Annotated in this window: 59 protein-coding genes, 1 tRNA gene, 2 rRNA genes and 1 other RNA gene (2 of these 63 running past the window's edge); 34 read left to right on the top strand and 29 right to left on the bottom strand. The window is 67.3% G+C overall.

All coding sequences use genetic code 11. The annotated features are described in order from the left end of the window. Positions 1-413, top strand: a 23S ribosomal RNA gene (locus H1R19_RS16790); it begins 2,720 nt to the left of the window's first position. 112 nt (positions 414-525) lie between these two features. Next, positions 526-642 (top strand): 5S ribosomal RNA (gene rrf, locus H1R19_RS16785). An 87-nt stretch (positions 643-729) separates the two neighbouring features. Here rrf and H1R19_RS16780 read toward each other — a convergent pair. After that, a complete protein-coding gene (locus tag H1R19_RS16780) occupies positions 730-2,574 on the bottom strand; it encodes a flavin-containing monooxygenase (RefSeq protein WP_219849625.1) in 1,845 nt (614 codons plus the stop codon). A gap of 172 nt (positions 2,575-2,746) precedes the next feature. Here H1R19_RS16780 and H1R19_RS16775 point away from each other — a divergent pair, with 172 nt between their 5' ends. From H1R19_RS16775 to H1R19_RS16755, 5 genes are all read left to right on the top strand, one after another. Continuing rightward, positions 2,747-3,982: a helix-turn-helix domain-containing protein gene (locus H1R19_RS16775; protein ID WP_219849624.1), complete on the top strand. Its 1,236-nt coding sequence runs from the start codon at positions 2,747-2,749 to the stop codon at positions 3,980-3,982. A 19-nt stretch (positions 3,983-4,001) separates the two neighbouring features. Next, complete coding sequence (locus tag H1R19_RS16770; protein ID WP_219849623.1) at positions 4,002-4,613, top strand: MSMEG_1061 family FMN-dependent PPOX-type flavoprotein; 612 nt, start codon at positions 4,002-4,004, stop codon at positions 4,611-4,613. Between the two features lie 159 nt (positions 4,614-4,772). Next, positions 4,773-6,665, top strand: a complete 1,893-nt coding sequence (locus H1R19_RS16765) for a propionyl-CoA synthetase (RefSeq protein ID WP_188328001.1) — start codon at positions 4,773-4,775, stop codon at positions 6,663-6,665. 11 nt (positions 6,666-6,676) lie between these two features. Further along, positions 6,677-7,129, top strand: coding sequence for a fluoride efflux transporter CrcB (gene crcB, locus H1R19_RS16760; protein ID WP_188327401.1), 453 nt, complete (start codon positions 6,677-6,679; stop codon positions 7,127-7,129). Continuing rightward, positions 7,126-7,494, top strand: coding sequence for a fluoride efflux transporter FluC (locus H1R19_RS16755; RefSeq protein ID WP_219849622.1), 369 nt, complete (start codon positions 7,126-7,128; stop codon positions 7,492-7,494). The genes crcB and H1R19_RS16755 overlap by 4 nt, the downstream gene beginning before the upstream one ends. Positions 7,495-7,521: 27 nt before the next feature. Here the strand turns inward: H1R19_RS16755 and H1R19_RS16750 are convergent, their stop codons facing one another. After that, positions 7,522-8,745: an acyl-CoA dehydrogenase family protein gene (locus H1R19_RS16750; protein WP_188327403.1), complete on the bottom strand. Its 1,224-nt coding sequence runs from the start codon at positions 8,743-8,745 to the stop codon at positions 7,522-7,524. A gap of 49 nt (positions 8,746-8,794) precedes the next feature. Continuing rightward, positions 8,795-10,165 carry an acyl-CoA dehydrogenase family protein gene (locus H1R19_RS16745; protein WP_219849621.1) on the bottom strand — a complete coding sequence of 457 codons (1,371 nt, stop codon included), beginning with the start codon at positions 10,163-10,165 and terminating at the stop codon, positions 8,795-8,797. Between the two features lie 160 nt (positions 10,166-10,325). Here H1R19_RS16745 and H1R19_RS16740 point away from each other — a divergent pair, with 160 nt between their 5' ends. Further along, entirely contained in the window at positions 10,326-10,784 is a 459-nt protein-coding gene (locus H1R19_RS16740) for a DUF2752 domain-containing protein (protein WP_188327405.1), read from the top strand. A gap of 54 nt (positions 10,785-10,838) precedes the next feature. Continuing rightward, positions 10,839-11,498, top strand: coding sequence for an MBL fold metallo-hydrolase (locus H1R19_RS16735; RefSeq protein WP_219849620.1), 660 nt, complete (start codon positions 10,839-10,841; stop codon positions 11,496-11,498). Here H1R19_RS16735 and hisN read toward each other — a convergent pair. Next, positions 11,495-12,343: a histidinol-phosphatase gene (hisN, locus tag H1R19_RS16730; RefSeq protein ID WP_219849619.1), complete on the bottom strand. Its 849-nt coding sequence runs from the start codon at positions 12,341-12,343 to the stop codon at positions 11,495-11,497. The genes H1R19_RS16735 and hisN overlap by 4 nt on opposite strands. Before the next feature lie 19 nt (positions 12,344-12,362). Here hisN and H1R19_RS16725 point away from each other — a divergent pair, with 19 nt between their 5' ends. The 7 genes from H1R19_RS16725 to smpB all read left to right on the top strand — a co-directional run bounded on the left by H1R19_RS16725 (position 12,363) and on the right by smpB (position 17,729). After that, the gene (locus H1R19_RS16725) at positions 12,363-12,779 is read left to right on the top strand and encodes a hypothetical protein (RefSeq protein ID WP_219849618.1); all 417 of its coding nucleotides are present in this window, start codon (positions 12,363-12,365) and stop codon (positions 12,777-12,779) included. Positions 12,780-12,873: 94 nt separating this feature from the next. Further along, the gene (prfB, locus tag H1R19_RS16720) at positions 12,874-13,989 is read left to right on the top strand and encodes a peptide chain release factor 2 (RefSeq protein ID WP_188327408.1); all 1,116 of its coding nucleotides are present in this window, start codon (positions 12,874-12,876) and stop codon (positions 13,987-13,989) included. Next, on the top strand, positions 13,986-14,948 hold the full coding sequence (locus H1R19_RS16715) for a mechanosensitive ion channel family protein (protein ID WP_188327409.1): 963 nt from the start codon (positions 13,986-13,988) through the stop codon (positions 14,946-14,948). The genes prfB and H1R19_RS16715 overlap by 4 nt, the downstream gene beginning before the upstream one ends. Continuing rightward, entirely contained in the window at positions 14,948-15,451 is a 504-nt protein-coding gene (locus tag H1R19_RS16710; RefSeq protein WP_219849617.1) for a hypothetical protein, read from the top strand. The genes H1R19_RS16715 and H1R19_RS16710 overlap by 1 nt, the downstream gene beginning before the upstream one ends. An 89-nt stretch (positions 15,452-15,540) precedes the next feature. Next, on the top strand, positions 15,541-16,227 hold the full coding sequence (gene ftsE, locus H1R19_RS16705) for a cell division ATP-binding protein FtsE (RefSeq protein WP_188327410.1): 687 nt from the start codon (positions 15,541-15,543) through the stop codon (positions 16,225-16,227). 50 nt (positions 16,228-16,277) lie between these two features. Continuing rightward, entirely contained in the window at positions 16,278-17,186 is a 909-nt protein-coding gene (gene ftsX, locus H1R19_RS16700) for a permease-like cell division protein FtsX (RefSeq protein ID WP_219849616.1), read from the top strand. A 69-nt stretch (positions 17,187-17,255) separates the two neighbouring features. Then, a complete protein-coding gene (smpB, locus tag H1R19_RS16695; protein WP_219849615.1) occupies positions 17,256-17,729 on the top strand; it encodes an SsrA-binding protein SmpB in 474 nt (157 codons plus the stop codon). A 24-nt stretch (positions 17,730-17,753) separates the two neighbouring features. On the opposite strand, the gene H1R19_RS16690 is transcribed toward smpB, so the two are convergent. Next, positions 17,754-18,110, bottom strand: a complete 357-nt coding sequence (locus H1R19_RS16690) for a hypothetical protein (RefSeq protein ID WP_219849614.1) — start codon at positions 18,108-18,110, stop codon at positions 17,754-17,756. Between the two features lie 137 nt (positions 18,111-18,247). Here H1R19_RS16690 and H1R19_RS16685 point away from each other — a divergent pair, with 137 nt between their 5' ends. Beyond that, positions 18,248-18,811 carry a TetR/AcrR family transcriptional regulator gene (locus H1R19_RS16685; RefSeq protein WP_219849613.1) on the top strand — a complete coding sequence of 188 codons (564 nt, stop codon included), beginning with the start codon at positions 18,248-18,250 and terminating at the stop codon, positions 18,809-18,811. 62 nt (positions 18,812-18,873) lie between these two features. Continuing rightward, positions 18,874-19,247: a transfer-messenger RNA gene (ssrA, locus tag H1R19_RS16680) on the top strand. 63 nt (positions 19,248-19,310) lie between these two features. On the opposite strand, the gene H1R19_RS16675 is transcribed toward ssrA, so the two are convergent. From H1R19_RS16675 to H1R19_RS16635, 9 genes are all read right to left on the bottom strand, one after another. Then, complete coding sequence (locus H1R19_RS16675) at positions 19,311-19,910, bottom strand: hypothetical protein (protein WP_219849612.1); 600 nt, start codon at positions 19,908-19,910, stop codon at positions 19,311-19,313. Positions 19,911-20,023: 113 nt separating this feature from the next. Further along, positions 20,024-20,899: a metal ABC transporter permease gene (locus H1R19_RS16670; RefSeq protein WP_219849611.1), complete on the bottom strand. Its 876-nt coding sequence runs from the start codon at positions 20,897-20,899 to the stop codon at positions 20,024-20,026. Beyond that, entirely contained in the window at positions 20,899-21,675 is a 777-nt protein-coding gene (locus tag H1R19_RS16665) for a metal ABC transporter ATP-binding protein (RefSeq protein WP_219849610.1), read from the bottom strand. Before H1R19_RS16665 ends, H1R19_RS16670 begins: the two co-directional genes overlap by 1 nt. After that, positions 21,672-22,598 (bottom strand): metal ABC transporter substrate-binding protein, encoded by a 927-nt coding sequence (locus H1R19_RS16660; RefSeq protein WP_188327418.1) that lies wholly within the window; start codon positions 22,596-22,598, stop codon positions 21,672-21,674. Before H1R19_RS16660 ends, H1R19_RS16665 begins: the two co-directional genes overlap by 4 nt. Positions 22,599-22,655: 57 nt before the next feature. Then, on the bottom strand, positions 22,656-24,350 hold the full coding sequence (locus H1R19_RS16655; RefSeq protein WP_188327419.1) for an HNH endonuclease signature motif containing protein: 1,695 nt from the start codon (positions 24,348-24,350) through the stop codon (positions 22,656-22,658). Positions 24,351-24,406: 56 nt separating this feature from the next. After that, positions 24,407-25,045, bottom strand: a complete 639-nt coding sequence (locus H1R19_RS16650) for a class I SAM-dependent methyltransferase (protein WP_244970736.1) — start codon at positions 25,043-25,045, stop codon at positions 24,407-24,409. Then, positions 25,042-26,178 carry an ABC transporter permease gene (locus H1R19_RS16645; protein WP_219849609.1) on the bottom strand — a complete coding sequence of 379 codons (1,137 nt, stop codon included), beginning with the start codon at positions 26,176-26,178 and terminating at the stop codon, positions 25,042-25,044. The genes H1R19_RS16650 and H1R19_RS16645 overlap by 4 nt, the downstream gene beginning before the upstream one ends. After that, positions 26,175-27,014, bottom strand: coding sequence for an ABC transporter ATP-binding protein (locus H1R19_RS16640; RefSeq protein ID WP_188327421.1), 840 nt, complete (start codon positions 27,012-27,014; stop codon positions 26,175-26,177). The genes H1R19_RS16645 and H1R19_RS16640 overlap by 4 nt, the downstream gene beginning before the upstream one ends. 20 nt (positions 27,015-27,034) lie before the next feature. Then, entirely contained in the window at positions 27,035-28,264 is a 1,230-nt protein-coding gene (locus H1R19_RS16635; RefSeq protein ID WP_219849608.1) for a CaiB/BaiF CoA transferase family protein, read from the bottom strand. Positions 28,265-28,403: 139 nt separating this feature from the next. Here H1R19_RS16635 and H1R19_RS16630 point away from each other — a divergent pair, with 139 nt between their 5' ends. Further along, entirely contained in the window at positions 28,404-30,188 is a 1,785-nt protein-coding gene (locus H1R19_RS16630; protein WP_188327423.1) for a long-chain-acyl-CoA synthetase, read from the top strand. Between the two features lie 28 nt (positions 30,189-30,216). Here the strand turns inward: H1R19_RS16630 and H1R19_RS16625 are convergent, their stop codons facing one another. After that, positions 30,217-30,837: an alpha/beta fold hydrolase gene (locus tag H1R19_RS16625; protein ID WP_219849607.1), complete on the bottom strand. Its 621-nt coding sequence runs from the start codon at positions 30,835-30,837 to the stop codon at positions 30,217-30,219. Between the two features lie 142 nt (positions 30,838-30,979). On the opposite strand from H1R19_RS16625, the gene pgm reads away from it, so the two are divergent. The 4 genes from pgm (at position 30,980) to H1R19_RS16605 (ending at position 34,162) form a co-directional block, all read left to right on the top strand. Further along, positions 30,980-32,623, top strand: coding sequence for a phosphoglucomutase (alpha-D-glucose-1,6-bisphosphate-dependent) (gene pgm, locus H1R19_RS16620; protein ID WP_219849606.1), 1,644 nt, complete (start codon positions 30,980-30,982; stop codon positions 32,621-32,623). A gap of 82 nt (positions 32,624-32,705) precedes the next feature. Next, positions 32,706-33,461, top strand: coding sequence for a DsbA family protein (locus H1R19_RS16615; protein ID WP_188327425.1), 756 nt, complete (start codon positions 32,706-32,708; stop codon positions 33,459-33,461). Between the two features lie 111 nt (positions 33,462-33,572). Beyond that, positions 33,573-33,645, top strand: a tRNA-Ala gene (locus H1R19_RS16610). 103 nt (positions 33,646-33,748) lie between these two features. After that, entirely contained in the window at positions 33,749-34,162 is a 414-nt protein-coding gene (locus H1R19_RS16605) for an NUDIX hydrolase (protein ID WP_244970735.1), read from the top strand. 40 nt (positions 34,163-34,202) lie between these two features. On the opposite strand, the gene H1R19_RS16600 is transcribed toward H1R19_RS16605, so the two are convergent. Together H1R19_RS16600 and H1R19_RS16595 are read right to left on the bottom strand one after the other, a co-directional pair. Continuing rightward, positions 34,203-34,754: a hypothetical protein gene (locus tag H1R19_RS16600; protein ID WP_244970734.1), complete on the bottom strand. Its 552-nt coding sequence runs from the start codon at positions 34,752-34,754 to the stop codon at positions 34,203-34,205. Between the two features lie 4 nt (positions 34,755-34,758). Beyond that, complete coding sequence (locus tag H1R19_RS16595) at positions 34,759-35,373, bottom strand: TetR/AcrR family transcriptional regulator (protein WP_219849604.1); 615 nt, start codon at positions 35,371-35,373, stop codon at positions 34,759-34,761. 206 nt (positions 35,374-35,579) lie between these two features. Between H1R19_RS16595 and H1R19_RS16590 the strand changes: the two genes are divergently transcribed. Then, entirely contained in the window at positions 35,580-37,391 is a 1,812-nt protein-coding gene (locus H1R19_RS16590) for a multicopper oxidase family protein (RefSeq protein ID WP_372631519.1), read from the top strand. 86 nt (positions 37,392-37,477) lie between these two features. Here the strand turns inward: H1R19_RS16590 and H1R19_RS16585 are convergent, their stop codons facing one another. From H1R19_RS16585 to H1R19_RS16570, 4 genes are all read right to left on the bottom strand, one after another. Next, positions 37,478-37,714 carry a hypothetical protein gene (locus tag H1R19_RS16585; protein WP_219849602.1) on the bottom strand — a complete coding sequence of 79 codons (237 nt, stop codon included), beginning with the start codon at positions 37,712-37,714 and terminating at the stop codon, positions 37,478-37,480. A gap of 49 nt (positions 37,715-37,763) precedes the next feature. Further along, positions 37,764-38,507 (bottom strand): pyrimidine reductase family protein, encoded by a 744-nt coding sequence (locus H1R19_RS16580; RefSeq protein WP_219849601.1) that lies wholly within the window; start codon positions 38,505-38,507, stop codon positions 37,764-37,766. Next, a complete protein-coding gene (locus H1R19_RS16575; protein WP_372631521.1) occupies positions 38,504-38,977 on the bottom strand; it encodes a flavin reductase family protein in 474 nt (157 codons plus the stop codon). The genes H1R19_RS16580 and H1R19_RS16575 overlap by 4 nt, the downstream gene beginning before the upstream one ends. Positions 38,978-39,170: 193 nt before the next feature. Further along, the gene (locus H1R19_RS16570; RefSeq protein WP_219849599.1) at positions 39,171-40,370 is read right to left on the bottom strand and encodes an NAD(P)/FAD-dependent oxidoreductase; all 1,200 of its coding nucleotides are present in this window, start codon (positions 40,368-40,370) and stop codon (positions 39,171-39,173) included. A gap of 85 nt (positions 40,371-40,455) precedes the next feature. Here H1R19_RS16570 and abc-f point away from each other — a divergent pair, with 85 nt between their 5' ends. The 3 genes from abc-f to H1R19_RS16555 all read left to right on the top strand — a co-directional run bounded on the left by abc-f (position 40,456) and on the right by H1R19_RS16555 (position 43,057). After that, on the top strand, positions 40,456-42,111 hold the full coding sequence (gene abc-f, locus H1R19_RS16565; RefSeq protein WP_188327436.1) for a ribosomal protection-like ABC-F family protein: 1,656 nt from the start codon (positions 40,456-40,458) through the stop codon (positions 42,109-42,111). A gap of 91 nt (positions 42,112-42,202) precedes the next feature. After that, positions 42,203-42,568 carry an ArsR/SmtB family transcription factor gene (locus H1R19_RS16560; protein ID WP_219849598.1) on the top strand — a complete coding sequence of 122 codons (366 nt, stop codon included), beginning with the start codon at positions 42,203-42,205 and terminating at the stop codon, positions 42,566-42,568. A 3-nt stretch (positions 42,569-42,571) separates the two neighbouring features. After that, positions 42,572-43,057 carry an SRPBCC family protein gene (locus H1R19_RS16555; RefSeq protein ID WP_219849597.1) on the top strand — a complete coding sequence of 162 codons (486 nt, stop codon included), beginning with the start codon at positions 42,572-42,574 and terminating at the stop codon, positions 43,055-43,057. Between the two features lie 36 nt (positions 43,058-43,093). On the opposite strand, the gene ygiD is transcribed toward H1R19_RS16555, so the two are convergent. Further along, the gene (gene ygiD, locus H1R19_RS16550) at positions 43,094-43,936 is read right to left on the bottom strand and encodes a 4,5-DOPA-extradiol-dioxygenase (RefSeq protein WP_372631523.1); all 843 of its coding nucleotides are present in this window, start codon (positions 43,934-43,936) and stop codon (positions 43,094-43,096) included. A gap of 158 nt (positions 43,937-44,094) precedes the next feature. Between ygiD and H1R19_RS16545 the strand changes: the two genes are divergently transcribed. Continuing rightward, positions 44,095-44,688: a DUF1707 SHOCT-like domain-containing protein gene (locus H1R19_RS16545; protein WP_188327440.1), complete on the top strand. Its 594-nt coding sequence runs from the start codon at positions 44,095-44,097 to the stop codon at positions 44,686-44,688. A 6-nt stretch (positions 44,689-44,694) separates the two neighbouring features. On the opposite strand, the gene H1R19_RS16540 is transcribed toward H1R19_RS16545, so the two are convergent. From H1R19_RS16540 to H1R19_RS16530, 3 genes are all read right to left on the bottom strand, one after another. Continuing rightward, complete coding sequence (locus H1R19_RS16540; protein WP_219849595.1) at positions 44,695-45,741, bottom strand: PHP domain-containing protein; 1,047 nt, start codon at positions 45,739-45,741, stop codon at positions 44,695-44,697. A gap of 90 nt (positions 45,742-45,831) precedes the next feature. Beyond that, the gene (locus H1R19_RS16535; RefSeq protein WP_188327442.1) at positions 45,832-46,173 is read right to left on the bottom strand and encodes a histone-like nucleoid-structuring protein Lsr2; all 342 of its coding nucleotides are present in this window, start codon (positions 46,171-46,173) and stop codon (positions 45,832-45,834) included. 190 nt (positions 46,174-46,363) lie between these two features. Beyond that, a complete protein-coding gene (locus tag H1R19_RS16530) occupies positions 46,364-47,266 on the bottom strand; it encodes a hypothetical protein (RefSeq protein ID WP_219849594.1) in 903 nt (300 codons plus the stop codon). Between the two features lies 1 nt (position 47,267). Here H1R19_RS16530 and trhO point away from each other — a divergent pair, with 1 nt between their 5' ends. The 6 genes from trhO to H1R19_RS16500 all read left to right on the top strand — a co-directional run bounded on the left by trhO (position 47,268) and on the right by H1R19_RS16500 (position 52,794). Next, entirely contained in the window at positions 47,268-48,113 is an 846-nt protein-coding gene (gene trhO / locus H1R19_RS16525; protein ID WP_219849593.1) for an oxygen-dependent tRNA uridine(34) hydroxylase TrhO, read from the top strand. After that, positions 48,101-49,165, top strand: a complete 1,065-nt coding sequence (locus tag H1R19_RS16520; RefSeq protein WP_219849592.1) for a CobW family GTP-binding protein — start codon at positions 48,101-48,103, stop codon at positions 49,163-49,165. The genes trhO and H1R19_RS16520 overlap by 13 nt, the downstream gene beginning before the upstream one ends. 232 nt (positions 49,166-49,397) lie before the next feature. Then, positions 49,398-50,396, top strand: a complete 999-nt coding sequence (locus H1R19_RS16515; RefSeq protein WP_372631368.1) for an N-acetylmuramoyl-L-alanine amidase — start codon at positions 49,398-49,400, stop codon at positions 50,394-50,396. Between the two features lie 61 nt (positions 50,397-50,457). Beyond that, positions 50,458-51,381, top strand: a complete 924-nt coding sequence (locus tag H1R19_RS16510) for an SDR family oxidoreductase (RefSeq protein ID WP_188327447.1) — start codon at positions 50,458-50,460, stop codon at positions 51,379-51,381. Then, entirely contained in the window at positions 51,378-52,175 is a 798-nt protein-coding gene (locus H1R19_RS16505; RefSeq protein ID WP_219849591.1) for a fructosamine kinase family protein, read from the top strand. Before H1R19_RS16510 ends, H1R19_RS16505 begins: the two co-directional genes overlap by 4 nt. 19 nt (positions 52,176-52,194) lie before the next feature. Next, entirely contained in the window at positions 52,195-52,794 is a 600-nt protein-coding gene (locus H1R19_RS16500; protein ID WP_188327449.1) for a nucleosidase, read from the top strand. Between the two features lie 13 nt (positions 52,795-52,807). Here the strand turns inward: H1R19_RS16500 and H1R19_RS16495 are convergent, their stop codons facing one another. The 4 genes from H1R19_RS16495 to H1R19_RS16480 form a co-directional block, all read right to left on the bottom strand. Continuing rightward, on the bottom strand, positions 52,808-53,665 hold the full coding sequence (locus tag H1R19_RS16495) for a DUF6542 domain-containing protein (protein ID WP_219849590.1): 858 nt from the start codon (positions 53,663-53,665) through the stop codon (positions 52,808-52,810). 4 nt (positions 53,666-53,669) lie between these two features. Continuing rightward, positions 53,670-54,956, bottom strand: a complete 1,287-nt coding sequence (locus H1R19_RS16490) for a DNA recombination protein RmuC (protein WP_188327451.1) — start codon at positions 54,954-54,956, stop codon at positions 53,670-53,672. Beyond that, positions 54,953-55,537, bottom strand: a complete 585-nt coding sequence (locus tag H1R19_RS16485) for a methylated-DNA--[protein]-cysteine S-methyltransferase (protein WP_188327452.1) — start codon at positions 55,535-55,537, stop codon at positions 54,953-54,955. The genes H1R19_RS16490 and H1R19_RS16485 overlap by 4 nt, the downstream gene beginning before the upstream one ends. A gap of 88 nt (positions 55,538-55,625) precedes the next feature. Continuing rightward, a protein-coding gene (locus tag H1R19_RS16480) for a DNA-3-methyladenine glycosylase 2 family protein (protein WP_188327453.1) crosses the window boundary here: on the bottom strand, positions 55,626-55,660 show its 3' end. Its footprint extends 1,486 nt past the window's final position; 35 of the gene's 1,521 nt are visible here — the last part of the coding sequence; the start codon falls outside the window, past its right edge — the gene reads right to left on this strand; its stop codon occupies positions 55,626-55,628.

Below are 55,660 nucleotides of genomic sequence, written 5' to 3'. Positions count from 1 at the left end.
TGGTTTGGCACCTCGATGTCGGCTCGTCGCATCCTGGGGCTGGAGTAGGTCCCAAGGGTTGGGCTGTTCGCCCATTAAAGCGGCACGCGAGCTGGGTTTAGAACGTCGTGAGACAGTTCGGTCTCTATCCGCCGCGCGCGTTAGAAACTTGAGGAAACCTGTCCCTAGTACGAGAGGACCGGGACGGACGAACCTCTGGTGTGCCAGTTGTTCCGCCAGGAGCACTGCTGGTTAGCTACGTTCGGAAGGGATAACCGCTGAAAGCATCTAAGCGGGAAGCCTGTTCCAAGATGAGGTTTCTCACCACCTTGAGTGGTTAAGGCCCCCTACAGACCATGGGGTTGATAGGCCAGAACTGTACGCCTAGCAATAGGTTCAGGTGACTGGTACTAATCGGCCGAGGACTTACCAACAACACCCACACATCACATACACCAGTATGTTTGTGTGTTCGCATCCACTATGACACTTCTGAAACAACACACAACCGTTTAAACAAACAGTATGTGTGCTGTTTTATAAAGTTACGGCGGCTATAGCGGAGGGGAAACGCCCGGCCCCATTCCGAACCCGGAAGCTAAGCCCTCCAGCGCCAATGGTACTGCACCCTAATCAGTGTGGGAGAGTAGGACACCGCCGAACACAACTTGAAAATGCCCCGCAACCACCAGGTTGCGGGGCATTTTCCATGTCACAAACATTTTCCGGACTCCGCCGCCGGCCTCGCTCCTAACTGAGGTGATGGACGTCGGCGAGACCGTAGACCGGGGTGGGCAGCCCCTCGTAGCGTGCCTTCAATTGGAGCGCGAGGTACAGCGAGTAGTGGCGCGACTGATGGAGATTGCCGCCGTGGAACCACAATCCGGGTTGCTGCGTCGGCTTCCACATGTTGCGTTGCTCGCCCTCCCATGGTCCCGGGTCCTTGGTGGTATCCGACCCCAATCCCCAGACCTTGCCGACGCGGTCGGCCACCTCCTGGCCCATCAGGTCGGCAGCCCAGCCGTTCATGGAGCCGAATCCCGTCGCGTAGACCACGACGTCGGCGTCGAGCTCGGTGCCGTCCGAGAGCACCACGGTGTTCTCGGTGAGATGGTCGAGCTGGCCGTGTACGAGGTTGATCGTGCCGTCGGCGATGAGCTCGCTGGCACCGACATCGATGTAGTAGCCGGAGCCGCGCCGTAGGTACTTCATGAACAGGCCCGAGTCGTCGTCGCCGAAGTCGAGCTGGAATCCGGCGGCCTCGAGACGGTCGTAGAACTCTTTGTCCTGCTCGCGGATTCGGTCGTACACGGGCACCTGGAACTGATGCATGATCCGGTAGGGCAGCGAGGCGAAGGTGAGATCCGCCTTCTTGGTGGTCATCCCCGCTTCGACGGCTTCCTCACTGTAGAGGCCGCCGAGGGCGATGGATCGGAGCGAATCGGACTTCACGATGTGGGTCGACGAACGCTGCACCATGGTCGCGTCGACCCCGTTGTCCACCAGCGCCTTACAGATGTCGTGAGCCGAGTTGTTCGAGCCGATCACCACCACCTTCTTGCCCGCGTAGTCGTCGGGCCCGGGGTGCGCGCTGGAGTGATGCTGTTCGCCCGCGAAGATGTCCTGGCCGGGCACCGTGGGGATGGCGGGCTTGCCGGACATCCCGGTGGCCAGCACCAGCTGGGTCGGATGCAGGGTCATCGCCTCGCCGTCGCGGTCGATCTCGACGGTCCAGCGCTCCTGCTCGTCGTCGTAGGACGCCGACAGGCAGGTGGTCTTGCTCCAGTACGGAACCTCCATGACCTTGGTGTAGAACTCGAGCCAGTCGCCGATCTTGTCCTTCGGCGCGAACACCGGCCAGTTGTCCGGGAAGGGGAGGTACGGCAGGTGGTCGTACCAGACCGGGTCGTGCAGGCACAGCGACTTGTACCGCTTGCGCCACTGATCGCCGGGACGTTCGTGGCGGTCGACGACGATGGACGGGACACCGAGCTGGCGTAGTCGCGCCCCCAGCGCGATGCCGCCCTGCCCGCCTCCGATGACCAGCACATAGGGCTGCACCGAGCGGCCGAGTTCATGCTCCTCCTGGGCCTTCTTCTCGGCCCATGACCGGGTGTCGGTGTCGGAACCGTGGACGGCGCCGAGTGCGCGGCGGGACTTCGCCGGCTCCTCGTGCCCCTTGAGTTCCTGCAACGTGGTGAGCAGTGTCCACGCCCTGTCCTGGTTGCCCTCGGCGTCGTCGGGCCTGATCCGAAGATGGCCCTCGCAGCGGCCGACGGCGGTCTCGAAGGTGATGAACGCCGAGGCGACGCCGTCGCCGTCGTCCGCCGCCGGTTCGGTGGTCGCGAATCCCGACGGCCGGGTGTCGGCGAGACGGGCGGTCAGCATGTCGGCGATCTGTTCGTGCCCCTCGACGGTGGTGATGTTCCAGGTGAACGCGGTGAGGTCACGCCAGTAACTGTCGGTGAGGAAGGCGCTCGTGGCACGGCTGATGTCGAGCGCGGTCAGGGCGGATTCGAACTCCTGGAGCCAGGCGTCGATCCGCTGTTGCGGTGTGCGTTCGGTGGTGACGACCGGTTCCAATGTCTGGGTCATGGTGGCTCCTCGGGGTCTCAAGACGGTGGCGGGCGGCCGCTGATGGTGATGCGGACCACACCGTGTGGTCTCAGCAGACGCCCCGACCGCCGGGCTCGGCAAGGGTTGCAGGGGGTTGCGAGGGGGAAGGTTCGTTGCCGGACGGCTGTGATGGGGAGCACAATCGGTGGTGATGATTGCCTCTGAGTCCCCACCGGATCTCGAGCCGGCCGTCCAGGCGGGCGACGATCCGCGCGAGTTCGCGTACATCCTGAGCGCGGTGCACCACGCCGCGATGTCGGGTGAACGCATGCCGGCCCGTCCGCGCAGCGTGATCGACGATTCGTGGCAACGACTCCGCAGGGCCGGGCTCGACCCGGACACCGACTGCGTGGTCGAGCGCACCCTGGAGTTCGACGAGCTCGAGGAGCGGCGCCGCGAGTCGGGACTCGTCGGGGTCGTCGACGAACTCGCCCGCGGGTTGGACGCGCTCATCGCCGACGGCGACAACATCCTGGTGATCGCGGACGCGCGCGGACACGTGCTGTGGCGTAGCGGATCGTCGAAGGTCCTGACCCGAGCCGATCACCTGGGCTTCATCGAGGGCGCCGACTGGGCCGAATACTCGGTGGGCACGAATGCGATCGGCACCGCCCTGATGTCCGGCAGACCCGTCCAGGTGTTCTCCGCCGAACACTTCGTCCGCAGTCACCATTCGTGGACATGTTCCGGTGCGCCCATCAAGGACCCCCGGACCGGGGCGGTATTGGGCGTCGTCGACGTCAGCGGGCCGGCCGCCACGATCCACCCGACCACGCTCGCGCTCGTGCACGCCGTCGCCCGGCTGGCCGAATCGGAGCTTCGTGAACAGCATCGCCGCCGTCTGGACTCCCTGCGGGCGGTCGCCGCACCGATTCTGGCTCGCTCGCCGGGGCCGGCGCTGGCCGTGGATGTCGACGGCTGGGTGGCGGCGGTGGACACGGTGTCACCGCGGTCGCGGCTGATCCTGCCGCGCGGCGTCGGACCCGGTCGCACGTTTGTCTCCGCGCTGGGAGAGTGCGACGTCGAGGCACTGCCGGGCGGTTGGCTGGTGCGCGTCACCGACGCGGCGGATGCGTCCCTGACGCGGGTCGGTGTGCGGACGGTGACCGGTGCGTCCGGCGACCGACGCGTGGAGATCACGGTCGACGGTGCCAGTGGCGGATGGACCCATCAGTGTTCGCCGCGGCACGGCGACATCCTCACCTATCTCGCTCGGCACCGCAGCGGCGTCACCGCGGCACAGATGTCGACCCACCTCTTCGGTGTCGACGACCGGACCGTGACGGTGCGCGCCGAGATGTCGCGGCTGCGGAAGCACTTCGGCGGTCTGTTGATGGCCGGGCCCTACCGGTTTGCCGACGGGGTCGAGGTGCGGATCGCCGACTGACACCTGACACGATGGGGCCATGCAGATCACCGACGAGGCTCGCCTACGCCAGATCGTCGGCGAACCGGCTGCCGCCATCCGCGACAAGGTCAGGCCGGCACTGTCGGACATCGACAGAGCGTGGCTGGCCGCCTCACCGGTGGTGTTCCTGGCCACCTCCGACGCACACGGACGAGTCGACGTCTCACCCAAGGGAGACCCCGCCGGAAAAGTGGTGCACGTCGTCGACGACACCCGTATCGCGATTCCGGAACGTCCCGGCAACAGACGCGTCGACGGTTATCTGAACATCCTGCGTAACCCGCACGCGGGCACCGTCTTCGTCGTCCCCGGCCGTAGCGACACCCTGCGGGTCAACGGTGCGGCCCGTGTCGTCGACGACGGTGACTACTTCGACGCACTGGCGGTCAAGGGGAAGCGTCCGATCCTGGCCGTGGAGATCGACGTCGAAGAAGTCTTCTACCACTGTTCCAAGGCGTTCCTGCGTGCGGATCTGTGGAAGCCGGAGACCTGGACTCCTCGCAGTCTGCCGTCGGTGGCCGCCATCACCAGGATGGTCATGCCCGGCCTCGACGTCCCGTTGGTCGACGACCGGGAAACCGACGAGCAGTATCGCAAGTACCTGTACTGACCGCTCGGCGCGAGCCGCTGACCGGTCGGCGCAGGACCGGGGATCACGTGTGGTGGTGGCCGTCACACCGATACCCTCGAAGGGCGGTGCGGCACCGGCGTGAATGTCTGGAGTGCGCTCCGCGAGGAGGGTGACGGGGACGACGGTGAAGGGATGGCCATGGGCAGCTACAGCGAGGCGTTCACGCAGGCGAGCGATGACCGGGAGGCGTTCTGGCTCTCCGCGGCCGACGCGGTCGACTGGTACACCCCGCCGACCTCGGCCCTCGACGACTCGGACGCCCCGTTCTACCGCTGGTTCCCCGGCGCCACGCTGAACACCTGTTACAACGCTCTGGATCGGCATCTCGCGGACGGTAACGACGGGCGGACGGCGCTGATCTGGGACTCGGCCATGACCGGTGAGCGGCGGCACTACACCTATGCGGCGCTGCTCGACGTGGTCGCGCGATTCGCGGGAGTGCTCACCGCGCAGGGTGTCTCGGCCGGCGACCGCGTGGTCATCTACATGCCGATGATCCCCGAGGCGGCCATCGCGATGCTCGCCTGCGCGCGGATCGGTGCGGTGCACTCCGTGGTGTTCGGCGGGTTCGCCGCGCGGGAGCTCGCCACCCGCATCGACGATGCCGAGCCCGTCGCCGTCGTGACCTCGTCGGGAGGCCTGGAACCGGGACGTACGGTCGAGTACCTGCCGATGGTGGCGAAGGCGATCGAACTCTCGCAGACCCCGCCGCGCACGGTCATCGTCAAGGACCGTCCCGAGATCGCGGGCAGCGCTGCCGATTACGCCGGCTGGCTGGACTGGGACCAGCAGACCAACACCGCCGACCCGGTCGACGCGGTGCCGGTGGCCGCGACCGATCCGCTCTACATCCTCTACACCTCGGGTACCACGGGTAAACCCAAGGGCGTGGTCCGCGACAACGGCGGTCACGCGGTGGCGCTGACGTGGTCGATGAAGAACATCTACGACATCTCTGCCGGTGACGTGTGGTGGACTGCGTCCGACGTCGGGTGGGTCGTCGGGCACTCCTACATCGTCTACGCGCCACTGTTCGTCGGGGCGACGACGGTCATGTACGAGGGCAAGCCGGTCGGCACCCCCGACGCCGGCGCGTTCTGGCGGGTCATCGCCGATCACAAGGTGAAGGCCCTGTTCACCGCGCCGACCGCGATTCGCGCGATCCGCAAGGCCGATCCCGACGCCACCGAACTCGCGAAGTACGACGTGTCGTCCCTGCAGACACTGTTCGCCGCCGGCGAGCGACTCGACCCCGACACCTTCACCTGGGCGTCGAAGGTGCTCGGTGTGCCCGTCGTCGACCACTGGTGGCAGACCGAGACCGGCTGGGCGATCGCGGCGAATCTTCGTGGGCTGGAACCCATGCCGATCAAGGCGGGTTCGCCGACGGTGCCCGTGCCCGGATACCAGGTGGGCGTCGTCGACGCCGAGGGCAACGCTCTGGGTGCGGGGCAGGAGGGCAACATCGTCATCGGCCTGCCGTTGCCGCCCGGAACCCTCGCCGGTCTGTGGCGTGACGAGGAGCGCTACCGCAGGTCGTATCTGTCGGCGTTCGACGGCTATTACCTCACCGGCGACTCCGGTTACGTCGACGCCGACGGCTACGTGTTCGTCCTGGGCCGCTCCGACGACGTGATCAACGTTGCCGGACACCGACTCTCGACCGGAAGCATCGAGGCGGTGGTGGCGTCGCATCCGGCCGTTGCCGAGTGCGCGGTCATCGGCATCCACGACGACCTCAAGGGTCAGCGGCCCAGCGGCTACGTCGTGCTGAAATCCGGCGTCGACATCGACCCCGAGACACTGCGATCCGAGCTGGTGTCCCTGGTACGCAACGAGATCGGTGCGGTGGCCACCTTCCGCGACGTCACCGTGGTGCCGGCGCTGCCCAAGACCCGCTCGGGCAAGATCCTACGAAAGACCATGCGCCAGATCGCCGATCACGAGGAGTACACGGTGCCCTCGACCATCGAGGACCCGGATGTCCTCTCGGCACTGGCCGAACAACTGTCGCAACACCGCAAGGGCTGACACCGGTCGACGTGCACGCAGACAAGCACCGCGAACTCCCCGTCGATCCCGACGAACGTCCGCTGCATCTCCGCGTGCACGCGCTCGCCTGGGTGTTCGCCGGTGGGCTCATCGGGACGGGCGTGCGGTACTGGGCGGAGGCGGCCTTTCCCGCCCAGCACGGGCACTGGCCGTGGGCGACGTTCGGGGTGAACGTCGCCGGCGCGTTCATCCTGGGGGCGCTTCTGGAACTGCTTGCGCGGCTTGGCCACGACGAGGGGTGGCGCCAGCGCGTGCGGCTCTTCGGGGGCACCGGCATCTGTGGTGCGCTCACCACCTACAGCACGTTCGCGCTGGAGATCTCGGAACTCACGCGGGCGTCGGCGGTGGTGACCGCGTCGTCCTACGCGATCGTCAGTGTCGTGCTCGGGCTCGCCGCGGCGGCCTGCGGGATCGCCCTCGCTTCCCGGGTGGGCCGGGGATGATCGCGATTGCCGTCATGGTGGCGGGAGCGTTGGGTGCGGTGACGCGGTTCGTCGTCGACGGTGCGGTGACATGGAAGTGGCCCACCATCACCCCGTGGGGCACCTTCGCCGTCAACGTGACGGGTTCGGCACTGCTGGGCGTGCTCGCCGGACTGGTGATCTTCCGGGGAGCCCCGCACGAGCTGCAGGCGATCGTGGGTACCGGATTCTGCGGTGGCTACACGACCTTCAGCACCGCGAGTTTCGAGGTGGTGCGGCTGACGCAGAACTCTCAGCGGATCGTCGCCGCAGGGTACGCCGCGGGAACCCTCATCGCTGCCGCCGTCGCGTGCGCCGCCGGAATGACACTCGCCTGGGCGGTGTGACACCGCCCAGGCGAGAAGGCCATCAGCTCACTTGAGCTCGGCGCTGCTCTTGTTGAGCACGCGTCGGGCGATGATGAGGTTCTGGATCTGCTGGGTGCCCTCGAAGATGTCGAGGATCTTCGAGTCACGCGCCCACTTCTCCACGAGGAGACGCTCCGAATAGCCCAGCGTGCCTGTCAGTTCGACCACCTTGTTGGTGATGTCGGTGACGGTGCGGCCGGCCTTGGCCTTCGACATCGACGCCTCGGTCGAGTTCGGCTGGGAGTTGTCGGCCATCCACGCGGCGCGCATCGTGTGCAGGTAGGCGGCCTCGAAATCGGCTTCCATGCGCAGGAACTCGGCTGCGGCGGCATGCTGGTCGGCGGCGGGACGGTCGTAGTCGACCTCGATGCCCGCCTCGTCGAGGACACGACGCAGCTCTTCGAGTGCGGCGCGGGCGACACCCACGGCCATGCCCGCGACCAGGGGGCGCGTGTTGTCGAAGGTCTGCATGACCCCGCCGAACCCCTTCTTGGTGTCGACCTCGGGGGATCCGAGCAGGTTCTCCTTGGGGATGCGGCAGTTCTCGAAGCGGATGACCGCGGTGTCGGAGACCCGGATGCCCAGCTTGTGTTCCAGGCGAACCACTTCCACTCCGGGATGCTCGCGCGGGACGACGAAGCTCTTGATGGCGGCGCGGCCGAGGCTCTTGTCGACGGTCGCCCATACGACGATGTGGGTGGCGCGCGAACCGGCCGTCACGAAGATCTTCTCGCCGTTGATGACGTACTCGTCGCCGTCGAGCGTGGCGGTGGTGGTGACCGCCGCCGAGTCGGAGCCGAAGCTGGGCTCGGTGATGGCCATCGCGGCCCACACCTTGCCGAACTGCTCGAGCTGCTCGTCGGTGGCGACCGCGGCGATCGCCGAATTGCCCAGTCCCTGATAGGGAATGCTCAGCATGAGGCCGACATCGCCCCACGAGGTCTCCATGACGTTGACGACGGACTGCATGTTGCCGCCGTTGACCACCGAGCCCTCGGGCCGGGGCTTGTCGGACTTCTTCTGGCTGCGGCCGCCGTCGGCACCGGCACCGGCCTGCCCGGTCTCCGAGAGGCCGTCGTACAGGCTGGCCAGGGTGTCGAGCTCGACCGGGTAATCGTGTTCGCGCAGATCGTATTTGCGCGAGATGGGCCGGAAGATCTCCGCCGCCGCCTGATGGGCCTGGTCGACGGTGACGTGCAGCTTCTTCGGGAGTTCCAGATTGATGCTCATGTGACTTCTTTCGGGAAGCGTCGAGTCTTCGGAGAAGCGTCGAGGTGGTCTACAGGACGACGATGCCTTCGCCGATGCCGGCGCCGCGGAGGTCGCGGTACCAGCGCTCGACGGGATGTTCCTTGGTGAAGCCGTGTCCGCCGAGCAGCTGCACGCCGTCGAGGCCGATCTGCAGGCCCTTGTCGATGGTCAGCTTGCGGGCCAGTGCCGCCTCACGGGCGAAGCTCAGGCCCTGTTCGGCGCGTGCCGCACCCCGCAGGGTGACAAGGCGGATGGAGTCGACCTCGGTCGCCATCGTGGCCACCATGAACGCGACCGCCTGACGATTGGAGATCGGCTCGCCGAACGCCTCGCGCTCGTTGACGTAGGGGATCACGTAGTCGAGGACTGCGCGTGCGGTGCCCGCGGCCAGTGCCGACCAGCCCAGGCGGGACAGGCGGACGACGTCGCGATAGGCGGCCAACGCGGCGTCGCCCTCACCGCCGACGATGGCCGATGCGGGCACGGCGACGTCCTGCAGGAGGAGTCGGCCCATCCCGGCGGCCCGCACACCCATGCCGGGGTCGGCCTCGACGATCAGGCCCTTGGTGTCGGATTCGACGAGGAACAGCGCGGGCTTGCCGTCGAGCTGCGCACCGACGATGAACAGCTCCGATGACCCGGCAGCCGGCACGAAGGACTTGACGCCGTTGAGGCGGAACCCGCTCGGTACGCGGGTCGCCTTGGTGCTCAACGAGAATGCGTCGAACAGCGGGCGCGGCTCGGCGATCACGACGGCGGACTGCGGCACGTTCTCGCCCGCGAAGTCCGGCAGGTAGGTGCGCTGCTGCTCATCGGTGCCGAAGTTGGTGAGGGTGGTGGCCACACCACTCGGTGCCAGCAGCGGCAGGGCGAGGCCCATGTCGCCGTAGGCCATCGCCTCGGCGACGAGTGCGTTGGTGACCACGCCGCGCTCGGAGGCGGCCCCGTCGAGATCCTCGGGGACGTTGATCATGGTGATGCCGAGCTCGGCCGAGCGCTTGACGATGTCGTCGGGGGCGGCGGCCGCGGCATCGGCGTCATAGGCGGCGGGACGCAGGATCTCGGTGGCGAACTCCTTCACCGTCTCCGCGATCATCTGCTGCTCGTCGTCGGGGGTCAGGTTGAAGTAGTCCTTGGGGGCGCTGCTCAGTCGCTTGGCCTGACCGGAGCCGCCGCCCTGCGCGGCCTTGAACGCACGGTTGGCCGCACCGAGCGTCTGGAAGCCGGTCTTGGTGCCCTGGTAGGCGATGCGGTTGATGGGTTCGCGGATGTTGTACTTCTCGGCGAACTCCGACCCCGTCACCGTGGTCAGCACGCGCATCGCGGTGCCGATGAAGTTGCGTGGGTGCGGGTTGCGGCCGACTGCGGAGGTGTCGCGCGGTTCGGTGTGAGTTGTCATATCACCAGCCGTTTCTTTCCGGGTGCCCCGGAGCGGGGCCGCTGCACGTGTCTTGCGGACCGATCTTACTCGGTAGTAAGAACACACCTTACTTCGGAGTAAGGAGATTGTCACGCAATCGTTCGACGACGCTTCGGCGCCGACGCGCTAGGCTGGCCGAGTGATCGTAGACCACCGCCCCGACCTGCGTTTATCGGGTACCGGTGCCATCGGCGCGGGGGTTGCGGCGGCGGTCGGTGCGGCGGCATTGGGTGCCGCGTGTGTGTTCACGCCGGGCGGGATCGACGGTGGCCCGCAGGTGTGCCCCTTCGCGATGATGACCGGCCTGCCCTGTCCGGGCTGCGGACTCACCCGCAGCTGGGTCTCCTTCATGCACGGTGATGTCGGCGCCGCGTTTCGATTCAACGCATTCGGCCCGCTCCTGCTGGTTCTCACGGCGGTCACCGTCGTCGCGGCGCTCGTCACCCTGGCCCGCCGTCGCCGGACCCCGCTCACCGGATGGCGTGACATCGTCCTGAGCCCGCTCGGAGCGGTGCTGCTGGGGGTGTGGCTGGCCTATGGGTTCCTGCGGATCTTCGACGCCGCGTTCGGGTGGGGGATCTTCCCGCAGATCGTGTGAGTTGCAGATCGTGTGAGTCTGGCGTCCGCTGCGTGCGGGCGGCAGAGTGGACGCATGCAGATCACCCACTTCGGCCACTCCTGTCTGCTCGTCGAGATCGACGGGACCAAGGTGCTCTTCGACCCGGGGAACTTCTCGCACGGGTTCGACGGGATCAGCGGCCTCGACGCCATCCTGATCACCCATCAGCACCCCGATCACTGTGACGTCGCGAAGCTGCCGGACCTGGTCGCGGCCAATCCCGACGCGATCCTCTATGCCGATCCGCAGACCACCACACAGCTCAACGACGACGACGTCGCCGGTGCGTGGACGGCCGCGCGTAGCGGGGATCAGATCGAGATCGGTTCGCTCACCGCACGATTCACCGGAGGTCGGCATGCGGTGATCCACCCCGAGATCCCGGTCGTCGACAATGTCGCCTACGTCCTCGGCACCGCCGAGCAGCCGGGTCAGTTCATGCATCCGGGCGACTCGTTCTACATCCCTTTCGAGCATGTCGACGTCCTCGCGCTGCCGTCCGCGGCGCCGTGGATGAAGCTCAGCGAGTCGGTCGACTACCTGCGGGTGATGGCGCCGCGGGTGGCCGTGCCGATCCACCAGGCGATCCTGTCCGACGCCGGCACCGGTATCCACTACGGACGGCTTGCCGACATGAAGGACGCGGCGACGGAGTTCAAGGTGCTCGACACCGAGAGCGCGACGCGGCTCTAGCGGCTCAGCGCGCCCAGGACCTCGTCGTGCAGCAATCCGTTGCTGGCGACGGCACTTCCGCCGCCGGGGCCGGGTGTGCCGTCGAGCGCGGTGAACGCCCCGCCCGCCTCGCGGACGAGGATGTCGAGCGCGGCCAGGTCCCAGAGGGACACCTCGGGTTCGGCGGCGATGTCCACGGCACCCTCGGCGACGAGGCAGTAGTTGAAGAAGTCGCCGTAACCGCGGACGCGCCACACGCGGTCGGTGAGGTCGACGAACTGCTCGCGGATGCCGCGGTCGGCCCACCCGGACAGGCTGGAGAAGGCCAGGCTCGAGGCCGCGAGATCGGCGACCCCCGACACCGAGAGGCGGCGGGCGTCGGCACCGTCGAAGCGGGTGTGCGCGCCGAGACCGGTTGCCGCCCACCAGCGTCGACGCAGTGCGGGTGCCGACACCACCCCGACCACCGGTACGCCGTCGATCAGCAGCGCGATCAGGGTGGCCCACACCGGCACCCCGCGCACGAAGTTCTTGGTTCCGTCGATGGGGTCGATGACCCATTGGCGTCCGGACAGCGCCGCCTCGCCGCCGAACTCCTCGCCGAGGACGGTGTCGGCGGGGCGGCGGGCCGAAAGCCGTTCGCGGATCATGGTTTCGCAGGCGAGGTCGGCATCGGAAACCGGTGTGAGATCCGGCTTGTCGTCGACGTGCAGGTCGACGGCGCCGAAGCGGTCCATGGTCAGGGCGTCGGCGGAATCGGCGAGTGAGAGCGCGAGTTCGACGTCGTCGCCGAAGTTCGCCGGACCCACGTCGTGCGGACCTGCGTTGTTCGGGCCGGGGTTTTTCGGGCCAGGAGCGGCGGACATGCCCGGTAGGGTAGCCCTCATGTTGCTCACCGTGACGTTCACCCTGCTGCTCGCCGCGCTCGTGGTGGCCCTGGTCGTCCAGTGGCAGCGGGGACGCAACCCGCAGGCGATGTCGGCCGCGAGGGCCTCGCAGTTCGTGCAGGGAACGTTCACCGTCACCGGGATCTCCGACCGCGACGACGAGCCTGCGAACAGTGCCACCGACAAGAACGGTGAGCGCTACTGCACCATCAGCGGGACCATCGTCGGACCCGAGACCTCCCCGACCGAGGTGTACGGGACGTTGGTGCTCGGCGCGGGCGACCCGTGGCCGCAGATCGGCGACGACCTGTCGGTCCTCTACAAGCCGAACAAGGCCGCGACGTCGTGGCGATTCGGTGAGATGCCGAACGGGACGCCCGAGCAGGGGCCGCCCTGGGGACCCGACCCGCTGTGACCCCTTCCCGCTGTGACCCCTTCCCGCTGACCAGTTGAGCACTGTGACCCGTCGCCCTCTCTGAGTCGCCGGACTGTCGGTACTCTGGATAACCGTGCATCCCGACGTGACCGCAGACCTCGAATCCCTCGACGCCACCTTGACCACTGTGGAGAAGGTGCTCGACCTCGAGGAGCTCCGTCGACGCATCGACGAGCTGGAGATGCAGGCCTCCGATCCCGACCTGTGGAACGACCAGGACCACGCCCAGAAGGTCACCAGCGAGCTGTCCCACGCCCAGTCCGAGCTGCGCAAGGTCTCCGAGCTGCGCTCGCGACTCGACGATCTGCCGGTGCACTATGAGCTCGCCGACGCCGAGGAAGGCGACGACAAGGCCGCGGCGCTGGCCGACGCCGACGCCGAGCGGGCGAGCCTGCGCGCCGACATCGCGGCCATGGAGGTCAAGACGATGCTCGCGGGCGAGTACGACTCGCGAGACGCCCTGGTCAACATCCGGTCGGGCGCCGGCGGCGTGGACGCCGCGGACTGGGCCCTGATGCTCATGCGCATGTACATCCGCTGGGCCGAGCGGAAGGGCTACGGCGTCGAGGTCTACGACACGTCCTACGCCGAGGAGGCCGGGCTGAAGAGCGCGACGTTCGCGGTGAAGGCCCCGTACATGTACGGCACGCTGTCGGTCGAGCAGGGCACCCACCGCCTCGTGCGTATCAGCCCGTTCGACAACCAGAGCCGACGCCAGACGTCGTTCGCCGAGGTCGAGGTGCTGCCGGTGGTCGAGACCACCGACCACATCGACGTCGACGAGAACGACATCAAGGTCGACGTCTACCGCTCGTCGGGTCCCGGTGGTCAGTCGGTCAACACCACCGACTCGGCGGTCCGGTTGACCCACCTCCCGACCGGCATCGTCGTGACGTGTCAGAACGAGAAGAGCCAGCTGCAGAACAAGGCGTCGGCGATGCGGGTGCTGCAGGCCAAGCTCCTCGAACGCAAACGTCTGGAGGAGCGCGCCGAACTCGACGCCCTCAAGAGTGACAGCGGTTCGAGCTGGGGCAACCAGATGCGCTCCTACGTGCTGCACCCGTATCAGATGGTCAAAGACCTGCGGACCGGCGTCGAGGACAACAATCCGACGGCGGTGCTCGACGGCGACCTCGACAAGTTCATCGAGGCCGGCATCCGCTGGCGGATGGCGACCGCCGAAGCGTGATCGCCCCGCACGGAAGCCTGCTGCTCGCTGCCGCGCCGTCCCCGACCGAGCTCCTGCTCGGGCGGGTGTACGTCTGGCTGGCCACGAGCGGACTCGAGATCGTCATCTGGATCCTGGGGGCGGTGCTGCTCGCCCGGCTGATCCGCTGGGGCGCCGACAAATATGCCTCACGCGTGGAATCGCAGTTCTCCACCAGCGACCTGATCGTGCAGACCGAGGACGCCAAGCATCGACGGGCGCTGGTCGACGTGGTGGCGTGGACGTTGATCGTGGTGATCGCGATCATCGTCATCCTGCACGGACTCTCGGTCTTCGGGATTCCGCTGAGCGGGTTGACCGGGCCGACCGCGGTGATCGGTGCGGCGCTCGGCTTCGGCGCGCAGCGCGTCGTCCAGGACATCCTGGCCGGGTTCTTCGTCGTGGCCGAGAAACAGTACGGCTACGGCGATGTCGTGGACCTGACCGTGACCGGCAATGCGCCGGCGGAGGGGACCGTCGAGGACGTCACCCTGCGGGTCACCAAGCTGCGTACCAGTGAGGGTGAGGTGATCACGGTTCCGAATGGCCAGATCATCAAGGCCACCAACCTGTCGAAGGACTGGGCGCGCGCCGTCGTCGACGTACCGGTGCCGTCGGCCGCCGACATCGGGCTGGTCAACGACACCCTCGACCGGGTGGGCCGCGAGTTCTACGCGTTGCCCCGCTGGCACGACCTGCTCCTCGACGCGCCGTCGGCGCTGGGCGTCATCTCTCTGGAACTCGACGCGATCACCGTGCGCATGGTGACCCGCACGCTCCCGGGCAAACAGTTCGAGGTGGGGCGCGCCCTGCGCGTGCACATCATCCGGGCACTGGCGCGTGAGGGCATCAACGTCCCCGCACGCGACATCCAGTCGGCCGGGGGCCCGCCCGCCACACAGACAGAGCCGACCAATCGTGACCGGGACGGGGGCGAGTGATGGCCGAGTCGCCGAGGCCGAGCCCCGACACCACCGACACCCAGCGCGGCGGATCAGGACGCCGCGGGCGTCGTCGTCTGCCGTTCCGGTGGGGGCAGCACATCGGCAGGCCGACGATCCGGGTCAGCACCGCCATCCTGCTGTTCGTGTTCGTGCTGTGCTGCGTCCTGTACGGCTACACCTCGCAGCGCTACGGCGTCGTGGAGCCGCAGGCGCCGCGTCCGACGCCGAAACCGACGGTCGAGGTCGTCGAACCGACCTATGAGGCCCCGCCGCGGACGTCGTTCTCGACCACGGAATCGGGAACCTCGACGACCGACGTCACCGGCTCGGGTACCGGCACGGACACGGGTACCGGCGAACAGGGCCCCGGCCCGTCACCGTCGAGCCGTGGGGCGCCTCCGCCCCCGACCACGACGCGTCAGACGATCCCCGGCCTGCCGAACTTCGAGATACCGGGATTCGGCGCTCCCACCCCGACCACCCCGGTTCCGACACGCTGACCCCCGATTAACCACTGGTCAAGGGCGTTCGCGAGACGGAATGTCGCGCCTGAACGCACTCTCAGGCGTCGTCGTTACACTGGCACATCGTGATCAAGCTGGAGAACGTCACGATGCAGTACAAGGCGTCGTCTCGACCCGCTCTGAGGGACCTGAGCCTCGAGGTCGACAAGGGGGAGTTCGCATTCCTCATCGGCCCGTCCGGATCGGGCAAGTCGACGTTCTTCCGTCTCTTGCTCAAGGAGGACCGGCCCACCAGCGGCGACGTGTATCTCGGGGAGTTCCACGTCAACCGGATGCGGGCGCGCGAGGTGCCCAAGCTGCGCCAGTCCATCGGCTGTGTGTTCCAGGACTTCCGTCTGCTGCAGAAGAAGACGGTCGCCGAGAACGTCGCCTTCGCGCTCGAGGTGATCGGCCGCCCGCGGTCGACCATCAAGCGCGTCGTCCCGGAGGTCCTGGAGTACGTCGGACTGGAGGGTAAGCACGACCGCATGCCCAATGAGCTCTCCGGCGGCGAGATGCAGCGCGTCGCGATCGCCCGCGCCATCGTCAACCGGCCGCTGGTGCTGCTCGCCGACGAACCGACCGGAAACCTCGACCCCGAGACCAGCGAGGAGATCGTCGACGTCCTCGATCGTGTCAACCGCCGGGGCACCACGGTGGTGATGGCCACCCACGACCGCCACATCGTCGACGCCATGCGCCGGCGGGTTCTCGAGTTCGACAACGGGCAGCTCGTACGCAACGACCCGCAGGGTGTGTACGGGATCGGCTGATCAGTCCGCACCCGACCGCACCCCCACCGACCCAAGGACTGTCTGCAAGCATGCGAGCGAATTTCATCATCAGCGAGGTTCTCAACGGGCTCCGCCGCAACGCGACCATGACCATCGCGATGATCATCACCACGGCGATCACCCTGGGCATGTTCGGCGGTGGTCTGTTGGTGATCCAGATGGCGGACAAGAGTCAGCAGATCTTCCTCGACCGGGTCGAGATGGAGTTCTACCTCAACCCGGAGGTGACCGAACGGGATCCGCAGTGCGAGGCCGATCCGTGTGCGCAGCTGCGGCGCGGGCTCGAGAACGAACCGGGTGTCACCTCGGTGACCTATCTGGACAAGGACGAGGCCTACAAGCGGGCCAAGGAGATCTTCGCCAACAACCCGGACCTCGCGGAGAACATCGTCGAGGGCACGCTCCCGGCGTCGTTGCGTGTGCGGGTGTCCGACCCCGACCAGTTCGACGCCGTGCTCACCAAGTACGCGGCCCGAAAAGACCTGGGCGTGGACGCTTTCAAGGACGACCGGAAGCTGGTGCAGCGCATCTTCAGCGTCCTCGACGGGGTCCGCAACGCGACGTTCGCGATCGCGTCGGTGCTCGCGATCGCGGCGATCCTGTTGATCATCAACACGGTTCAGGTGGCGGCGTTCACCAGGCGTACCGAGGTGTCGATCATGCGCCTGGTGGGCGCGACGCGGTGGTACACGCAGTTGCCGTTCCTGCTCGAGGCGGTGGTGTCGGCGTTCATCGGTGCGCTGCTCGCCATCGGCGGTCTGATGCTGGCGAAAACGTTCTTCTTCGACAACGCATTACGCGAGTTGTACGGCGTCAGTTTCTTCGCCCGGATCGAGATGGCCGACGTGCTGTTCGTCGCACCGTGGTTGCTGCTGGGCGGAATAGTGTTGGCCGGTGCGACGGCATATGTCACGCTTCGTGTCTATGTCCGTGAGTGACCCGGTGTCACCACGTGGGGCCGGTGGCGAGATAATCAGCTGTTGACGATCAGAGGAGGTGAGTGAGCGGTGCCGAAGGAAAAGGGTCGCAACGTGATTGCGACGAACCGTAAGGCGCGGCACAACTACGCCATCCTCGATGTCTACGAGGCGGGTATCGCGCTGGTCGGGACCGAGGTCAAGAGCCTGCGGGCCGGTAAGGCGTCGCTGGTCGACGCCTTCGCCACCATCGACGACGGTGAGGTGTGGTTGCACGCCCTCCACATCGCCGAGTACGGCAACGGTTCCTGGACCAACCATGCGGTGCGACGTAAGCGCAAGCTGCTCCTGCACCGGCGCGAGATCGACAACCTCGTGGGCAGGATCCGCGACGGCAACCTGACGCTGGTGCCGCTGTCGATGTACTTCAACGACGGCAAGGTGAAGGTCGAGCTGGCGCTGGCCCGCGGCAAGCAGGCGCACGACAAGCGTCAGGACATCGCCAAGCGCACGGCGCAGCGCGAGGTCGAGCGTGAGGTCGGCCGTCGCGTCAAGGGCATGTGACGGACGTTGACCGGCGGGTCGCCCTCAGGCGGCCGACGGAATTCGCGAGCCGGAGATTTCCGGCTGCGTGCCGGCCACTTCATGATGGCGGTACATCGCCTCGTAGCGATCGATATCGGCGCGTCGGAGTGCGGGAATCAACGGGTCCGGCGAGATGATGGCGCCGTCGGATGCCTTGGTGTGGGCGCTGAGATCGACCTGCGCGCGGAACGCGGCGAAGGACGTCACGATCAGAACAGCCAACGCGACCCCGAACGGCCAGGCGGGATACGCCATCCCACCGGCCAGCGCGTCCACGAAGAGACCCATGGACGCGAACGCGAGGAGCAGGAGCAGGTAGCCGACGATGCCGTACGAGAAAGTGCGAAATGCGGTGCGCATCGCGAGCCTCCATCCGTAGCGATTGACACTTCCGTATCGATACACTGACTGTATCGATACGTTCGGTGTAGCGATCCCGGTGGCTCCGATATTCCCGGACGGGGACGTGCGAGCAGGGTGTGAGGAAGGAGTCACGGTTGGCCGCGGACAGTGGTGAGAGGATCGTGCGGTCCACGCTTGAGCTGTTGCGGACCCGAGGGCCCGCCAGCGTCACGATCGAGGCCGTTGCCGCACACTCCGGCGTCGCGCGGACCACGATCTATCGGCGATACAAGAACCGGGACGAGATGCTCACCGCGGCTCTGCGCGACGTCGGGACTCCAACCGCGCCGGCGGGCGACCTGTCCGGGGAGGACCGGCTCCGGTGGGTCGTACGACAGGCTGCGGCCATGGTCGTCGACGGCATCGGCTTCGGCGGCATGGCCGCACTGATCACCGACGCGGACCCGGCGTTCACCGAACTGTTCCGGAAGGTCCTGGTCGAGCACCGAGCGCGTCTGTCCGCAGTCCTGACCGAGGGCGCGGAGAGCGGGACTCTCGCGGCCGGCGTCGACCCAGAGACGCTGATCGACGCGATCGCCGGCGTGCTGGTGGCAGAGCGGGCGCGTACCGGCGCGGTCGCCGACGACTGGGAGGGCCGGGTCGTCGCGATGTTCGCGCCGATCGCGCTGGTGACCCGCTCCTCGCCGGAACCGGAATGAACTCCGCGATCGGAGTTGTTACACTGAACGTCTCGCTGACTTCGGTCGGCGGGAACCTCCTCGGGGCTGATCGGTTTCGACTACGTGCGTCGAGGTAGGGGAAGCGTGTCGGTGCAGGCTGGAGACCACCGTGAGCGTCGCAGCAACCAATTAAGCGCCGATTCCAATCAGCGCGACTACGCCCTCGCTGCCTAAGTAGCGCCGGCTAGTCTGTCGGCCCGGATTGTGTTCCCGAATCCGGATGCCGGCATCATCTCAGGGGACTCACCGTCTTCACCGGTCGCGGGTGAGGATGGAACATCAAACAGCGACTGGGATCGTCATCTCGGCTTGTTCGCGTGACCGAGAGATCCAAGTAGAGACATAGCGGACTGCACACGGAGAAGCCCTATCAACACGACGGAGGACCCGGGTTCAATTCCCGGCAGCTCCACGAGAGAAGCGCCCCACCTGTTCGCAGGTGGGGCGCTTTCTTGTCGTGGTCCTGCTGATGCGCTGGTCAGGACGCAGGGGTACCGGCCGGCTGGCCGTTGGGGGACCGGCCGTCGGTCTGGCCGTTGGGTGACTGGCCCTCGGGGGACTGCTCGTTCGGTGGCTGCTCGCTCGGTGACTGCGGGCGAGAATCCTGTGAATCGGTGTCGCCCCTCTCGCCGCCCATGCGGGGCCCGCCGGGTCCGTGTCCGTGCCCGTGTCCGGGCCCGCCCATGCCGGGTCCGCGCTCTCCGTCCATTCCGGGTCCGCCGGTGCCGGATCCGTTGTCGTCGCCCGGCTGTTGCCATACCACCGGGGTGGGTGACTGATCAGACGTCGTGTCGCCGGTGATGTAGCCGGCGCCGAACCCGATGGCCGCGGCGATCAGCGCTGTGCCGATGCCACCGGCGATCAGGGCGTTCGCGCTGGGCTTCTTCGATCGGTTCGCTTCGGTCACGACAGGCTGCGGCTGCGGCTGCGACGCCTGCGGCGGCTGCTGCTGCTCGGTGGGGCCCGGCGGGATGATGGGGGTCGTCTCGGCGGCCGCGGCATCGTCGTGCGGTGTCCGGGACTGGTCTACCTGGGGTGTGGCGCCCTCGGGCTCGGAGCCGTGCGGGGTGGTGCTCAAGACATGCTCTCCTTCATTCTTCGTCCGGGTGTGTCTCGGACGAGTAACTCCAGGGTGCTGTCGTCGCCTTTGGGGCCGCTTCCGGCTACCTGTCAATCAGCTGGGAATCCGCGTCAGCCGGCGACCGCGTCGGCGGCGGCACTCTCCCGATGCCTGCGGCGTTTGGTGATGACCCCGTGGGTGGGGCTGAACAGGTAGACGAGCAGGAACACGATGCCCTGCACGAGGACGACCATCCCGCCGGGGGAGGTGTCCTGGTAGTAGGAGACATAGAGGCCGATCACGCCACAAGCCGCCGACACAGCGGGTGCGATGAGCAGCATCCGACTGAAACGGTCGGTCAGCAGCTGGGCGGTCGCCCCGGGGATGATGAGCATCGCGACGACCAGCACGATGCCGACCACCTGCAGCGCGGTGACCGCGGTCAGCGCGAGCAGTGCCAGCAACGCAGCGCCCAGCAGCCGCGGGCTCATCCCGATGGCGAAGGAGTGCGTCGGGTCGAAGGCGTACAGGGTGAAGTCGCGTCGCTTGAGCAGCAACAGGATTGCGACGATCGCCCCGAGGATGGCGATCTGCACCAGATCCGACGTCGAGACCCCGAGCAGGTTGCCGAAGATGATGTGGTTGAGGTCGGTCTGGCTCGGCGTGACCGAGATCAGCACCAGGCCGAGCGCGAACAGTGTCGTGAACACGATCCCGATCGCGGCGTCCTCCTTGATGCGGCCGCCGTCACGGACAGCGCCGATCATGGCGACGGCGAGGAACCCGAAGATGACCGCGCCCACGGCGAACGGGGCGCCGACGATGTACGCGAGCACCACTCCGGGCAGCACTGCGTGCGAGACAGCGTCGCCCATGAGTGACCAGCCGATCAGGACGAGCCAGCACGACAGGAGCGCACAGACCACCGATGCGATCAGTGTCGCCCACAGGGCGCGCGTCATGAACGCGTACGCGAAGGGATCCAGGAGGATGTCGACGATGTTCATCAGGACGCCTCCTCCTGCGCGCGCAGGTCGGAACGGTCCAGTGGGTCGAGACCGAAGGCACGCACTAGGTTGTCGGTGGTGATCACGTCGGTCGGATCACCCTGGGCGATCACCCGGCGCATCAACAGGATCGCCTCGTCGGCCAGCTTGGGCAGAACCTGCAGATCGTGCGTCGACACCAGGATCGTCGTCCCGGCATCCGCCAGTTCGCGCAGCAGTGCGGTGATCGTGCCCTCGGTCCTCTTGTCGACGCCCGCGAACGGCTCGTCGAGCAGCAGGATCGACGCTTCCTGTGCGATGCCGCGGGCCACGAAGGCGCGCTTGCGTTGGCCACCGGAGAGTTGGCCGATCTGGCGGTCGGCGTAGTCGGTGAGTTCCACGCGGGCGAGGGCCTCGTCGACGGCGTCGTGGTCGGCGCGTCTGGCGCGTCGGGTGAACCCGAGGTGGCCGTATCGGCCGGTCATCACCACATCGCGTACCGAGATCGGGAACGTCCAGTCGATGTCCTCGGACTGTGGGACGTATCCGACGCTGCCGGCACGCCGCGCCGCGGCGGGGGTCCGCCCGCCGAGGCGAACCGAGCCGGTGGTCGGGGTCACCGAGCCGACGATCGTCTTGAACAGAGTCGACTTGCCCGAACCGTTCATGCCGACGAGCGCACACACCTGGCCGGTCGGGATCCGCACCGTGGCGTGGTCCAGCGCGAGGATGTGGCCGTAGCGGACCGTGACGTCCTCCACCTCGATTGCGTGGGCGGTACTCCCGGGTTCTGTCACGAGTTGCTCCCGTTCAGGCCGGACACGATGGTGTCGACGTCGTGGCGGATGAGGTCGAGGTAGGTGGGCACGGGACCGTCGGCCTCCGAGAGTGAGTCGACGTAGAGGGTCCCACCGAAACGGGCGTCGGTCGCATTGACGACCTGCTTCATCGGCGCGTCGGAGACCGTTGATTCACAGAAGACGGCCGGGACGTTGTTGGCGCGCACGAAGTCGATGACCGACGCGACCTGCTGCGGCGTCGCCTGCTGTTCGGCGTTGACCGGCCAGATGTAGCGCTCGGTGAGTCCGGCGTCGCGCGCGAGATAGGAGAACGCGCCTTCGCAGGTGACGAGAGCGCGCTCGTTGGGCGGCAACTGGTCGAGGGCGGTGGTCAGGTCGGTCTGGACCTGCTGGAGCTGCTTCTTGTATGCGAGACCGTTGGCCTCGAACACGGTGGCGCCGTCGGGATCGAGATCGCTGAAGGCCCGCACCATGTTGTCGACGTAGATCTGCACGTTGAGCGGGCTCATCCACGCATGTGGATTCGGTTTGCCCGCATAGGCGTCCGACGCGATGTCGATGGGCGTGACGCCGTCGCTCACGACGACGTGCGGAACGTCGAGACCTTCCACGAACTGGCCGAACCACGACTCGAGATTCAGGCCGTTGTCGATGACGAGTGACGCGGTCGCGGCACGCCGGATGTCACCGGGGGTGGGCTCGTATCCGTGGATCTCCGCGCCGGGCTTGGTGATCGACTCCACCTGCAGCCGGTCCCCGGCCACCTCGGATGCGATGTCGGCCAGCACGGTGAAGGTCGTGAGGACCACCTTCTCGTCGGGTAGCCGGCTGGACAGCGTGCAACCCGCCATGACCATGCTGACAACCACGGTCAACGACGCGATGAACGCGAGCCGGCGAGAGATGCGAGGCTTGGGCATACCGACACTATAGTTTCGGTGTCCCGAACTTTGCCAGACGGGGCGCGAGTCTGCAGGTCAGAAGGGTGGCGGATGTGCCTTGTTCCACCGGTCGACCTTGCGTCGATCGGTCTCGACCATGCCGGTTCGCATGGTTGCGAGATGGCTTCTCGCGGGGTGATCCGGAGGCTTCTGAGGCACGAGGTATCCGAACAGGTCACGCCCGTTGAAGGCATTGCCGAGGAAGGTGTGCCCGGTCGGGGACTGAAACCATGCCGCCATGTATTCGTCCTGATAGTCCCGCCACATCCCGAACGTCTTGATTCGATGGTGAAAACGGCACAGCGGCTTGAGGTTTCGGTCGGTGGTCTCGCCGCCCCGGCGAGGATCGGCGTGGTCGAACGGGAATGTGTGGTCGAGGTCGGTGGTCCACACCGGCTGGTTGCAGCCGGGGAACGTGCAGCAGAGTTCACCCGAGCGTGCCAGAGCCTGCAGTTTCCTGCTCGGCGCGTAACGATCGGCGACCCCGGTGTCGGCGGCGTCGGTGTGGTGGGCGAGCGTCGTGCCGCCGCCGATGAAAGAGCGTCGAGCATCGGCAAGAAGGCGACGCATGGAGTCCGCGTCGATGAGGCCGTGGCCGTCGAGCACGCCGGGATCGTCGTCGAGGCCGAGCAGCGTCGACAGGTTCACGACGATGTGGAACGTCGGCCGGGGTCCGCTGTGGTCGCAGGGGAGTGATTCGGCGGTGACGGCCGGCTCTTCGGTGCGGGTGGGTTCCTCGACAACCGCCGCTTCGGGTGCTTGTGGTGCGGGTGCTTGTGGTTCGGGTGCTTGTGGTGCGGGGGTTTCGGCCTGCACGTCGGCGTCGAGGTCGGTTGCTTCTGGTTCCGGCGCGCATTCCGGGCAATGGCAGGGCAGGGTTCGCGTGCCGGACGCCAGTGCGACCAACGAATCGGCGCGACGCTGAGGCATGGTGCGGGCATCGGTGGCGTGGACTCCCTTGGCCATCGCGGTCAGCTGCGCGTCGAGAGCGGCGGCGTCGGCGGCGGGCAGGCTGCCGGTGATGCGCGACTGGCCGGGCTGGAAGCGGTCCGGCCCGAGGGTGACCTTACGGTCGTCCGCGGCGCGTTCGCGTCGGCGGCGGACCGCATCGGGTGCGTGCTTCTGAACGATGCTGTCGACGAGCGCGGTGAACCGCGTCGTCGACATCGGCGGCCGCGCGAGAATGGCTTCGGCGAGATGGGCGTCGACCTTCACCATGGTGGCCTCGTCGACGAAGTCGGTGCGTTTGAGTGCGATCAGAAAGCGTCGCTGGTCGATGCGTCCGAGGGCGAGCGTGTTGCCCGTGAACAGGAGGCGGTATCGCAGTGCATCGCCGGTACGGATGAGCTCGCGGGCCTCGGCGGCGGTGATGGTGAGGGCCGCACCGAGTTCGGCGGTTGCCTGGTCGAATCCGTTCGGTCCGAACTCTGCGTACGGGTCGATCCCCGCGGCGACGTCGGCACTCTGACGATGGAGGGCCTCGGCCGATTCCGCTTCGCCGGTGTGGGTTTCGCTGCGGCGTAGGAGATACTCCTCCTCGCGGTCCTGGTGGAGCAGGCTGGCTGCGGTGAGCAACCGATACGCTGCCGCCGACGTGATCGACGCGCAATGGGTTGCGACGTCGATCAGTTCGGTCGCGGAGAGCTGGGCGTCGGCGACCGGCGCGGGCAGCACATACTCACCTTCGGGCGCGTTGCCCTCGGGGTTGGTGTCACCGGTCTCCGACTGCATGCGACAAACATACGTTCGACCACCGACAATCCCGCCGCAACCGCGATGACCTGCGCTTATAGGCGTACTGCGAGGAGGTGGAACTCCGGGAAGCGGTGGGCGTCGTCAGCGCATTTCACAGTGCGCCACTCCTCGTCGAAGCCTGCCGTCGCCAAGGCCGCGGACATGCGATCCGGGTGCCAGCGCCAACCGGGCGTGACAACGTGATCGAACTCGACGATCTCGTCCACATCGGTGGACTGGCCTGCCACCATGACGACGCCGCCCCGGGGCATACGGGCAGCCCAATCCGTCAACACCTCGGGTACCGAATCCGGCGGCACGTGAATGAGGCTGAAGCGGGCCACTATTGCGGCGACATGGGTGTCGGCCAGCTCCGGTGCGGTCAACCGGGCGTCGTCGAGGACGAAGCGGAGACCGGGGTGAGCTGACCGTGCGATCCGGACCATCTCCGTGCTCGGGTCGACGCCGATCGTATCGAGTCCGGCGGCCGTGAGTTCTGCTGTCACGTGTCCGGGGCCGCAACCCACGTCCAGAACCGCCCCGGCCGTCGTGCTGTCGTCGACGTGCTCGATGAACGCTCCGATGGCATGGCGTTGCAACGGATTCGAGAACGGCGCCGGGAAGGTCTCGGCATAGAGCTCGGCGAGGGCGTCGTAGCCGGGCTGAAACCCCAGCGCATCGGCTGCGCTCACGCGATGCGCACCCCGCGCGGCAGCTTGCCCGCGGGTATCCGCAGACGCCGCGCTGCGACAACGTAACCCAGGCCGCCGAGAACCAGGTAGATCGCGAGACCGATGTACCACGACGCGCCCATCGTCGAGGTCTCGTGGGCTGCTTCTCGGGCGCGGTGACTGTTCGGATCGGACTGGTCGGAGCCGAACGCCGAGATGCCCGCGCAGCTTCTCGGGCCGATGTAGGGCCCGGCGCGAACCGCTGACAACGTTCTCGAGATCTCCTCGGCCACACTGTCCGAGTATCTCCGGGGATTCTCGGGCGGGGTGGACACCGCATCGGCGACGATGAAGAACGGATTGGGGGCCAGGAGCCACCAGATCCGTTCGTGGTGGTGGAACTCCTGGTCCTTGCGGACCTCGTGACACTGCCAGGTGGGCGTAGTTGCCTGAGCGTCGGTGACCGTTGTCTCGGTGCGGATCACCGAATGGGTTTGCGCCACCGTGGGAAAGAGGAGTCCGAACAACACGGGCAGCCCGAGGATCAGGAAGAACACAGCCGACTGGGTGAGTACCGCGGATCCGGCCGGGCGTGCCGTCACGGCCGAGAATCCGAGTCCGATCCCCGAGTAGCAGGCGAACACGATCGCCAGCACCACGAGCCCGAGCAGGCCGCGGCCGATCGCCTCGGGTGCCTCGGGTGCCTCGACCAGGCCCCAGATCAGATAGGGCGCGGTGACCGCGACCAGGGCCATTCCGGCCACCCAGGCACCGATGAGCTTTCCCAGCGCGAGTTGCCAATTGGTGATCGCGGTGTCCTGGACGACTGCCAGGGTCGCATCCTTGCGGTCGCCGTTGACGGTGGTCGCGGCCAGGGTCGGCGCCACGATGATGCCGAGCAGCAGCAGGAATCCGAGCAGGAGCACATAGAGATTCGACGACCAGCCGTCGTAGGTTCCGCCGAAGGCCCCCACTGCGAGATACAACGACCCGAAGACCGCGAGCGAGGTGACGGCGAATGCCGCACCGAGGGTGGCCTTCCACCGGGTGGTTCGTAGCCGTTGTCGCAGTTCCAGTTCGACGATGACCCCGACCATCCGCCACCACGCGGAACCTGTCGTGCGACGAGATGCCGTCTCGTGTCGGGCGGTCATCGGCGCACCGGGTCGAGTGCGAGGTAGGCATCCTCGATGCCGGTGGAGATCGGCGCGAATTCGCTGACGGCGGCCCCGGAGGACACCAGCTCGGCCAGATGTCTTGCGGCGGCGCCCTCGTCGTCGAAGCGGGCTTCCTGAGCCTGCGCCGGGGCCTGCCCGACGAACCGGATGCGCCAGACGCCTCCGACGGCGGGGGCCGGCAGCCGTGTGCGGCCGTCGGTCATGAGGACGACGTCGTCGACCATCTCGTCGAGTTCGGACAGGATGTGTGACGAGACCAGGATGGCGCACCCGTCGTCGGCGAGTCGTCGGAGCTGTTCGCGCAGGTCCATTCTCGACCGCGGGTCCATCCCGGAGGCAGGCTCGTCGAGCAGCAGGATGCGGGGACGGTGCACCAGCGCGCGTGCGAACCCGAGGCGCTGCTTCTGGCCTCGCGACAGCTCGTGCGCGGGCCGATCCGCGAACTCGGTCAGATGGACGAGCTCGAGGAGTTCGTCGGCGCGCTGCCGGGCCGGTGCGGTGCGGATGCCGTACAGCTTGGCGAAGGTCGTCAGGATCTCGTGCGCCGTGAGGCTCTCCCACGTGCCGAAGATGTCGGGCATCCAGCCGGTGAGCCGACGCATGTCGGCCGGTTCGACCGGCGCGTCGTCGATGACGATCGTCCCGCTGTCCGGGGCCAGTAGCCCCGCGAGCAGCAGGAGCAGGGTCGTCTTGCCCGCACCGTTGGGGCCGACGAGGCCTGCTATCCGTCCGGATGTGAGCTCGAGGCTCGCGTCGGCGACGGCTGTGTGCCGACCGAAGGCGCGCGTGAGTCCGCTTGCGACCATTGACATCCCACGACTGTAGCCGAGGTTCAGATGATGCCGTCCGTGCGCAACGCGGAGATCTCGTCGGCAGACAGGCCCAGCAGCTCGCCGTAGACGGCGTCGTTGTCGCATCCCGGGGCGGGTGGCCCGGCGTTGCGGATGCCGCCGGGGGTCTCGCTGAACCGGGGGACCACACCGGGGCCCAGCACGGTGCGCTCGGCGCGCTCGTCGTAGTGTTCGGCGATCATCCCGCGTGCCTGCAGATGCGGGTCGGCGACCACTTCGGCGACCGTGTTCACCGGTCCCACGACAACACCCGCCGCACTGAGTACCTCGGTGAGCTTGTCGGGGGAGTACTGCTGCGACCACTCGCCGATCAGCTCGTCGAGCTCGTCCTGGTTGCGCCCGCGTGCCGCGTGGTCGGCGAAGCGTTCGTCGGTCGCGAGTTCGGGCTGCCCCATCGCCGCACACAGCCGGGCGAAGACGGAGTCCTGGTTGGCCGCGATGATGACGTGGGTGCCCTCGCTGGTGGGGTAGAGGTTCGACGGCGCGATGCCGTCGAGCCGGGTGCCCGACGGGCCACGGACCACCCCGCCCGCGTCGTAGTCGGCGATCGCCGATTCCTGCACGGCGACACAGGATTCGATCAGCGAGGTGTCGACGACCTGGCCCTTGCCGGTCACCGAACGCCGATAGAGCGCGGCGAGCGCGCCCTGCGCGGCGAACATGCCGGCGAGGGTGTCGCCGAGCGAGAGCGCAAGCCGCGGCGGCAGCTGTCCGGGGTAACCGTTGAGGTACCGCAGGCCGCTCGCCGCCTCGGCGACCGAGGCGTAACCGGCGCGCGCCGAATCCGGCCCGTCCTGGCCGTATCCGGAGACGCGCACGACGACGATCCCCGGGTTACGCGCCGACAGCACGTCGGGGCCGATGCCCAGACGCTCGAGGGTTCCGGGCCGGAAGTTCTCGACGATCACGTCGGCGCGGTCGGCCAGCGCGAGGAACAGCTCACGACCGCGATCGGACCGGAGATCGAGGGTGACCGCCTTCTTGTTGCGCCCGTGGACCGTCCAGTAGAAGCGATGACCGTCGACCTCGGCCTGCCCCCAGGTGCGGATGGGGTCGGGCTTGCCCGGCGGCTCGATCTTGATGACATCGGCGCCCATGTCGCCCAGCAGGCGCGCCGCATGCGGTCCCGCGATGAGCGTGCCCAGCTCGAGGACGGTGACGCCGTCCAGAGGCCCGGCCGGGTGCGTCGCATCATCAGAAGTGTCGGTCATCAGGACAGTGTGGCCGGTCACAGGTCCCTGGCCAAGCACCAGGACCCCGTAACTTGGAACAATATGGCCCACTCGTGTCATTGAGGCCGATCTCCGGCTATGGTGTGTGTCGTCGAACACAGAGCGGGGAGGCCGGGACATGGTTGATCAGGCGTCGGGTACGGGACTGTTGCCGGACATCCGGCTGTCCGACATGGTGTCGGGGGTCGCGTCGTTGCGTCGTGACGCCGGGACGATACTGCGGGCACTCCCGGAGATGCTGCCCAAGCCGCCGACCGCGAAGATGTCCATCGGCAAGCGGTTCCAGCAGAGCGTGGACAAGTACCCCGACCGGGATTTCCTGCGGTTCGAGGGCGTGTCGATCACCTATCGCGAGGCCAATGCCCGCGCGAATCGGCTCGCGGACTTCCTCACCCGAGAGGGGATCGGTCGCGGCGACGTGGTGGCCGTGTTGTCCCGCAACCACCCCGACGTCGTCGTCACGATGCTCGCGATCGTCAAGATCGGGGCCATCTGCGGGATGCTCAACTTCAACCAGCGCGGCGCCGTCCTCGAACACAGTCTCGGGCTCATCGACGCCAAAGCGGTGCTCTACCAAGAGGATCTGCTCGAAGCGCTCGAGTCGGTGCCGGACGAGTGCCGTCCTGCCAAGGAGTTCACCTTCGACGATCTCGCCACGCTCACCGCGCGCTGCTCGCCACTGAACCGCCCGGTCACCGAGTCGATCGAGGTCGGTTCCACCGCGATCTACATCTTCACCTCGGGCACGACCGGATATCCCAAGGCCAGCAGGATGAGTCACTACCGGTGGCTGGTGGCGATGAACGGCATCGGCGGGCTCGGCATCCGGCTCCGCAGCGACGACGTCATGTACACAGCGCTGCCGTTCTACCACAACAACGCGCTGACGATCTCGGTCTCGTCGGTGCTCAATGTGGGTGCCTGCCTGGCCATCGGCAAACAGTTCTCGGCGTCGAGGTTCTTCGACGAGCTCATCGAGAACGACGCCACCGCCTTCAGCTACATCGGTGAGCTGTGCCGGTATCTGCTCGCTCAGCCGCCGAAGCCGAGCGACCGGCGCCACCGCGTCCGCCTCGCCGTCGGCAACGGCCTGCGCCCGGAGATCTGGGATGCGTTCACCGAACGTTTCGGCATCGAGCGCATCGTCGAGCTGTACGCCGCGAGCGAGGCGAACATCGGTTTCATCAACATCTTCGGGATGTCGAAGACCGCGGGCTTCTCGCCTCTGCCGTACACGATCGTCGAATACGACGAGGAGACCGGCGAACCCCTGCGCGGGCCCGACGGCCGAGTGAAGCCGGTCGGCAAGGGTGGCACCGGACTGCTTCTGGCGCAGATCAATTCGCGAGTGCCCTTCGACGGTTACACCGACCCGAAGGCCACCGAGAAGAAGATCGTCCGTGACGCGAAGCGCAAGGGCGACAAGTGGTTCAACAGCGGTGACGTGGTCCGCGATCAGGGCTTCTCGCACATCGGTTTCGTCGACCGCATCGGGGACACGTTCCGCTGGAAGGGTGAGAACGTCGCCACCACCGAGGTGGAGGCCGTCCTCGACGCCCATCCCGGCGTCGAGGAAGCCGTCGTGTTCGGTGTGCCGGTGCCCGGCGTCGACGGCAAGGCGGGCATGGCCGCCATCAGCCTCGAGGGGAACGCGGTGTTCGACGCCGACGGACTCGCCGGGCACGTGCGGAAAGGGTTGCCGGCGTACGCGGTGCCGATGTTCGTGCGCCTCGTGCCGCAGATCGAGCACACGTCGACCTTCAAGAACATGCGTACGGAACTGCGCAAGCAGGGTTACGCCGAGACCGGCGACGACCCGCTCTACGTGCTCTCGGGCGACACCTACGTCGAGTTCTATCCCGGATTCATCGACGAGCTGTCGGGAGCCAGGACCAAGGCCTGAGAGATCGCGGGCCTGACCGGCCGGGGGCTCATGCCGCGCGCAGCGCCGACAGTCGTTCGCCGACGAAGTCGAGTGCACTGCGCTGCCAGACGCCGACGTGATCGAGCATCGCGTGGCCTCCGCTCGGAACGGGGACGAACTCGGCGTCGACGCCCCGGGCGCGCAGTTCCTCGATGCCCTTGCGGGTGCGCGTGGCGAAGGTGCGCTCGTCGGCGTCGCCGTGCACCGCGACCACCCGTGCGCCCGAATGGATCGAACGCCAGTCGGCGAACTGCCACCACGGGGCGAGGGCGAGGACGCCGACGACCCGGCGGTCGGCGGCGAGACGGGCGGCGACACGCCCGCCCATCGAGTGTCCGATCGCGACGACGGGCACACCGGGGTGGCGTCGGCACATGTCGTCGAGCGCGGCCTGCGCGGGCGGCATGGGGCTGTTCTCGTCGCCGTTCCAGCCGAAGACCCGATAGCCGACCTGGTGCACCCGGACCGAACGTCCGAACCTCAGACGCAGCGACCAGGTGAACGGGTACATGCGCAGGGCCGACGGCTGCCACGGAGTGAACGGCTCGCGGCTGTTGTCGGTGCCACCGGGCAGGACGAGGACGATCAGGCGGGGGGAGCGCCGCCCGATCGAGCCGGGGATCAGCATGTGTGGAAGGCCCTCCAGAGGCGGTTCGACGGTCGTTTCACCCTAGCGATCCGGATCGGGTCCCGATCGGATCCCCTCCGGTGGGCGGGCCGATCGGATTGTCAGCCCGGCGAACCGGGGGCGGAGTGGCAGAATTGCGGCTATGGCACATCCTCGCGCTGGTACCTTGGCCCTGCCCGAAGACCTCATCGACGTGGACGCTCTGGTGCGTGCCTATTACGAGAACGTCCCCGATCCGTCGGACCCGTTGCAGCAGGTCGTGTTCGGGACGTCCGGGCATCGCGGGTCGAGCTTCGACAATGCGTTCAACGAGGCGCACATCCTGGCCACGACGCAGGCCATCGTCGACTATCGCCGATCGGCGGGCACCTCCGGTCCGTTGTTCATCGGCTTCGACACCCACGCGTTGTCGGTACCGGCCTGGCGTACGGCGCTCGAGGTGCTCGCGGCCAACGAGGTCACCGTCTACACCGCCGAGAGCGACTCCTTCACCCCGACGCCCGCGGTCAGCCGCGCGATCCTGACGTTCAACCGCGAGAACCCGGGTGTGCTCGCCGACGGCATCGTGGTGACGCCCTCGCACAACCCGCCGCGCGACGGCGGATTCAAGTACAACCCGCCGACGGGCGGCCCGGCGGACACCTCGATCACCTCGGTCGTCGCCGCGCGGGCGAACGAGTTGCTCGAGCGCAAGCTCGACGGCGTCAAGCGCATCCCGTTCGAGCGTGCACGCACCGGTGAGTACGTGCACGACTATTCGTTCCTGCTCAACTACATCGACGGCCTCGGCGACGTGGTCGACATGAAGGCCATCCGCGACGCCGGCATCAAGATCGGGGCCGATCCGCTCGGCGGCGCGTCGGTCGGCTACTGGGCGATGGTGGGTCTGCGCTACAACCTCGACCACCTGACGGTCGTGAATCCCACTGTCGACCCGACTTTTTCGTTCATGACCCTCGACACCGACGGCAAGATCCGGATGGACTGCTCGTCGGCCAATGCGATGGCGTCGCTCATCTCCGCGCGCGATTCCTACGACATCGCGACCGGGAACGACGCCGACTCCGACCGTCACGGCATCGTCACCCCCGACGCCGGCCTGATGAACCCGAATCACTATCTCGCCGTCGCGATCGACTACCTGTTCACGCATCGGCCGCAGTGGTCGGAGACGGCGGCGGTCGGCAAGACGCTCGTGTCGTCGTCGCTGATCGATCGGGTGGTCGCGGGAATCGGCAGGCCGCTGCTCGAGGTGCCGGTCGGTTTCAAGTGGTTCGTCGACGGCCTGCTGAACGGTCGCGTCGCCTTCGGCGGCGAGGAGAGTGCCGGGGCGTCGTTCCTGATGTTCGACGGCAGTCCGTGGTCGACCGACAAGGACGGCATCATCATGGCGCTGCTGGCGTCGGAGATCCTCGCCGTGACCGGCAAGACACCATCCCAGCGGTATGCCGAACTCGCCGCCGAGTACGGCGAGACGTCGTATGCGCGCATCGACGCACCGGCCAGCCGCGAACAGAAGGCGGTGCTGTCGAAGCTCTCGCCGGATCAGGTGAAGGCCACCGAGCTCGCCGGTGAACCCATCGACAAGATCCTGACGACGGCACCGGGTAACGGCGCCGCGATCGGCGGGCTGAAGGTCACCACCGAGAACGCCTGGTTCGCCGCGCGGCCGTCGGGCACCGAGGACGTCTACAAGATCTACGCGGAGTCCTTCAAGGGAGCAGAACACCTCGCGCAGGTGCAGAAAGAGGCGCAGCAGGTGGTCGACGCGGCGTTGGCCGGGTGAGAGCTGGCCGTTCATCGACGGTCGGTGGCCTCCCCGCAGATCCCTCAGACAATTTTCAGCGCGGCGCGGATATTGTCGGATTGTGAGCAAGCAGCGAAAGCCGGGAGCATCGGTGCCCCGCACCACCAAGTCGAAGTATCAGCCGAGTGCGCCGTCGAACACCATGACGTACGTACTCGGTGGCATCGCGGTCCTGGTGATCGCGGGACTGGTCATCGGCGGTATCTGGTGGAGCGGACGCGACAAGGGCGAGGCCGCCGACCAGTCGGCGCTGGCCAGTAGTTCGACGATGATCGTCGGTCCCGAGAATGCGCCGCTGATCGACATCTTCGAAGATCCGCTGTGCCCGGTGTGCAAGCTCTTCGAGCAGCAATCCGGACCGGCCATCACCAAGGCCGTGACCGAAGGTCAGCTGCGTGTGCGCTATCACACGCTGAACTTCCTGAACTCGAAGTCGGCGTCGGGTGACTACAGCTCGCGCGCCGCAGGCGCTCTGAAGTGTGTCGCCGAGGAGCAGAACGCCGACCTGTTCCTGCGGTTCCACAGCGCGCTGTACACCTCACAGCCGGCCGAGGACGGCACCGGCAACATCACCAGCCCCGAGCTCGCGCGCATGGCCACCGCACAGGGGGCGACACCCGCCACCGCGCAGTGCATCACCGACAACGCGAAGGTCGCGCAGGCCGAGGAGAATGCGAAGAAGTCGACCGACGAACTGTCGAAGGCCACCGGCGGCCAGGTCGGCACCCCGTCGGTCCTGCACGACGGCAAGACAGTCGAGGGCGTCCTCGACGGCACCGGCTGGCTCGAGGACATCCTCGGCGGCAACAAGTCCTGATCCCGTTGGAACCGGGCCCCGGGCGGGCCCGGTTCCTGGGGATTTGGCCGCGATCGCAGACATGGTGTAGCTTTTCCAGTGCCCCTGAACAGGGCGGAAACAACAAAATACGGGGCTATGGCGCAGCTGGTAGCGCACCACACTGGCAGTGTGGGGGTCAGGGGTTCGAGTCCCCTTAGCTCCACTTCGCGAAGCGCGTTTCGACAATGTCGGAACGCGTTTCGTCGTTGTTTCGCTGCAGCACGCCCCCGGCCGGCAACGTCGGTGCGAGATCTAGGGTGGGCGCCGTGGTCGATTCAGCTGTCATCCGGGTGAGTGCGGTGATCCTGCGGGACACCACCGGTGCAGTCCTGACCGTGCGTAAGCGCGGCACCGCCCGATTCATGTTTCCCGGGGGCAAACCCGAACCCGGCGAGAGCGCGCTTCAGACGGCGATCCGGGAGTGCCGGGAGGAACTACAAGTCGAACTCGACGCGTCGCAGCTGGAGGAGCGCGGGCTGTACCGAGCGGTCGCTGCCAACGAGGACGGATACGACGTCGAGGCGGCGGTCTTCGTCTGCTCGAATCCCTTGGATCGGGATACGGACACATTGAGCCCCGCTGCCGAGATCGCCGAACTGCGCTGGCAGCCGCTCGACGGGTCGGGGTGGCCGGCGGATCTCGCGCCGTTGACGGAATGTGTTCTCCCCGAACTGATCTGAGCGAAGGGCGCGAACTCAGAGATAGCGATCCTGCTGGTACTCAGGGGCCGTCGACCCAGAACTGGCCGCCGCACATGATCGCTTTCCCGGACGGGTCCTGGGCCACCTTGTCGACAGCCGGATCGCAGGGTTCGCCGAGGTTGTGGACGGACCCGTCGTTGTCCGCGTGGCCAACCCATCTGAAGCCTCCGTCCGCGCCCATGTAGTTGCACACGAGGCTCGTTCCGTCGGCCGCCGTGCCAAACGACCGTGCCTCCCATTCGAAACACGGACCACCCTCCGACGGCGTCGACCCCGTGGGCGCCGGTCGTGTGGTCACCGGAGGTGGTGCCGGTGTAGGCGATGGCTCCTGGGTCGGCGTGCTCGTGACAGTCACGGTGACCGGAGCAGCGTCGGTGCGGTCGTCGCCGCTGTCCCTGGTGAACAAGTAGACGGCGAGCACGACGAACACGAACACGAGGAGTGCCGCGATCCCGGCGAGAACCCAGGTGATCTGTCGGCTGCGGTCTTGCTTCATGGCGCAGACGTTAGTCGCCGGGCACCCCGCGACATCGAGTAGACGACACCCAAACCGCAGCCTGGTGAGTCGCACGCATCTAGGGAACGTCCGGTCCGGTCGGGTCCGGATCGGCGGACGGTTCGGCCACGGTGAACGACAACAGCCCGGGTAGTGCGCGCTGTACGTCGTCCGGGGTGATGGTCGGTAGCCCGTCGTGCCCGTGGATATAGCCGATTCCGGCGTACACCAAGACGCCGGACACCAGGCGGGCCTGGCCCGGGCTCATCCCGAATTCACCCACGATGCCCTCGACCGCCTCGAAGATCTCCGCGTCGATGTTGCGCACCGTTTCGGCGACGTTGTCGTTGCTGCGCGCCCAGTTCCGGATGGCGCGTTCCACCGTCAGGTGATCCTTGCTGATGAGCATCGTCGACAACGCGATCAGACGCCCGTCAGGGGGCATCTCGGAGAGCTTGTCCAGGTCGGCGACGCGTCGACGATTCATCTCCTGCCAGCGCACAGCCATCGCCTCCCACAAGGCGTCGAGGTCTCTGAAGTGCCAGTAGAAGCTGCCCTTGGTGACTTCCAGGGTCGTGCACAACCTGGCGATCGTGACCCCGTGCTCACCTCCGCCTTCCGAGGTGAGCAGCGTGAATGCGGCGTCTACCCAGTCGGTGGCGCGCAGGCGTGAGCTCCGACGGGACTCGGTCATCTGCTGGGCGATCCTCTCCGGTCGGCGCGGACGGTGCTCGTGACCGAGTACACCACGACGACCAGCGGCGATACGACTCTCGGCCCAACCATACCGATGGTATGGTGATCCGCTTAAGTTCGTCCGGGTAAGGGGATCGCGTGGGTCACAGCATCAATCGTCGGCAATTTCTGTGGGGGACAACCGCCGCCACCGCGTCGGCCGCGATGGCGGCCCGTCTCGGCACCCCACCGGCAGGCGCGGATCCGCTGCCGCCCCTGAAGGTGCCACCCCTCAAGGTGCCGACCATCTTCCATTCGCCGGAGATGGCTGCGTACGTCGACGACCTCCCGGTGCCGAGCACCATCACCTCGTCGCCCACGCAACCGATCGATATCGTCGCGCGGACCACGAGCAGTCGGTTCCACCGCGATCAGCCGAAGGTTCCGACGATGGCGTACAACGACGAGTCGTACCTGGGGCCGACCATCGAGGCCCACGTCGGCGAGCAGACCACCGTGCACTATCGCAGCGAACTCGGCAAGCACATCTTCGCCGCGGATCTGGACACCTCCCTGCACGGGGTGTCCGAACGCTATCGGGACACACCGGTCACCTCCATGCACCTGCACGGTGGCGCCACGCCACCGGAGTTCGACGGCAATCCCGAGCGTCTCATGCTGCCGCACCACGGTACCGCCCTGTTCAAGTTCCCCAATCGTCAAGAAGCCGGCCATCTCTGGTACCACGACCACGCCATGGCCATCACGCGCGCCAATGTCTATGCGGGCCTGGCGGGGATGTACTTCCTCCGGGACGATCACGACACCGGGACAACGACCAATCCACTCGGACTTCCGGCCGGTGAGCACGAGGTCCCGCTGATCTTGCAGGAGAAGATCTTCCGCGCCGACGGTCATCAATCCTTACGCTCGACGCCGGTTGTCCCGCAAGGCATGTGGGAGGGCGGCGCGGTCGGCGACCGCGGACTCGTCAACGGCAAGGTATGGCCGAAGATGACCGTCGATCGCGGGCTGTACAGGTTTCGGCTGATCAACGCGGCGTCGTTCTCGGTGTGGAACCTGTTCTTCTCCAACCGCATGCGATTCTGGGTGATCGGCAACGAAGGCGGCCTGCTGAACGCTCCGGTCGCGACCCGTTCGTTCGAGGCGGCGCCCGGCGAGCGCTTCGACCTACTGGTCGACTTCAGTTCGCTCGCACCAGGAGAGACCGTCGACCTGTGCAACGACCTGGCGCCGCCGTTCCAGGCTGCGATCCTCGGCGAGGTGGCCATGACACGGTTCTGCCGGTTCATCGCCGGCACCGCACGCGGCGACCGACGAGGCGTCCCGGCGACGCTGCGGGGCGGTCGGGGACGTCCCGCGCGAATCCCGCCGATCGCCACGCCGCAGCGAGTCCGACACGTCAGCGTCTCCCAGCCCTACGAACTGCGTGTGCCGCCGGCCATCATGTCGCTGAACAACCTCCGCTACTCCGACCCCCAGATCGAGAAGCCGCGTGCGGGTACCACCGAACGGTGGGACATCATCAACATCACCCCGGACCCGCATCCGGTCCACCTACACCTGGTCATGTTCCGCATCCTCGGCCGACGGCCACTGCGCACCGTCGAGTATCAAGCGGCGAATCCGCAACCGCCGATCGGTACCCGCTGGGCGCCGGACCCGAGCCGCTTCTACGCCGGACCGATGCGCGGTCCGGCCGCGTGGGAGGCCGGCTGGAAAGACACCGTGCACGCGACCGGTGGGCACGTGACCTCGATCGTCGTTCGTTTTCCGACCGCCGACGAACTCGGCTTCGATCCGGACGCGGTCTTCTCCTCCGACCCGACGCAGTCGTGGAGCCGGCCGTCGGGTGGTCACGAGGTCGCACCGCCGAGGGCGCCCGGTCACCACCATGCCGGAGCCACACCGGTTCACGGCATGGCCACCAAGGACCTCCAGGGATATGTCTGGCACTGCCACATCCTCGACCACGAGGACCACGACATGATGCTGAGATACCGGGTGGTGCCCTGACCGGGCACAGTCGAACGCAGTGGCAGTCGAACCCCGAGGCGCCGCCGAGTGTTCCGCGGAACACTCGGCGGCGCCTGCCGGTGATGTCATCCCCGGCGCTTGCGGCCCCAGAGCAGATAGACCGCCGGCGCGACGCCGGCCGTCGAACCGAGCGACAGACCGATGGCCCACGCGCGTTTGGGGCCGTTGACCTCCGCCTGCTGCCGGCCCGCGAGGTCCCGCAGCGCCCACACCCGCAGGCCTGCGTCGATCGCGGCGACGGCCACGACGGAGGCTTTCCCTGTGGGGGACAGCTCTTTCCACTTCTTCTTCGGTAGGCGCATGCCTTCAGGCTATCGCTGGGGTGCTCCCCGGCCGGGATGGCCGGGGACGTCAGCGCATGTAACGCAGGAACAGGTCGTCGTCGTGGACCAGGGCATGCTTCAGCCGGAATCGGCGGGGAGCCTCGAGCGGACTGAGGACCGCGGCGGCGCTCTCGGTCGCCGGGTCGCCCTCGGCGGTGAGCTGCGGCGCCATCGTCAGGCACAGTTCATCGATGAGATCGGCCTCGGTGAGTGTGTTCAGCAGGCTCGGTCCGCCCTCACAGTTGATGCGGCGCAGCCCTCGCTTGCGTAACTCCTCGATCGCCGCGGGCAGATCGATGCCGTCCTCGCCGACCGCGATCATCTCGGCCTTGTCGCGCACGGCCGAGGTGTCGGCGCTCGCGGAGGTGATCAGGATGGGGCGTTGCTCGGGTGGCAGGTCGAGTGAGCGTTCCGGCAACGAGCAGGACAGCGAGACGATGGCCATCCGCGGCGACTCGGTGGCCCACGGCCTGCGGTCCCGGGCCCGAAGCGCTGCCAGTTCGTCGGAGAGCGCCACCGGCCCGTAGTTCTCGATGCGCGCGGTCGCGGCTCCCACGAGAACGACGTCGGACAGCGCACGGAGGGCGTGGAACAGGGCCCGGTCGGTCGCCGACGACAACGGTCCCACGCGCCCGCGGAAACTCACCGACCCGTCGATGCTCATCACCATGTTGGTGCGGACACCCTCGGACCAGTCGGCGTAATACCGTTCGGCGAAGGCGGCGACATCGAGATCGGCGGCAGTCTCTTCCCGGACAACCCGATCGCTCATGCGTCGTGTCCCGGTTCGATGTGGTGCGTGCCGGCGAAGCTGACCCACGAGTTCCGGTCGGGGTCGTCGGCGAGTATCGCGCCGTCGACGGGTTCGACGATGTGCGCGGTGTGATCGCCGATGTCGACGCGGTCGAGGATCCGCGCCGCGAACCACATCTCTGAGTCGTCGAGCACCGGTAGACCGTGTGGGCCCTCCGACCACCGGCATTGCTCGAACTTGTCCACCTCGTCGCCCGTCTGGCCGCCGAACAGTTCGGCGAGTTCGCGGTGCTCCCGCGGGATCAGGTGGACGGCGAGATACTCGGCCTCGGCCGCGACGCCGTGGGTGTGATTCGCCTGTGAGATACCCACGAGGAAGCGTCGCGGATCGATACTGGTCTGGCTCGCGAACCCGACGAGGCACCCCGATCGCCGCCCACCGGCGATGGTCGTGACCACGAACACCGGGTAGTCGATGATGTCGACCATCTTGTCGAAAGCGTCGGTGTCAGCCACCCATGTCTCCTTCTCCCCGAGGGGGATTCATCGAACGAATACGGCCGGCCGTCGAGTCCACCCGAGCAGGTCCGGTCGGCACAACCAGCATGTGTTACCCAGCCGGGCGGCTCTCCAATCGGACGCCTCGAGACTCAGCCGCCGCGAGACTCGGACGCCGCGAGACTCAGACGCGACCCTTCAGGATGAGATCCCAGTACAGGCGCGGCAGTACGTACCGGTCGAACGCCCAAGCGCTCCGGCGGGGCCGAAGGGGGTCGATGAACGACGGCAACGACGATGTCACGGTGCCGTTCCGGTCGAACTCCGCGGCGATCAGATGGTGGGCGTCGGTGGCGATCGGCGCGACGGTGTACCCGTCGTATCGCTTCAGTTGACCGTCGTGCCGAGCGGCGACGAGATTGTCTGTGAGGACGGCGACCTGCCGCCGAAGCCCTCCGCCGGACGGGTCCGTCGCCACACCGGCGCCGTCACCGGCCGCCCAGACCGACGGGTGCGTGCGGTGGCGCAGCGTCTGCGGATCGATGTCGACCAGACCGTGCTCCTGGTCGCCGGCAAGGCCGGACTCCGCGATCAGGTCCGGCGCCCGGAACGGTGGGACGAGATGAAGCATGTCGTACGGCACCGCGTCGGTCCTGGTGCTGGTGACGGCGGTGATCCGACGGTCCGCGGGGTGTAGCCGTACTTCGCTGTCGAGAACGACGTCGACCCCGATCTCCTCGAGCCGATCGAACAGACGCATGTCGAGTTCGTCGACGCCGAGCAGTCGTGGACGGTCGACCACGAGAGTGATGTCCAGGGTCGACAGAATCCCCGACCTCCGCCAGTGCGCGGCCGCGAGGAACAGCGGTTTGAGGGTGGTGCCGGTGCAACTGACCGGCGGGCGGGGGACGGTGAACACCGCCCGGCCACCCCGCGGCATCGACCGCACGAGCTCCCAGGTCTGGTCGGCCCGGTCGAGATAGTTGCTCGCCACAGCCTCATCGGAGACCGCCAGATCGGTTCCCGGCATGGCGTTGTGGTCGGGCACGAGCCCGACCGCCACGATGAGGTCCCGATACCCGACGTCGACCCCGGACGCGCACCGGATGGAACGCCCGCCGGGGTCGACGACCACCGCCGAGTCGCGCAGCCAGGTGACCCCTTCCGGTGTCACCGACCGTTGGGTACGTTCGGCGTCGCGCAGACTCGCCTGCCCGCCGCCCACGTAGGAGAGCAGCGGACGGTAGGTGTGCACCGCTTGCGGTTCGATCACCGCGACGTCGGTGATCCCCAGGCGGACCAACCGTGCCGCGGCACTGATGCCGGCGTTGCCGCCGCCGACGACGACGACGTCGAAGCGGTGGGTCCCATGCGATGAGGTCATTCCCGCGGGTACCCCGGTGGTGGTGTGGGAAACGCCATGACGAGCGCCGGTTCGGCGCCCGGACGGCGGGTGGGACCATTGACCGATGACCGCAACTCTTGTCGCCAAGGACGTCGCCGGCGGATACGCGCATCGCGTCCTCTTCGACCATCTCGATCTCACCGTCGCCCCCGGTGACGTGATCGGTGTGGTCGGCGCCAACGGCGCGGGCAAGTCGACGCTGCTCCGGGTACTCGCCGGGGAACTGGCTCCGCTGGAGGGCACGGTGACGCGCGCTCCCGCCGACGCCTTCGTCGGCTGGCTACCCCAGGAACACGAGCGCATCCCGGGAGAGGTCGTCCGCGATTACGTCGCCCGCCGCACCGGGTGCACCGCCGCCCAGCACGCGATGGATGCCGCGGCCGATGCCCTGGGCGACCCGGACGCACCCGGCGACGCCGACGACGTCTACGCCGCCGCTCTCGATCACTGGCTCACCACCGGTGCCGCCGACCTCGACGAGCGTCTGCCCGCCGTCCTCGCCGACCTCGGGCTCGACGCGGGGGTCATCGACCCCGCCACCACCCTGATGGCCGACCTCTCCGGTGGGCAGGCCGCCCGGGTTGGCCTGGCGGCCCTGCTCTGCTCCCGATTCGACATCGTGTTGCTCGACGAGCCCACCAATGACCTGGACCTCGAGGGCCTCGCGCGGCTCGAGGAGGTCGTCGCCGGCATGCGCGGTGGCGTCGTCCTCGTCAGTCATGATCGAGAGTTCCTGGCGCGCAGCGTCACCCGTGTACTCGAACTCGACCTCGCGCAGCACACCAACACCGTCTTCGGTGGTGGCTACGAGAGTTATCTCGAAGAACGCGCGGTGGCGCGCAGGCACAAGCGCGACGAGTACGAGGAGTTCGCCACCAAGAAGGCCGACCTCGTGGCTCGCGCCAGAACCCAGCGTGAATGGTCCAGCCAGGGCGTGCGCAACGCCATGCGCAAGGCGCCGGACAACGACAAGAACCGACGCCGCGCCGCCACCGAATCCAGCGAGAAACAGGCCCAGAAGGTTCGCCAGATGGAGAGCCGGATCGCACGGCTGGACGAGGTGGTCGAACCCCGCAAGGAGTGGGTGCTCGAGTTCACCATCGGTGCGGCACCGCGCTCCAGCTCGGTCGTCGCCACCGCGAACAACGCCGTTGTCCGACAAGGAGATTTCGTCCTCGGTCCGGTGTCGCTACAGGTCAACGCCGGAGAACGGATCGGCATCACCGGACACAACGGTGCGGGCAAGACGACGCTGCTGCGTCTCCTGCTCGGCCGCATCGAGCCCGACGAGGGCACCTCGCAGCTGGGTTCCAGCGTCGCCATCGGCGAAATCGACCAGGCCCGTGGACAGTTCACCGGCTCGCGGTCGCTGGCCGATCGCTTCGCCGAACTCGTGCCGGACCACACGATCGCCGACGTCCGCACCCTGCTCGCGAAGTTCGGGCTGCGCGCCGATCACGTCGACCGTCCCGTCGGGGAACTGTCACCCGGGGAGCGCACCCGCGCCGCGCTCGCCCTGCTGCAGGCGCGCGGCACCAACGTCCTGGTGCTCGACGAACCGACCAACCACCTCGATCTCCCCGCCATCGAACAGCTCGAGTCGGCGCTCGATTCCTATGACGGCGCAGTGCTTCTGGTGACCCACGATCGCCGGATGCTGCAGAACGTGCGCGTCGACCGGCACTGGGATGTCGAGGGCGGCCGGGTCACCGAGCGGTAGGCCGGCTCGGCGGCCGGGGTTCAGGCGGGGGGTCAGGCCGGGGATCGGAACAGGGGGTTGACATACAACCGCGTGGTTGTATGTTTGTGGTGTGGCCGAAACCGAGGACGCGGCAGACGAGGACCGGGCGGACGCCCTGTTCCACGCGCTGTCCGACCGCACTCGACGCGACATCCTGCGCCGTGTGCTCGACGGGGAACATTCGGTCTCGGTGCTCGCCGCGAAATACGACATGAGCTTCGCGGCAGTACAAAAGCACGTCGCCGTCCTCGAGAAGGCGGGCCTGTTGACCAAGCGCCGTCAAGGACGCGAACAACTCGCCAGCGGCGACGTGACCGCGGTGCGTTCGGTGGCGTCGATGCTGACCGAACTCGAACAGGTGTGGCGCGGCCGTATCGCGCGCATCGACGACCTCCTCACCCTCGAGCACCAACTCCCTACCTCATCGGAGGAATGACCAATGCCTGTCATCGATGTGACCCCGGACCTCGACGCCCGGACCATAACCATCAACGCCGAGTTCGCCGCGCCGGTCGAACGTGTCTGGCAGATCTACGCGGACCCGCGTCAGCTGGAGAAGATCTGGGGACCGCCGACCTACCCCGCGACCGTCGTCGACCACGAGCTCAAGCCCGGCGGAAAGGTCACGTACTACATGACCGGTCCCGACGGCGAGAAGTACGGCGGCTATTGGAAAGTCGAGTCGGTCGACGAGCCGAAGAGCTTCACCTTCCTCGACGGATTCGCCGACGCGGACCTCAACCCCATCACCGACATGCCGGAATCGCGCAACTCGTATGCGTTCGCCGAGCAGGACGGTAAGACGGTCGCCACATACATCGGCACCTATGACTCCGCCGAAGGACTCCAGAAGGTGCTCGACATGGGTGTCGTCGAAGGGACCAGGGAAGCGATGAACCAGATCGACGAGTTCCTGAAGGAGTGAGGCGGCGGATACGGGCGGGGTTGCCTGCTGCGGCGCTCAGATGTTGGAGTTGAGCGCCGGAAACCCTTCGGGGAGTTCGGCTGCCGGGGCTCCGCCCGCGGATGTGCCGGTGTCGAGGTCAAGCCCGTGCGTGTAGGCGGCCATCGAGATCGACCCTGCCGCATGCCCGTCGACGAGCAGATCGAGCGGCGCGTCCTGCGCCAGGCCTGCGATGTAGAGCATCGGCAGGTAATGATCCGGTGTCGGGACGGCGTTGCCGAAGTCGGGATGGCCGTCGAGGCTCAAGACGTTCGACGGCTTGTCCTGCAACACCTCCCGGGCCGCGTCGTCGAATCGGTGGGCCCAGTCGAAGCCGGCGTCGGCCCGGGAGAAATCCACCGCGCGTAGGTTGTGGACGATGTTGCCGCTGCCGATGATCAGCACACCCTGGTCGCGCAGGGGCGCCAGCTTGCGCCCGAGCTCGTAGTGGTGCTCGGCGTCCTTGAAGGCGTTGAGCGACAGCTGAAGTACCGGGATCGACGCGTCGGGGAACGTGTGCACCAGCACCGACCACGTGCCGTGATCGATGCCCCAGCTGTCGACGTCGAGACCGCACCAGGTCGGTTTGACGACGTCGGACACCATGTCCGCGACCTCCGGATCGCCGGGCGCCGGGTACTCGACATCGAACAGGTCCTGCGGAAACCCGTAGAAGTCGTGGATGGTGCGTGGCCGGGGCATCGCGGTGACCGCCGTGGCGTTGGTGTACCAATGCGCCGAGATCACCAGGATCGCCCGCGGCTTGGGCACCGCCCGTCCCAGCGCAGCCCACGCCTCGGTGTACCTGTTGCGTTCCAGTGCGTTCATCGGATTGCCGTGGCCGATGAACGCGGTCGGCATCGTCGTCGCGGGGAATGCTCCCGTGGATGTCATGGCTGCCTCTTCGTCGCACGAGTCGAGTTGTGCTCGACGCTACGCGCGCCGACGCCTGTCGGCGACGACGCACCGCCGATCCAGCGACACCGACACGTAGATCGCGGTGCAATAAGGTGGCGATCATGGTCGATCGCCTACCCGATGACGAGCTGAGAGTCGGAAACCCAGAACGCGAGCGGGCGATCACCCTGCTCAACGACGCGTTCTCGTCGGGGTATCTCGAGATCGCCGAGTTCGAGGAACGCTCTGGCCTGGTCTACTCGGCACGTACCCGGGGCGAGCTCCGCGTCGTGCTCGAACACCTTCCCAATGCCGGGCTGCTGTTCATCGACGCCGCGGTCGCCCCGGTGCACGCAGCACCTCAGCAGACGATGCCGCCGCTGCACCTCGAGGCGGAGTGGGAGTCGGTTCGACGCAAGGGCACCTGGCAGGTTCCGTTCACCATCATCGCCACCGGCACGATGGGCAAAGTCGACCTCGACTTCACCAACGCATCGTTCCCCGGCCCCTCGACATCGCTGCAGTTGCAGGTGTCGGCGACGACGGTGAAGGTGCGCGTCGGTCCGGACCAAGAGGTCCGATACGGCGGCCTGCAACTCTCCGGATGGTCCAAGGTGAAGGACAAGGCCGGTGCGCAGAAACGCCCGGGCGGGCCGGTGATCGAGATATCCGGCTCGGCGTCGGGTATGACCGCCGTCGTCATCCGACGCAGCTGAGGCGGCTCACCGGGAGATCCAGTCCAGCAGTCTCTCCGACGACCATGTCGTGACGATCCGCTCGGGGTCGATCTGATGGGACACCGCCCGCTGCGCGCCGAGGATCTTGAACTCCAGCTGCCCGGGGGCGTGCGCGTCGGAATCGATCGCGAACAGACATCCCGCGGCGAGTGCGATCTCGATGAGTTCATCGGGCGGGTCCACGCGCTCGGGGCGTGAATTGATCTCCACCGCGGTGTTGTTGGCCGCGCACGCCTCGAAAACGGTTCGGGCGTCGAACGTCGACGGGGGACGGTGGCCGCGGCCACCGAGAACACGACGGCCCGTGCAGTGGCCGAGGACGTGCACGCGCGGGTCGGAGACCGCGGCGACAAGCCGAGAAGTCATGGCGTCGTGCGGCATTCGAAGATGGGAGTGTACCGACGCGGTGACGACGTCGAGACGCGCGATCATCTCATCGGACTGGTCGAGAGCCCCGTCGTCGAGGATGTCGATCTCGATTCCACGTAGGAGCCGAAAACCGTTGGCATGTAGTCGGTTCCAATCATCGATGACCTCGATCTGCGACGCCAATCGCTGGGCGTCGAGTCCGTTGGCCACCGTCAGGCGCGGCGAGTGGTCGGTGATGGCCAGCCACTCGTGTCCCGATGACATTGCAGCCGAGGCCATCTCGTCGATCGAGGCACCGCCGTCGCTCCATTCGGTGTGCGCATGCAGATCGCCGCGCACCGCATCGACCATCGCGTCGGCGCCATCGTGCGAGATCGGCGGATCGTCGTCCTGCAGACGGGACAGGTAAGTCGGCAAGCGCCCGTCGACCGATTCGGTGATGACGGCCGCGGTGGTCTTGCCGATGCCGTCGATCGCGGTCAAGGTGCCCGCGGCGGAACGATCGCGCAGTTCCGATGGGTCGAGCCGGTCAGCGGCACGTGCCGCGCGGCGGAACGCCTCCACGCGATAGGTGCTCTCGCGGCGTCGTTCGAGGAGCCAGGAGATACGGGTCAACGCCTCGACCGGGTCGACCGGTGAGGTGAGCGGCTCGAAGGACTTCACGGTGACGTCTCCGGCAGACACCGACCGCCCGGCGCGATGATCTGCGGCCGGGCGGTGGGTCTGAGCTCGATGGTTGGGTCGGACGAGCCGTCAGTGAGCGGCTTCGAAGGCCTCGATGATGCTCTGCGGGATACGGCCGCGATCGCTCAGCTCGTAACCCTCCTTGATGGCCCACTCGCGGATGGCCTTGGTGGTCTCCTTGTTGCGACCGCCTGATGCGGTCGCTGTCGCGGCTGCACGCTTGGTGACACGGCCGGTCTGGCGGGAGATGTCGACGTACTTCGAGAGCGAGTCGCGGAATTGCTGCGCGTGTTTCGACGAAGTATCGAACTCGTAGTTCTTTCCGTCCAGCGACCAACGGACGGTCTCGTACTGATCGAGCACCTTGCCGTCGAGATCGTCGATGACCTGAACAATTTCCTTTTTCGCCATGAATTACTTGTCCCCTCGAATTGTGTCATCCGACCAAGACGGCCGTGCAAGGTTCATTAACCTTCTCCACCCCGTTTTGATCTATTCTTCGGTGCACAGCTTAGACCCGAATCATGAGTACCTGCTGAGAACCCCCGCCTAGACCATAAAGTAAAACAATGCGTTAGGGAAGTCGGAACGCACGAGATTGTTATCGGGTGGGGGCCGTGCTGCTGTTCGATGTCGGATTTCGAGGGCTCGTGGGGCGGCTCGACGTCCGGCTTGTCCGAGTGGTGGGCGTCACGGAGGATGAGATCTCGGACGTTTCGTCCGATTCTTCGGGCGTCAGACTCACCAAGGATTCGGGTGCGCGATCGGCGGCATAGATCGTCCGGTATCGACCAGATGCGACCGAGAAGCCGGCCTTGGATCGCGATTCGAGACAAAACAACCCGACGGTCTCAACGAGGCATGAGAATCGTGAAATGGAAATCGTGTGACCGAAGTCGACTATCGAACTGCGATACAGAACCGGATAGCGATTGGCACACGCACCGCGTTGCGGACCTTCTGAACTCAGGGTCGCGAAATCGCCTGCCCAGTCGCAGGCGGCCGAAGCGCGCGACGATGCGCTCCGCGACGGGGAGGTGTCCGGGTCGTCGTCGTCATCGATACGGCACGCCAGCGTGGCGGAGCCGTTGGTTCCGGTCGAGCAATTGACCGTGCCGTCCGGTATGGAGAAATGGAAACCCGAGGAGTCCTGCAACGGTGAATCAGGGGTCACCGAGCCCTGATGGAAACGAGAATTGTCCACCCGCGGGGCGAGCGCCACAACCCGTCCGATCGTCCAGTCGGGCAAATTCTGTGCCGTGTCCGTGCCGCTTGTCGAAGGCGTCGACGCCGACTCGATCTCGGTCACCGTCGACAACTCGTCGGTCGGTGGAATGACGATTCGTGACGGTTGGGTGTCGGTGGGCAATGAGCATCCGGCGACCGTGATCGACACCGACGCCGCGACGATTGCGATAGTTGCACAGATCACGCGACCGAAATGGGGCGGTCGGCGTCGGGGCGGGCATTGCGGGCGCGGTGGACGATTTCCGTACCCTTGCACTGTGTCGACCCCCAAGATCGTTCTGTTCTACGTCTTCGTTCCGCTGCCCGATCCCGAGGCCATCCGGTTGTGGCAACTGGCGGTATGCGAGTCGCTCGGGCTGCGGGGCAGGATCATCGTGTCACGCCATGGGATCAACAGCACCGTCGGCGGTGACATCTCCGCGGTCAAACGCTACGTCAGGACGACGCGCGCGTACCCCGGGTTCGCCGACGCGGACATCAAATGGTCGGAGGGCACCGGAGAGGACTTCCCGCGTCTGAGTGTTCGGGTGCGCCCGGAGATCGTCACCTTCGGGGTTCCCGACGAGATCGACGTCGACGAGAACGGCGTGATCGGGACAGGGACCCGACTCACCCCCGAGCAGGTACATGAGCTGGTCGATCAGCGCGGCGATGACGTGGTCTTCTTCGACGGTCGCAACGAGATCGAGGCCGAGGTCGGGCACTTCGCCGGGGCGGTCACCACCAAGGCGCAGACGACGCGCGACTTCGTGCCTCTGATCGAGAGCGGGGCCTTCGACCATCTGAAGAACCGTCCGGTGGTCACCTACTGCACCGGTGGGGTCCGGTGCGAGGTGCTGAGCACGTTGATGAAGCACCGCGGGTTCACCGAGGTCTATCAGCTCGACGGCGGCATCGTCCGCTACGGCGAGCAGTACGGTGACGACGGACTGTGGAAGGGCTCGCTGTATGTCTTCGACAACCGGATGAGCACGGAGTTCTCCGATCATGCCGAGGTGCTCGGCCGGTGCGTCGAGTGCGGCGCCCCGACGAGCAACGTCGCGAACCATCCCGATCGAGACGGCCGCGAGCTCGCGGTGATCTGCGCGGCATGCCTGGACTGAACACGCACCGGCCGGCGCGGCGTCGTGCCCCGGTTCCGGTGATCGTGGTCGCCGGCTACCTCGGCTCGGGCAAGACCACGCTGCTCAACCACCTCCTGCGCGCGGCGGGCACGACCGGCACCCGCCTGGGTGTGCTGGTCAACGACTTCGGGTCGGTCAACATCGACGCCTTGCTGGTGTCGGCACAGGCCGACGGTGCGGTCAGCCTCAGCAACGGCTGTATGTGCTGCACCGTCGACGCCGACGGGCTCGCCGACGCGTTGACCTCGCTGGCCCGCCCCGGTGCGCGGATCGATGCGATCGTCATCGAGGCCAGCGGGATCGCCGAACCCAAGTCGCTCATCCGGATGGTCACCGCGGTGCCGGACCCACGGTTGCGCTACGGCGGACTGGTCTACGTCGTCGACGCGGCGCACATCGACGACGTGCGCCGTGCTCATCCCGAGATCGACGCGCACATCGCGATCGCCGATCTCATCCTCGTCAACAAGGCCGACCTGATCTCGGCGGAGGCGATGCGCCGCGTCGAAAGTCTTGTTGCGCAACTGAATCCGACCGGCGCGCGAGTGGCGACGCGGGAGGCGGCGATCGATCCGGTGATGTTGTTCGATGTGGCCGAGGTCGCGGAGACCCGGCCCGACGGTCAACTGGCCCTCGACGAGCTCTTGCTCGAGGAGACCGAAGACCGCCGGCACGCGCATCTGCACGCGGAGTACGAGTCGGTGTCCTTTTCCAGCGATGACCCGATGAACCCGCGCCGGCTGGCCAGGTTTCTCGAACGGCCGCCGAGCGGATGCTTCCGGATCAAGGGCATCGTGCATTTCGACGTGCCGAAACACCGGCACAGATTCGTCGTGCACGGCGTCGGCGGCTTTGTCCGTGTACAGCGTGAGGGATGGGGCGACGACCGGCCGTCGACCGAGTTGGTGGCGATCGGCCGTGGACTCGATGCCGCGGCCGTACGCGCCGAACTCGATGCCGCGGTCGCACAACCCGGCGACGAGGCGGACCCCAACGGCATCCTCGGTGTGCTGCGTCACCTGCAGGCGTGAGGGGGCGGGCGTGTCACGCACACACGCCGGTCCGGAAGTCACATCTCCCTAACGAAATCCCATCGGCCCTGGTCGCGCATTTCGCAAACCACCGCACGGCTGCTTCACTGTTAAGCCTGTGACAAGTGTGGCCAGTGGTGCTCAACGGGAGGGAGTGAGGCGAGTGACGAGTACTCCGGTGCGGAAGCGTCGCCTCGATACGCCGATGTTTCAAAACGGAATGAGAAAGCGGATGACGGCGATCGCCGTCGCCGTCGTGGCCGCGGCGTCGACGGTGGTCGCGTCGAACCTGGTGGTGGCGCCCGCCTCGGCGGAACCCGCACGCGGAACCGCGCTGGCCGGGAAGACGATCTTCCTCGACCCCGGTCATCAGGCGAGCGCGGCCGGTCACAACCTGCGAGCGCAGGTCCCCGACGGCCGCGGCGGCAAGAAGGACTGCCAGACCAGTGGTGCGACCGGCGTCAACGGCGCCAAGGAGCACACCGTCAACTGGCAGATCACCGAGCTGGTGAAGGCCGGGCTGGAGAGCCAGGGTGCGCGCGTGGTCCTCAGCCGCCCCGACGACACCGGCTGGGGCGGTTGCGTCGACGAACGCGCCGCGGCGGCCGGCCGCTCGGGGGCCGCGGTGGCGGTCAGCCTGCACGCCGACTCGACGTCCACCGGTACGGACGGGTCCAAGAAGGGCTTCCACATGATCGTGCCGTCGCTGCCGATCCCGGACCCCACGGTCAACCGGGTGCAGTCGGGGGAGGGTCGCAAGGCGTCGACGGCGATGCGCGACGCCTTCCTCAAGGCGGGATTTCCCTCGGCCAACTACGCCGGGGTCCAGAACGGCATCCAGACCCGCTCCGACATCGCCGCGGTGAACCTCACCAAGGTGCCGGCGGTGTTCATCGAGATGGGCAACCTGTCGAATCCGGCCGAGGCCAAGGCGCTGGCCGGGCGCGACGGTCAGGTCAAGTACGCGATGGCCATCACCGACGGCATCCTGCGTTACGTCAACGGCAACTCCGCAGCCGGCGTCGCCCCGGCACCGACGACGCCGCAGGCGGACGACGCCAGCGGACTGTCGGCGGTCATCCCGTTCATCGAACAGCTCGCCGCCACCGAGGATCCGGAGGCCATCGTCGCGCTGTTGATGACCCAGGGCCAGGACGTGTCGGCGCAGGTTCTCAAGGCGATGCTGACGATCGTGTACGGGCTGTTCGACGGGAAGCTGCCGGTCGGCTGACCTGACCTGCCGATCCGTCGATCGGCGCAGGCGGACCGCGCGAGACGGCTAACCTCGCGTCATGGGCGTGAAAGAGCTGTTGTACATGGACACCCCGGTACCGTCGCTGCGGGGCCGCAAGGTGTTGATCACCGGAGCCGCGAGCGGGATCGGCAGGGCCACGGCGCAGGCCGCGGCCGCGCAGGGCGCCGAGCTCGTGCTCACCGACCTGCATGCCGACCAGCTCGACGAGGTCGTCGCCGCGATCACCCGCGCCGACGGGGCGGTGCTGTACCACGTTGCCGGCGACGTCTCCGACTACGACTGGGTCGCCGGCTTCGCACGTCAGGTGGACGCCGAGGTGGGTGTGATGGACGTGGTCATGAACATCGCGGGCATCTCGGCATGGGGAACCGTGGAGAACCTCGAGCACCGGCACTGGCGCAAGCTCGTCGACGTCAACCTGATGGGCCCGATTCACATCATCGAATCCTTTGTCCCGCAGATGATTCGACGTGGATCGGGAGGTCACCTCGTCAATGTGTCATCGGCTGCGGGGTTGCTGGCGATGCCGTGGCACGCCGCCTACAGTGCCAGCAAGTTCGGCATCCGCGGCGTCTCCGAGGTGCTCCGTTTCGACCTGCGCCGCCACGGGATAGGCGTGTCTCTGGTGTGTCCGGGCGGGGTGGACACCCCGCTGGTGGACTCGGTGGAAATCGTCGGGATCGACCGCGACAATCCGCGGGTCAAGGCTGCCATCAACGGATTTCACAAAGTGGCGGTGTCGCCGGAGACCGCGGCGGCGGCAATACTCAAAGGAATTCGCAAGAACCGTTTCATGGTGTACACCTCGTTCGACATCCGCTTCGGATACTGGTGGGCCCGCAAGTTCGCGCTGCCCTACGAGATCGTCATGCGTGTGGCCAACGACCGATTCGACAAGCTCGCACGGATCAGCGCGAAGAGCCTCGAGGCGCGGGCGGCCGACGAACACTCCACCCGGTGACACCCGTTTTCCGGAAGACCCTGCGCGGCAGCGGACCCGCCGGCGGACATCCGGATTTCTTCGCGGCCGAAGCAGCCGGACTACGGTGGCTCGCCGACGCCGGTGCGCCCGTGGTCAGGGTGATCTCGGTCGGCGAGGAGGCCATCGAACTCGAACAACTCGACTCCGCACGCCCGACCCGCGAGGCGGCACGCACATTCGGCGTCGCCCTGGCGCGCATGCACGACGCCGCCGTGCCCCACTTCGGTTCTCCGCCGTACGATTCCGATGGCCGACCGTTTGCTGGGCAGTTGTTCATCGGGCGCCGGGAACTCAGCTCCGTCGAATACGACTCATGGGGCCGGTTCTACGCACGCGAACGCGTCGAACCCTACCTGCGGCCCGCGCGCGACGCGGGAAACCTCACCGCGGCGGACGAGGACGCGGTACGCGAGGCCTGTGAGCTGATCGCCGACGGCGTCTTCGACGACGGCGAACCCCCGTCACGCATTCACGGGGACCTGTGGAACGGCAACGTGATGTGGACCTCGCGCGGGGTCGTGATGATCGACCCCGCCGCGCACGGCGGGCACCGCGAAACAGATCTCGCCATGCTCGCGCTGTTCGGTTGCCCACTGCTCGACGAGATCCTCGGCGCATACGCCGACGAGCATCCGCTGGTGGCCGGATGGCAGGACAGGGTCGCCGTGCACCAGCTGCACCCGCTCGCCGTACACGCCGCGGGGCACGGCCCCGGCTACGGCGCCTCGCTGGGTCGCGCTGCACGGGAGTCCTCGGCGCTCGCCCGCGGGTGACGCGGGCGATAATCGACCGGTGTCTCGCAACGGTGTACCCCAGGACAGTGTGCTGATCGTCTCGGCGACGCGGGCCGAGGCCCGCCATGTGCCGTCAGGTTCCCGCCTGCTGGTCACCGGCATCGGCAAGGTGCGCGCCACGATGGCGCTGAGCCGCGAACTCGCCTCGGGCGCGCCGGTGCGTCAGGTCATCAACATCGGCACCGCCGGCGCACTGCGCGACGGCGTCACGAGCAACGACGCCCTCGGTGTGTTCCTGCCGTCGGCCGTCCTGGAACACGACATCAGCAGCGCCGAACTGCGTGCCATGGGCTACGAGATGACCGACCGCTGGGAATTGCCCGACGGCGACGGCACCGTACTGGCTTCAGGCGACACATTCGTCGCCGACCCGGTACGACGCGAGGAGCTCGCCCGGCACGCCGACCTCGTCGACATGGAGGGCTGCGCAGTGGCACATGTCAGTGCCCAGTTCGACGTTCCGTGCCGATTGGTCAAGGCCGTCACCGACAACGCCGACGAAGGCGCGATGGATTGGCCCGACCTCGTCGACGCCGCCGCTCGCCGGCTGGGTCGCTGGCTGGAACTCGAATTCGCCGGCGTGAACCGGTCCATCTGACGGCCGGAACGCCTCAGGAGCGAGAATCTGCGGTGCCGGCCGACGGGGTGTCGTTCGCGGACTCGTAGGCCGGGAAATCAGTCGGCCCGAGATCGGCGGGGGACAGGTCGGACGGTGTGAGATCCGGCGCGCCCAGGTCGGCCACGGGCCGACGTTGTCCGGTGGGTACGCGGTGCCCGGCCGAGGGCTGTGCGGGCGCAGGCGGCCGCTCGGCGGTGCTGGTCGTGCTGGTCGTGCGCGGCTTCGGCGAGCGGGGTGTGGCGGCCGGCGGCTTCGGGGTGGCCGATCGGGCTCGGTCGGTGGCGGCCTCACCGGCCTTGGCGGACCGGGTGTCGGCGGTCCTGCTCTTCGGGGTGCCGCGCTTGGGGGTGCTGCTCTCGGGGTCGGGGGTCCTGCTCTTGGCGGCACCGGCCTTGGCGGGGCCGCTGCCAGAGGTGTCGCGGGTCAGGAACCACCGCGCGACCACCAGTGCCAGCGTCACGACGAAGGTCGTGGCCATCCAGGGGAAGTCCGCGGCCACCGGCAGCAAGACGCTGAAGATCAGGCTCTTCAATCCCGTCGACGCCTGCTCGGAGTTGAGGCCGTACAGGGTGACGATGCTGACGAAGAAGGCGATGAGCGGCGGCTGCGCGGCGGCGGTGAACAGCGCACGTCGGCGGACGGCCAACGCGGCGATCACACAGCCGACGAGGTAGCAGAACTTGTAGATCGAGCCGAGTGAGTCGTTGCTGCCGGCGTCGATCGCCGCGCCGAGGGCCGTGATCCCGGTTGCCAGGAGAACGGCACCCCACCACGGCACACCGCGGACCGCGGGCAACACGGACTGCTGGTCCGGTGGTACCGCGGTCTGTAGACGTTGCGGGGAAGGCACATGGTCACGGTACCGGTTCATCGACGGAAATCGTTCCACCGGCGGGCCGTGGCGCGGGTTCCGGCGCGGTCGTCGCCGCAGGTGCGGCGAACGTTCCCGCGGATCGGCAGGTGTCGTGGATCACCGGCGGTTCCGGGGGGTCGGCCACGTCTCCCAGGGCGTCGAGCTCGGCCAGACGCCGCGCGGTGACACCCAGGCGACTTTCCACCGACCCGATCGTCGAGTTGTAGGCGTCCACCGTGCGCTGCAACGACGTGCCGAGCGTCCCGAGGTGGCCGAGGACACCGGCGAGTCGCTGGTGGAGCTGAAGTCCGAGGTCGTGGATGACAGCGGCGTCGCGGGCCATCGCGTCGTGGCGCCACCCGAGTGCGACCGTTCGCAGCAGGGCGATGAGCGTCGTCGGGGTTGCGATGACGACGTTGCGGGCGAACCCGTATTCCAGCAGGTCGGGGTCGGTACGGGCGGCGGCTTCGAGGACGACGTCACCGGGCAGGAACAGCACCACCATCTCCGGGGTGTTGTCGAACGCCGTCCAGTACGCCTTGGCCGACAGTCGAGCGATGTGGCTCCGGAGCGCACGTGCGTGCTCGCCGATGAGCCGGTCCCGGGTCGCGGGGTCCGTCGCCTCGGCGGCCCGGAGATAGGCGTCGAGGGGGACCTTGGCGTCGACGACGATGTCCCGCCCGCCCGCGAGGTGCACGACCAGGTCGGGGCGGAGCGTCGAGGTGCCGGACCCGTTGAGACCGCCCGACCCGCCGGAGCCTGATCCGTTGTGGCCCGATCCGTTGGGGCCGCGGTCCTTGACCGACACCTGCGTGCTGAAGTCGCAGTGCTTGGTCATCCCGGCGAGCTCGACGACCCGCTCCAGCTGCACCTCACCCCACCGGCCGCGGACATGCGAACTGTGCAGGGCGTTGGCCAGCTGTCGGGTCTGGTCGTTGAGCGCGAGCGACGCCGCCTGGATTCCGCGGACCTGCTCCGACAGGCCCGCGTAGGCGCCGATCCGGTTGGACTCGACCCGCCGGAGCTCCTCGGCGAGCTGCGCCAGATTCGCTCGCAACGGTTCGACGATGTGCTGGACCTGACTGCCGATCGCCGTCGACTGCCTGCGGGCCGCGTCCTCGGTGGCCCAGGACAGCGACGACGCGACGTCTTCGCGGCTCCCGCGCAGCATCTCCACCTCGGCGCGGGCGCCGGCCACGACCGCCGCGCTGCGTGCGGCGTGAGCCCACCAGCCCAGTGCGATACCGAGGGCGACGCCGAACACGAGGGAGAGGGCAGCTGCGATCATCCCCCGATGGTGTCGGACACCCCTGACAAAACCGGTTCGGGCGCCTCGAAGTCGAGCAACCACTGCTTGGTCGACAGCCCGTACCGGAATCCGCCGAGGGTGCCGTCGCTGCGCTTCACGCGGTGGCACGGCACGAAGAGCGCCGCCGCGTTGCGCGCACACGCAGTGGCGGCGGCGCGGACTGCGGCCGGCTCACCGGCGAGCTCGGCGAAACGCGTGTAGGTGACCGGGTACCCGGCCTCGACCTTCCGCAGTGCATCCCACGCCTTCTCCAGGAACTCCCCGCCCGAGCGTTGCACGACCGGAATCGCCGACGGGGCGGCGTGGTCGCCCGAGTAGTACGCCGACACCGCGTCGGTGATGGAGCCGAGCGATTCCGAGCGGAGCGTCGACGTCGGGCGCAGCGCCCGATGGATGAGCGCCGACAGATAGTCGGGGTCGTCGGTCCATCCGGAGGCCAGAACACGATGATCGGTGTCGGCGATGACCGTGAACGGGCCGTTGGGGGTCTCGACGGTGCTGAATCCGCCGGTGGCGGCGGGCTCGGTGGTCGCCGCGGCGGTGGTGGTGGGTGCGGACATGTCACTCTCCTGAGGTGTCGGAGTCGAGAGTCGGAGTCGAGTTGGCGGGGGTGGTGCGGGACGGGTCCGGTCGTCAGGTGTCATGTCGTCACACGGCGTGGCCCGCGGCGTCGAGTCGATATC

Origin of the sequence: Gordonia jinghuaiqii (genome assembly GCF_014041935.1) — a bacterium.
Taxonomy (GTDB): Bacteria; Actinomycetota; Actinomycetes; order Mycobacteriales; family Mycobacteriaceae; genus Gordonia; species Gordonia jinghuaiqii.
Note: the sequence above shows the minus strand (reverse complement) of the source record. Positions and strands in the feature narration are given on the sequence as shown.

Bases quoted from the DNA above. Each gene is read 5' to 3' on its own strand.
- H1R19_RS16580 (WP_219849601.1), bottom strand. From the start codon at position 38,507: ATGAGCGATCGGGTTGTCCGGGAAGAGACTGCCGCCGATCTCGATGTC.
- H1R19_RS16585 (WP_219849602.1), bottom strand. From the start codon at position 37,714: ATGCGCCTACCGAAGAAGAAGTGGAAAGAGCTGTCCCCCACAGGGAAA.
- H1R19_RS16640 (WP_188327421.1), bottom strand. From the start codon at position 27,014: ATGTCAATGGTCGCAAGCGGACTCACGCGCGCCTTCGGTCGGCACACA.
- H1R19_RS16555 (WP_219849597.1), top strand. From the start codon at position 42,572: ATGCCTGTCATCGATGTGACCCCGGACCTCGACGCCCGGACCATAACC.
- H1R19_RS16535 (WP_188327442.1), bottom strand. From the start codon at position 46,173: ATGGCGAAAAAGGAAATTGTTCAGGTCATCGACGATCTCGACGGCAAG.
- ftsX (WP_219849616.1), top strand. From the start codon at position 16,278: ATGCGAGCGAATTTCATCATCAGCGAGGTTCTCAACGGGCTCCGCCGC.
- H1R19_RS16780 (WP_219849625.1), bottom strand. From the start codon at position 2,574: ATGACCCAGACATTGGAACCGGTCGTCACCACCGAACGCACACCGCAA.
- H1R19_RS16645 (WP_219849609.1), bottom strand. From the start codon at position 26,178: ATGACCGCCCGACACGAGACGGCATCTCGTCGCACGACAGGTTCCGCG.
- abc-f (WP_188327436.1), top strand. From the start codon at position 40,456: ATGACCGCAACTCTTGTCGCCAAGGACGTCGCCGGCGGATACGCGCAT.
- H1R19_RS16670 (WP_219849611.1), bottom strand. From the start codon at position 20,899: ATGAACATCGTCGACATCCTCCTGGATCCCTTCGCGTACGCGTTCATG.
- H1R19_RS16630 (WP_188327423.1), top strand. From the start codon at position 28,404: ATGGTTGATCAGGCGTCGGGTACGGGACTGTTGCCGGACATCCGGCTG.
- H1R19_RS16660 (WP_188327418.1), bottom strand. From the start codon at position 22,598: ATGCCCAAGCCTCGCATCTCTCGCCGGCTCGCGTTCATCGCGTCGTTG.
- H1R19_RS16490 (WP_188327451.1), bottom strand. From the start codon at position 54,956: ATGATCGCAGCTGCCCTCTCCCTCGTGTTCGGCGTCGCCCTCGGTATC.
- H1R19_RS16570 (WP_219849599.1), bottom strand. From the start codon at position 40,370: ATGACCTCATCGCATGGGACCCACCGCTTCGACGTCGTCGTCGTCGGC.
- H1R19_RS16690 (WP_219849614.1), bottom strand. From the start codon at position 18,110: ATGCGCACCGCATTTCGCACTTTCTCGTACGGCATCGTCGGCTACCTG.
- H1R19_RS16575 (WP_372631521.1), bottom strand. From the start codon at position 38,977: ATGGTCGACATCATCGACTACCCGGTGTTCGTGGTCACGACCATCGCC.
- H1R19_RS16750 (WP_188327403.1), bottom strand. From the start codon at position 8,745: ATGAGCATCAATCTGGAACTCCCGAAGAAGCTGCACGTCACCGTCGAC.
- pgm (WP_219849606.1), top strand. From the start codon at position 30,980: ATGGCACATCCTCGCGCTGGTACCTTGGCCCTGCCCGAAGACCTCATC.
- H1R19_RS16515 (WP_372631368.1), top strand. From the start codon at position 49,398: ATGACGGCGATCGCCGTCGCCGTCGTGGCCGCGGCGTCGACGGTGGTC.
- H1R19_RS16765 (WP_188328001.1), top strand. From the start codon at position 4,773: ATGGGCAGCTACAGCGAGGCGTTCACGCAGGCGAGCGATGACCGGGAG.
- H1R19_RS16595 (WP_219849604.1), bottom strand. From the start codon at position 35,373: ATGACCGAGTCCCGTCGGAGCTCACGCCTGCGCGCCACCGACTGGGTA.
- H1R19_RS16710 (WP_219849617.1), top strand. From the start codon at position 14,948: ATGGCCGAGTCGCCGAGGCCGAGCCCCGACACCACCGACACCCAGCGC.
- H1R19_RS16745 (WP_219849621.1), bottom strand. From the start codon at position 10,165: ATGACAACTCACACCGAACCGCGCGACACCTCCGCAGTCGGCCGCAAC.
- H1R19_RS16485 (WP_188327452.1), bottom strand. From the start codon at position 55,537: ATGTCCGCACCCACCACCACCGCCGCGGCGACCACCGAGCCCGCCGCC.
- H1R19_RS16545 (WP_188327440.1), top strand. From the start codon at position 44,095: ATGGTCGATCGCCTACCCGATGACGAGCTGAGAGTCGGAAACCCAGAA.
- H1R19_RS16635 (WP_219849608.1), bottom strand. From the start codon at position 28,264: ATGACCGACACTTCTGATGATGCGACGCACCCGGCCGGGCCTCTGGAC.
- H1R19_RS16520 (WP_219849592.1), top strand. From the start codon at position 48,101: ATGCCTGGACTGAACACGCACCGGCCGGCGCGGCGTCGTGCCCCGGTT.
- ygiD (WP_372631523.1), bottom strand. From the start codon at position 43,936: ATGCCGACCGCGTTCATCGGCCACGGCAATCCGATGAACGCACTGGAA.
- H1R19_RS16590 (WP_372631519.1), top strand. From the start codon at position 35,580: ATGGCGGCCCGTCTCGGCACCCCACCGGCAGGCGCGGATCCGCTGCCG.
- hisN (WP_219849619.1), bottom strand. From the start codon at position 12,343: ATGTCCGCCGCTCCTGGCCCGAAAAACCCCGGCCCGAACAACGCAGGT.
- H1R19_RS16755 (WP_219849622.1), top strand. From the start codon at position 7,126: ATGATCGCGATTGCCGTCATGGTGGCGGGAGCGTTGGGTGCGGTGACG.
- H1R19_RS16770 (WP_219849623.1), top strand. From the start codon at position 4,002: ATGCAGATCACCGACGAGGCTCGCCTACGCCAGATCGTCGGCGAACCG.
- H1R19_RS16510 (WP_188327447.1), top strand. From the start codon at position 50,458: ATGGGCGTGAAAGAGCTGTTGTACATGGACACCCCGGTACCGTCGCTG.
- H1R19_RS16655 (WP_188327419.1), bottom strand. From the start codon at position 24,350: ATGCAGTCGGAGACCGGTGACACCAACCCCGAGGGCAACGCGCCCGAA.
- H1R19_RS16735 (WP_219849620.1), top strand. From the start codon at position 10,839: ATGCAGATCACCCACTTCGGCCACTCCTGTCTGCTCGTCGAGATCGAC.
- H1R19_RS16775 (WP_219849624.1), top strand. From the start codon at position 2,747: ATGATTGCCTCTGAGTCCCCACCGGATCTCGAGCCGGCCGTCCAGGCG.
- H1R19_RS16725 (WP_219849618.1), top strand. From the start codon at position 12,363: ATGTTGCTCACCGTGACGTTCACCCTGCTGCTCGCCGCGCTCGTGGTG.
- H1R19_RS16625 (WP_219849607.1), bottom strand. From the start codon at position 30,837: ATGCTGATCCCCGGCTCGATCGGGCGGCGCTCCCCCCGCCTGATCGTC.